At 60.6% G+C, this 55,738-nt stretch carries 55 protein-coding genes, 1 tRNA gene, 1 pseudogene and 2 riboswitches (1 of these 59 running past the window's edge); of the genes and pseudogenes, 25 read left to right on the forward strand and 32 right to left on the reverse strand.

Annotation, left to right across the window (positions count from 1 at the left end; all coding sequences use genetic code 11):
- The first annotated feature begins 389 nt into the window (after window positions 1–389).
- Both ACP7BS_RS26010 and ACP7BS_RS26015 read left to right on the forward strand, forming a co-directional pair.
- Window positions 390–1,256, forward strand: coding sequence for an RNA polymerase factor sigma-32 (locus tag ACP7BS_RS26010; RefSeq protein WP_426231194.1), 867 nt, complete (start codon window positions 390–392; stop codon window positions 1,254–1,256).
- A gap of 190 nt (window positions 1,257–1,446) precedes the next feature.
- Window positions 1,447–2,919 (forward strand): diguanylate cyclase domain-containing protein, encoded by a 1,473-nt coding sequence (locus tag ACP7BS_RS26015; RefSeq protein WP_426240390.1) that lies wholly within the window; start codon window positions 1,447–1,449, stop codon window positions 2,917–2,919.
- Between the two features lie 122 nt (window positions 2,920–3,041).
- Here the strand turns inward: ACP7BS_RS26015 and ACP7BS_RS26020 are convergent, their stop codons facing one another.
- The 7 genes from ACP7BS_RS26020 to ACP7BS_RS26050 form a co-directional block, all read right to left on the reverse strand.
- A complete protein-coding gene (locus ACP7BS_RS26020; RefSeq protein WP_426240391.1) occupies window positions 3,042–4,553 on the reverse strand; it encodes a M48 family metalloprotease in 1,512 nt (503 codons plus the stop codon).
- A 283-nt stretch (window positions 4,554–4,836) separates the two neighbouring features.
- Window positions 4,837–5,559: an ATP-binding cassette domain-containing protein gene (locus ACP7BS_RS26025; RefSeq protein WP_426240392.1), complete on the reverse strand. Its 723-nt coding sequence runs from the start codon at window positions 5,557–5,559 to the stop codon at window positions 4,837–4,839.
- Entirely contained in the window at window positions 5,546–7,189 is a 1,644-nt protein-coding gene (gene thiP, locus ACP7BS_RS26030; protein ID WP_426240393.1) for a thiamine/thiamine pyrophosphate ABC transporter permease ThiP, read from the reverse strand. Before thiP ends, ACP7BS_RS26025 begins: the two co-directional genes overlap by 14 nt.
- A gap of 211 nt (window positions 7,190–7,400) precedes the next feature.
- A complete protein-coding gene (gene thiB, locus ACP7BS_RS26035; protein ID WP_426240394.1) occupies window positions 7,401–8,411 on the reverse strand; it encodes a thiamine ABC transporter substrate binding subunit in 1,011 nt (336 codons plus the stop codon).
- 40 nt (window positions 8,412–8,451) lie between these two features.
- Window positions 8,452–8,572: riboswitch (TPP riboswitch) on the reverse strand.
- A 189-nt stretch (window positions 8,573–8,761) separates the two neighbouring features.
- Window positions 8,762–9,172: a DUF2442 domain-containing protein gene (locus ACP7BS_RS26040; protein WP_426240395.1), complete on the reverse strand. Its 411-nt coding sequence runs from the start codon at window positions 9,170–9,172 to the stop codon at window positions 8,762–8,764.
- Window positions 9,165–9,392 carry a DUF4160 domain-containing protein gene (locus ACP7BS_RS26045; protein ID WP_426240396.1) on the reverse strand — a complete coding sequence of 76 codons (228 nt, stop codon included), beginning with the start codon at window positions 9,390–9,392 and terminating at the stop codon, window positions 9,165–9,167. Before ACP7BS_RS26045 ends, ACP7BS_RS26040 begins: the two co-directional genes overlap by 8 nt.
- A gap of 274 nt (window positions 9,393–9,666) precedes the next feature.
- Entirely contained in the window at window positions 9,667–11,169 is a 1,503-nt protein-coding gene (locus tag ACP7BS_RS26050; RefSeq protein WP_426240397.1) for an MDR family MFS transporter, read from the reverse strand.
- 203 nt (window positions 11,170–11,372) lie between these two features.
- Here ACP7BS_RS26050 and ACP7BS_RS26055 point away from each other — a divergent pair, with 203 nt between their 5' ends.
- From ACP7BS_RS26055 to ACP7BS_RS26065, 3 genes are all read left to right on the forward strand, one after another.
- The gene (locus ACP7BS_RS26055; protein WP_426240447.1) at window positions 11,373–11,816 is read left to right on the forward strand and encodes a MarR family winged helix-turn-helix transcriptional regulator; all 444 of its coding nucleotides are present in this window, start codon (window positions 11,373–11,375) and stop codon (window positions 11,814–11,816) included.
- A 206-nt stretch (window positions 11,817–12,022) separates the two neighbouring features.
- Window positions 12,023–12,673, forward strand: coding sequence for a thiamine diphosphokinase (locus ACP7BS_RS26060; RefSeq protein ID WP_426240398.1), 651 nt, complete (start codon window positions 12,023–12,025; stop codon window positions 12,671–12,673).
- 2 nt (window positions 12,674–12,675) lie between these two features.
- Window positions 12,676–14,502, forward strand: a complete 1,827-nt coding sequence (locus ACP7BS_RS26065; RefSeq protein WP_426240399.1) for an ABC-F family ATP-binding cassette domain-containing protein — start codon at window positions 12,676–12,678, stop codon at window positions 14,500–14,502.
- A gap of 49 nt (window positions 14,503–14,551) precedes the next feature.
- Here the strand turns inward: ACP7BS_RS26065 and ACP7BS_RS26070 are convergent, their stop codons facing one another.
- Genes ACP7BS_RS26070 through speD form a run of 4 tightly spaced genes read right to left on the reverse strand, consistent with a single transcriptional unit; the run spans window position 14,552 to window position 17,344 of the window.
- Window positions 14,552–14,899: a hypothetical protein gene (locus ACP7BS_RS26070; protein WP_426240400.1), complete on the reverse strand. Its 348-nt coding sequence runs from the start codon at window positions 14,897–14,899 to the stop codon at window positions 14,552–14,554.
- Between the two features lie 9 nt (window positions 14,900–14,908).
- The gene (locus ACP7BS_RS26075) at window positions 14,909–15,751 is read right to left on the reverse strand and encodes a hypothetical protein (RefSeq protein WP_426240401.1); all 843 of its coding nucleotides are present in this window, start codon (window positions 15,749–15,751) and stop codon (window positions 14,909–14,911) included.
- Between the two features lie 3 nt (window positions 15,752–15,754).
- Entirely contained in the window at window positions 15,755–16,867 is a 1,113-nt protein-coding gene (locus ACP7BS_RS26080) for a fused MFS/spermidine synthase (RefSeq protein ID WP_426240402.1), read from the reverse strand.
- Window positions 16,868–17,344, reverse strand: coding sequence for an adenosylmethionine decarboxylase (gene speD, locus ACP7BS_RS26085; protein ID WP_426240403.1), 477 nt, complete (start codon window positions 17,342–17,344; stop codon window positions 16,868–16,870).
- Between the two features lie 694 nt (window positions 17,345–18,038).
- Here speD and ACP7BS_RS26090 point away from each other — a divergent pair.
- A complete protein-coding gene (locus tag ACP7BS_RS26090) occupies window positions 18,039–18,830 on the forward strand; it encodes an SDR family NAD(P)-dependent oxidoreductase (protein WP_426240404.1) in 792 nt (263 codons plus the stop codon).
- 174 nt (window positions 18,831–19,004) lie between these two features.
- On the opposite strand, the gene ACP7BS_RS26095 is transcribed toward ACP7BS_RS26090, so the two are convergent.
- Window positions 19,005–19,250, reverse strand: a complete 246-nt coding sequence (locus ACP7BS_RS26095) for a glycine zipper 2TM domain-containing protein (RefSeq protein ID WP_426240405.1) — start codon at window positions 19,248–19,250, stop codon at window positions 19,005–19,007.
- Between the two features lie 383 nt (window positions 19,251–19,633).
- Here ACP7BS_RS26095 and ACP7BS_RS26100 point away from each other — a divergent pair, with 383 nt between their 5' ends.
- Window positions 19,634–20,836: a diguanylate cyclase gene (locus tag ACP7BS_RS26100; protein WP_426240406.1), complete on the forward strand. Its 1,203-nt coding sequence runs from the start codon at window positions 19,634–19,636 to the stop codon at window positions 20,834–20,836.
- A 123-nt stretch (window positions 20,837–20,959) separates the two neighbouring features.
- Here ACP7BS_RS26100 and ACP7BS_RS26105 read toward each other — a convergent pair whose 3' ends face one another.
- A complete protein-coding gene (locus ACP7BS_RS26105; protein WP_426240407.1) occupies window positions 20,960–21,391 on the reverse strand; it encodes a DUF4345 domain-containing protein in 432 nt (143 codons plus the stop codon).
- A 216-nt stretch (window positions 21,392–21,607) separates the two neighbouring features.
- A riboswitch (SAM riboswitch) is annotated at window positions 21,608–21,685 on the forward strand.
- A 74-nt stretch (window positions 21,686–21,759) separates the two neighbouring features.
- Between ACP7BS_RS26105 and metA the strand changes: the two genes are divergently transcribed.
- The 4 genes from metA (at window position 21,760) to ACP7BS_RS26125 (ending at window position 25,286) form a co-directional block, all read left to right on the forward strand.
- Complete coding sequence (gene metA, locus ACP7BS_RS26110; protein ID WP_426240408.1) at window positions 21,760–22,686, forward strand: homoserine O-acetyltransferase MetA; 927 nt, start codon at window positions 21,760–21,762, stop codon at window positions 22,684–22,686.
- Entirely contained in the window at window positions 22,683–23,135 is a 453-nt protein-coding gene (locus ACP7BS_RS26115) for a GNAT family N-acetyltransferase (RefSeq protein WP_426240448.1), read from the forward strand. Before metA ends, ACP7BS_RS26115 begins: the two co-directional genes overlap by 4 nt.
- A gap of 139 nt (window positions 23,136–23,274) precedes the next feature.
- Entirely contained in the window at window positions 23,275–24,291 is a 1,017-nt protein-coding gene (locus ACP7BS_RS26120; protein WP_426240409.1) for an aldose epimerase family protein, read from the forward strand.
- 227 nt (window positions 24,292–24,518) lie between these two features.
- The gene (locus ACP7BS_RS26125; RefSeq protein ID WP_426240410.1) at window positions 24,519–25,286 is read left to right on the forward strand and encodes an SDR family oxidoreductase; all 768 of its coding nucleotides are present in this window, start codon (window positions 24,519–24,521) and stop codon (window positions 25,284–25,286) included.
- A gap of 378 nt (window positions 25,287–25,664) precedes the next feature.
- On the opposite strand, the gene ACP7BS_RS26130 is transcribed toward ACP7BS_RS26125, so the two are convergent.
- Both ACP7BS_RS26130 and ACP7BS_RS26135 read right to left on the reverse strand, forming a co-directional pair.
- Window positions 25,665–26,192, reverse strand: coding sequence for a Panacea domain-containing protein (locus ACP7BS_RS26130; protein ID WP_426240411.1), 528 nt, complete (start codon window positions 26,190–26,192; stop codon window positions 25,665–25,667).
- A 270-nt stretch (window positions 26,193–26,462) separates the two neighbouring features.
- Window positions 26,463–26,537: transfer RNA gene (locus ACP7BS_RS26135), tRNA-Gly, on the reverse strand.
- A 255-nt stretch (window positions 26,538–26,792) separates the two neighbouring features.
- Here ACP7BS_RS26135 and ACP7BS_RS26140 point away from each other — a divergent pair.
- The 4 genes from ACP7BS_RS26140 (at window position 26,793) to ACP7BS_RS26155 (ending at window position 29,368) form a co-directional block, all read left to right on the forward strand.
- Window positions 26,793–27,302, forward strand: coding sequence for a prolyl-tRNA synthetase associated domain-containing protein (locus ACP7BS_RS26140; RefSeq protein WP_426240412.1), 510 nt, complete (start codon window positions 26,793–26,795; stop codon window positions 27,300–27,302).
- A gap of 58 nt (window positions 27,303–27,360) precedes the next feature.
- On the forward strand, window positions 27,361–28,356 hold the full coding sequence (trxA, locus tag ACP7BS_RS26145; RefSeq protein WP_426240413.1) for a thioredoxin: 996 nt from the start codon (window positions 27,361–27,363) through the stop codon (window positions 28,354–28,356).
- Window positions 28,357–28,486: 130 nt separating this feature from the next.
- Entirely contained in the window at window positions 28,487–29,170 is a 684-nt protein-coding gene (locus ACP7BS_RS26150; protein WP_426231218.1) for an LON peptidase substrate-binding domain-containing protein, read from the forward strand.
- A gap of 9 nt (window positions 29,171–29,179) precedes the next feature.
- The gene (locus tag ACP7BS_RS26155; protein WP_113247138.1) at window positions 29,180–29,368 is read left to right on the forward strand and encodes a Trm112 family protein; all 189 of its coding nucleotides are present in this window, start codon (window positions 29,180–29,182) and stop codon (window positions 29,366–29,368) included.
- A gap of 216 nt (window positions 29,369–29,584) precedes the next feature.
- On the opposite strand, the gene ACP7BS_RS26160 is transcribed toward ACP7BS_RS26155, so the two are convergent.
- A complete protein-coding gene (locus ACP7BS_RS26160) occupies window positions 29,585–30,799 on the reverse strand; it encodes a ubiquinone biosynthesis hydroxylase (RefSeq protein ID WP_426240414.1) in 1,215 nt (404 codons plus the stop codon).
- 102 nt (window positions 30,800–30,901) lie between these two features.
- Here ACP7BS_RS26160 and tesB point away from each other — a divergent pair, with 102 nt between their 5' ends.
- From tesB to ACP7BS_RS26185, 5 genes are all read left to right on the forward strand, one after another.
- Window positions 30,902–31,786 carry an acyl-CoA thioesterase II gene (tesB, locus tag ACP7BS_RS26165; protein WP_426240415.1) on the forward strand — a complete coding sequence of 295 codons (885 nt, stop codon included), beginning with the start codon at window positions 30,902–30,904 and terminating at the stop codon, window positions 31,784–31,786.
- Between the two features lie 223 nt (window positions 31,787–32,009).
- Window positions 32,010–32,360 carry a P-II family nitrogen regulator gene (locus ACP7BS_RS26170; protein ID WP_426240416.1) on the forward strand — a complete coding sequence of 117 codons (351 nt, stop codon included), beginning with the start codon at window positions 32,010–32,012 and terminating at the stop codon, window positions 32,358–32,360.
- 29 nt (window positions 32,361–32,389) lie between these two features.
- Window positions 32,390–33,754, forward strand: a complete 1,365-nt coding sequence (locus tag ACP7BS_RS26175) for an ammonium transporter (RefSeq protein ID WP_426240417.1) — start codon at window positions 32,390–32,392, stop codon at window positions 33,752–33,754.
- A gap of 274 nt (window positions 33,755–34,028) precedes the next feature.
- Window positions 34,029–36,710: a DNA translocase FtsK gene (locus ACP7BS_RS26180; RefSeq protein WP_426240418.1), complete on the forward strand. Its 2,682-nt coding sequence runs from the start codon at window positions 34,029–34,031 to the stop codon at window positions 36,708–36,710.
- Window positions 36,711–36,860: 150 nt separating this feature from the next.
- Window positions 36,861–37,529: an outer membrane lipoprotein carrier protein LolA gene (locus ACP7BS_RS26185; protein ID WP_426231225.1), complete on the forward strand. Its 669-nt coding sequence runs from the start codon at window positions 36,861–36,863 to the stop codon at window positions 37,527–37,529.
- Window positions 37,530–37,562: 33 nt separating this feature from the next.
- Here the strand turns inward: ACP7BS_RS26185 and ACP7BS_RS26190 are convergent.
- A pseudogene (locus ACP7BS_RS26190) lies at window positions 37,563–38,065 on the reverse strand (GNAT family N-acetyltransferase).
- A gap of 177 nt (window positions 38,066–38,242) precedes the next feature.
- Between ACP7BS_RS26190 and ACP7BS_RS26195 the strand changes: the two are divergent.
- Window positions 38,243–39,049: an exodeoxyribonuclease III gene (locus ACP7BS_RS26195; RefSeq protein ID WP_426240420.1), complete on the forward strand. Its 807-nt coding sequence runs from the start codon at window positions 38,243–38,245 to the stop codon at window positions 39,047–39,049.
- A gap of 14 nt (window positions 39,050–39,063) precedes the next feature.
- Here ACP7BS_RS26195 and ACP7BS_RS26200 read toward each other — a convergent pair whose 3' ends face one another.
- From ACP7BS_RS26200 to ACP7BS_RS26220, 5 genes are all read right to left on the reverse strand, one after another.
- Entirely contained in the window at window positions 39,064–40,086 is a 1,023-nt protein-coding gene (locus tag ACP7BS_RS26200; protein ID WP_426240421.1) for an LLM class flavin-dependent oxidoreductase, read from the reverse strand.
- A gap of 166 nt (window positions 40,087–40,252) precedes the next feature.
- Entirely contained in the window at window positions 40,253–40,822 is a 570-nt protein-coding gene (locus tag ACP7BS_RS26205) for a histidine phosphatase family protein (RefSeq protein WP_426240422.1), read from the reverse strand.
- An 89-nt stretch (window positions 40,823–40,911) separates the two neighbouring features.
- Window positions 40,912–41,442: a GNAT family N-acetyltransferase gene (locus ACP7BS_RS26210; protein ID WP_426240423.1), complete on the reverse strand. Its 531-nt coding sequence runs from the start codon at window positions 41,440–41,442 to the stop codon at window positions 40,912–40,914.
- Between the two features lie 73 nt (window positions 41,443–41,515).
- Window positions 41,516–41,971: a cyclic nucleotide-binding domain-containing protein gene (locus tag ACP7BS_RS26215; protein ID WP_426240424.1), complete on the reverse strand. Its 456-nt coding sequence runs from the start codon at window positions 41,969–41,971 to the stop codon at window positions 41,516–41,518.
- Window positions 41,972–42,000: 29 nt separating this feature from the next.
- A complete protein-coding gene (locus ACP7BS_RS26220; protein WP_426231230.1) occupies window positions 42,001–42,684 on the reverse strand; it encodes a response regulator transcription factor in 684 nt (227 codons plus the stop codon).
- 142 nt (window positions 42,685–42,826) lie between these two features.
- On the opposite strand from ACP7BS_RS26220, the gene ACP7BS_RS26225 reads away from it, so the two are divergent.
- Entirely contained in the window at window positions 42,827–43,378 is a 552-nt protein-coding gene (locus ACP7BS_RS26225; protein WP_426240425.1) for a L,D-transpeptidase family protein, read from the forward strand.
- Window positions 43,379–43,417: 39 nt separating this feature from the next.
- Here ACP7BS_RS26225 and ACP7BS_RS26230 read toward each other — a convergent pair whose 3' ends face one another.
- The 4 genes from ACP7BS_RS26230 to ACP7BS_RS26245 all read right to left on the reverse strand — a co-directional run bounded on the left by ACP7BS_RS26230 (window position 43,418) and on the right by ACP7BS_RS26245 (window position 47,986).
- On the reverse strand, window positions 43,418–44,230 hold the full coding sequence (locus ACP7BS_RS26230) for a class I SAM-dependent methyltransferase (protein ID WP_426240426.1): 813 nt from the start codon (window positions 44,228–44,230) through the stop codon (window positions 43,418–43,420).
- A gap of 135 nt (window positions 44,231–44,365) precedes the next feature.
- Entirely contained in the window at window positions 44,366–45,775 is a 1,410-nt protein-coding gene (gene leuC, locus ACP7BS_RS26235) for a 3-isopropylmalate dehydratase large subunit (protein ID WP_426240427.1), read from the reverse strand.
- Window positions 45,776–46,365: 590 nt separating this feature from the next.
- Window positions 46,366–47,178 (reverse strand): amino acid ABC transporter permease, encoded by an 813-nt coding sequence (locus ACP7BS_RS26240; protein WP_426240428.1) that lies wholly within the window; start codon window positions 47,176–47,178, stop codon window positions 46,366–46,368.
- A 10-nt stretch (window positions 47,179–47,188) separates the two neighbouring features.
- Window positions 47,189–47,986 (reverse strand): transporter substrate-binding domain-containing protein, encoded by a 798-nt coding sequence (locus tag ACP7BS_RS26245; protein WP_426240429.1) that lies wholly within the window; start codon window positions 47,984–47,986, stop codon window positions 47,189–47,191.
- Window positions 47,987–48,200: 214 nt separating this feature from the next.
- Here ACP7BS_RS26245 and ACP7BS_RS26250 point away from each other — a divergent pair, with 214 nt between their 5' ends.
- Window positions 48,201–49,463 (forward strand): AAA family ATPase, encoded by a 1,263-nt coding sequence (locus ACP7BS_RS26250; RefSeq protein ID WP_426240430.1) that lies wholly within the window; start codon window positions 48,201–48,203, stop codon window positions 49,461–49,463.
- A gap of 302 nt (window positions 49,464–49,765) precedes the next feature.
- Here ACP7BS_RS26250 and ACP7BS_RS26255 read toward each other — a convergent pair whose 3' ends face one another.
- A complete protein-coding gene (locus tag ACP7BS_RS26255; protein WP_426240431.1) occupies window positions 49,766–50,590 on the reverse strand; it encodes a class I SAM-dependent methyltransferase in 825 nt (274 codons plus the stop codon).
- A 90-nt stretch (window positions 50,591–50,680) separates the two neighbouring features.
- Complete coding sequence (gene rplS / locus ACP7BS_RS26260) at window positions 50,681–51,241, reverse strand: 50S ribosomal protein L19 (RefSeq protein WP_426231237.1); 561 nt, start codon at window positions 51,239–51,241, stop codon at window positions 50,681–50,683.
- Between the two features lie 306 nt (window positions 51,242–51,547).
- Here rplS and ACP7BS_RS26265 point away from each other — a divergent pair, with 306 nt between their 5' ends.
- Entirely contained in the window at window positions 51,548–52,294 is a 747-nt protein-coding gene (locus ACP7BS_RS26265) for a sulfite exporter TauE/SafE family protein (RefSeq protein ID WP_426240432.1), read from the forward strand.
- Between the two features lie 17 nt (window positions 52,295–52,311).
- On the opposite strand, the gene ACP7BS_RS26270 is transcribed toward ACP7BS_RS26265, so the two are convergent.
- Entirely contained in the window at window positions 52,312–52,899 is a 588-nt protein-coding gene (locus ACP7BS_RS26270) for a TetR/AcrR family transcriptional regulator (protein WP_426231489.1), read from the reverse strand.
- A 151-nt stretch (window positions 52,900–53,050) separates the two neighbouring features.
- Here ACP7BS_RS26270 and ACP7BS_RS26275 point away from each other — a divergent pair, with 151 nt between their 5' ends.
- Window positions 53,051–54,274 carry an MFS transporter gene (locus tag ACP7BS_RS26275; protein WP_426240433.1) on the forward strand — a complete coding sequence of 408 codons (1,224 nt, stop codon included), beginning with the start codon at window positions 53,051–53,053 and terminating at the stop codon, window positions 54,272–54,274.
- 68 nt (window positions 54,275–54,342) lie between these two features.
- Here the strand turns inward: ACP7BS_RS26275 and trmD are convergent, their stop codons facing one another.
- The 3 genes from trmD to rpsP form a co-directional block, all read right to left on the reverse strand.
- Complete coding sequence (gene trmD / locus ACP7BS_RS26280; protein WP_426240434.1) at window positions 54,343–55,023, reverse strand: tRNA (guanosine(37)-N1)-methyltransferase TrmD; 681 nt, start codon at window positions 55,021–55,023, stop codon at window positions 54,343–54,345.
- A 4-nt stretch (window positions 55,024–55,027) separates the two neighbouring features.
- Window positions 55,028–55,591, reverse strand: coding sequence for a ribosome maturation factor RimM (rimM, locus tag ACP7BS_RS26285; RefSeq protein WP_426240435.1), 564 nt, complete (start codon window positions 55,589–55,591; stop codon window positions 55,028–55,030).
- Window positions 55,592–55,683: 92 nt separating this feature from the next.
- Window positions 55,684–55,738, reverse strand: partial view of a 30S ribosomal protein S16 gene (rpsP, locus tag ACP7BS_RS26290; protein WP_113247035.1) — the final stretch only. Its footprint extends 308 nt past the window's final position; only the last 55 of its 363 coding nucleotides appear in the window; the start codon falls outside the window, past its right edge — the gene reads right to left on this strand; the stop codon is at window positions 55,684–55,686.

Consider the following 55,738-nt stretch of genomic DNA (forward strand, 5'->3'; position numbering starts at 1 on the left):
TCATCGCGGCGCACAAGATTTGCCCCGGCGTCCCCTCTAACACCAGAGCAACTTTCACTTTTTGGCCATTGAGGTGATTCGACCCTGCCGGGCACGCTCCCCGGGCGGTCGTCCGAATCGCAAACAGACGCACAAACGCACAAAAACGCCCGCCGCCGCGAAATACGGCAGCGCAGCATGGAACCTTTTCTACAGATCGCGCGTTTGAAAGCGTCCGGATATGTGCGCTTGCGCAAATCAGGATTGCCGCGGCCTCTTCTTCCGGCCTCGGATCTCAATGGGAAGTAGGGCGGTTCGAATTCTGGTCAAGCGCCAGATAGCGGAAATCCCGAAAAACCGATCGACCTATCGTTCAGCGGCACGCTCTTGTGCCCGTCATGGAGTAGCCGATGAAAAATCTCTCAGCAGACCGGCGGATGATCAAGATCGCCATGGCGGCACCCTATCTCGCACGGGATGAGGAACATGCTCTGGCACTGGCATGGAAAGACCACCAGGATCAGGACGCCCGCAACAAGATCGCCATGGCCCATATGCGCCTGGTGATCTCCATGGCCTCCAAGTTCCGCAATTTCGGCCTGCCGATGAGCGATCTCGTCCAGGAAGGGCATATCGGCCTTTTGGAAGCGGCAGCCCGCTTCGAGCCGAGCCGCGACGTCCGCTTCTCGACCTATGCGAGCTGGTGGATCCGCGCCTCCATGCAGGATTATGTGCTGCGCAACTGGTCTATCGTGCGCGGCGGCACCTCGTCCGCTCAAAAGGCGCTGTTCTTCAACTTGCGCCGCCTGCGTGCCAAGCTTGCCCAGGGCGACCGCCAGCTGACGGCCCGCGCGGTGCATGAAGAAATCGCCGTGGCACTGGGCGTCAGCCTTGCCGATGTGCAGACGATGGATGCGCGCCTGTCCGGCAACGACGCCTCGCTGCAGGCGCCGATCTCCTCGTCCGGCGAATCCGACGGTGGCGAGCGCCTCGACCTGTTGGCCTGTGATGCCCCGCTGCCCGACGAGCAGGTCTCCGAAATGATCGACAGCGAGCGGCGGCGCACCTGGCTCAGCCACGCGCTCTGCCAGTTGAACGAGCGCGAGATGAAAATCATCAGCGCCCGCCGCCTCAGCGAAGACAGCGCCACGCTGGAAGAACTCGGCGCCGACCTCGGCATCTCCAAGGAACGCGTCCGCCAGATCGAAACCCGCGCCCTGGAAAAGCTGAAGATCGCGCTTGTCGCGGAAGCTCCGGTGCTGGCAATGCGGCACTGATGAAGATTTGCGCTGACTGTGAAACCGGATGAACGCTTCATCCGGTTTTTTTTCGTCAGGATGTGCGGCGCAAGCGGATCTGTAGTGCAACGGCAATCAATGCGTGGTTTACCTTTGGGGGTTAATACTGCGATACGCGACATCTGCGCCCCCGGCGCATCTTGGTCTCAGCTCGTTTTCAGGTGGCACAATGCAAGAGACATTCGATTCCGGCGTCTTCAACCTTGCGCCGATTGCCATGTGGATCGAGGATTTCAGCGACGTCAAAGCACTTTTCGACATGTGGCGCGCGCAAGGGATAACCGATATCCGCGCTTTCCTGCGGGGCGATGTCTCGCGCATCGCCGAATGCTCCCGGCTGATCCGGATCTTGGATGTCAACAGAAAGACGCTTGAGCTGTTTGAGGCCGATGACGTTGATCACCTTCGGGCGGGCGTGGCGCAGATCTTTCGAGACGACATGCTGGAAACGCATATCCATGAGCTGGCCGACCTTTTCGACGGAAAACTGGCGTTTTCCAGCACCACCGTCAACTACACGCTTACCGGCCGCCGCCTCGATATCCAGCTGCGCGGTGCGGTCATGCCGGGTCATGAGGGCTCTCTCGCCAAAGTGCTTCTGACGACGGAAGACATCACCGTGCGCGAAGATGCACGCAGGGCGGAAATCGCCCAAAGACTCTATGCCGAAGGCATTTTCGAGCATTCGCCCGTGTCGCTCTGGATCGAGGATTTCAGCCGCATCAAGCTGTTGATCGAGGATATTCGCGCCCGCGGCATCAGCGACTTTCGAACCTTCATGGATGTCCACCCGGAGTTCGTCACCCAGTGCATGAGCGAAATCCGCGTCATCGACGTCAACCAGGCGACGCTCGACCTCTTCTGCGCTCCCGATCGCATGACGCTGCTGCAGCGCTTGAGCGATATCTTCCGTGGCGATATGGAAAAACCGTTTCGCGAGCAACTGCTTGAACTGTGGAACGGCAACCTGTTTCACCATCGCGAAGTCATCAACTACGCGCTGGATGGTTCCGAACGCCACATCCTGCTGCATTTTTCGGTCTTTCCCGGCCGCGAAAACGACTGGTCCCGCGTTCAGGTCGCCCTCACCGATATTACGGCACGCAAGAAAGCCGAGGCCTATCTCGAATATCTCGGCAAGCACGACGTTCTGACGAAGCTCTACAATCGCGCCTTCTATGCGGATGAGATCAACCGGCTGGAGCGAAAGTCGCTCCGCCCCGTTTCGGCAATAATAATCGACCTGAACGGGTTGAAGGAGGCCAATGACCAGCTTGGCCACGACGCTGGCGATGCCTTGTTGCGGCGGTTCGGTGAAATCCTCAATGGTGCCGTCTCGCAGCCCAACCACGCCGCCCGGATCGGCGGCGACGAGTTCGCCGTTCTGATGCCAGGAGCAGACAACAAGGCGGCGGGCGCGATGATGGAGACGATCAACGAGCTTTTGAAGATCAACAACCAGTTCTACTCGAGCGCCCCCCTCACAATGTCTTTCGGCGTCGCGACCAGCGAACAGGGCGAATCGATGGAATCCCTCGTCCAGCGCGCCGACACGCTGATGTACGAGCACAAGCGCGCATTCTACGAAGCCAAGGGCACGATGGGCGTAACCGGCGGCCGCATCGCCCGCCGCACGTCGTGAAGCAGGACCGCATGTGCGGGATTGCAATGGGCGGGCGACGGCTCCAGCAATGAAACAGTCAGTGGAGTAATCGCACGCTAGGCAGAGGGGTCGCCCCAAATGCGAAAACGCCTCACTGCCCCCTATTCCGAAATGATCTTCACCTTGTCGCCGGGCTTCACCGTCGAGGTCACCTGCATGGCGTTGATCAGGCGGAACAGATCGAGCTTGCGATCGGTGCCCATCATCCGCGCCGAGAGCGTAGCCAGCGTATCCCCAGGCTTTGCGGTGACGACGCGGATGCGCAATGGCTTCAGGGCGGCGGCTTCCTGCGGCGTCATCCGGCGGAATGAGGAGCGCAGGACCTCGGCGGTCGGTTCTAGGCTCGGCGCGCCCTTCGGCACGGCGGTGAGGAAGCGGTAGATCTGCGTGTCGATGCGGATCACGGTCACGTCGAAATCCCAGCGTTCGGCCGATGCACGCGCCGTTGCGGCCTCGAGCCCGTTGATCGTCACGGCGTGGATCGTGTCCGGTTGCAGGCCGGTCACCCAGCCGCTGCCGATATAGTCGGTCAGGCTGCGCTTCTGGCTATCGGCCACGCCGTCGAAGCGGATCGCGGTCTCGTTCGGCCCGGTCGCCAGCACGGCCTCTGCCTTGTTGTCGATCTGGAAACCGTTGGGCACATCGAAACGGATGCCGAGCTTGCCGTGCAGGAAGGTCTGGCCGCGGACATAGCCCTCCTGCGGACTGTCGCCATAAAGCAGGCCGTCGATACCAGCGAGATAATAGTCGCGGCCACGATCGCCGACGGACCCTTCCGCGCCGAAGGCGCGGGCATGGCGGCGGGCGAGGTCGACGCGCTGCGGTGCGCTCGGATGGCTCGACAGGAAGTCCAGGCTCTGGTCGCTGTCGGGATCGACCGAGGAGAAACGGCTATAGGCCGCCATCGAATCGAGGAAGCGCGCCGCCGCATAGGGGTCATAGCCGGCTTCGCCGAGCATGCGCACGCCGATGACGTCGGCCTGCAATTCCTGATTGCGCGAGAAGGCTGCCAACCGCAGTTTCCCACGCGCCAATGCCTGCTTGCCGGCCAGATCGCTCGACAGCACTTCGGAGACGACGCGGCTGGCGATGACCTCGGCCTCTTCGCGCTGCTGCCGCTCAATGCCGTGATTGGCGGTGACATGGGCCATTTCGTGGGAGAGCACGGCTGCCACTTCCGACGCATCGTTGGCGAGCGCCAGAAGGCCGCGCGTTACATAGAGATAGCCGCCCGGCAGCGCAAAGGCGTTGATGGCGGGCGAGTTGAGGATTGTGATGCGATAGGACTGGTTCGGGTTTTCCGAAACCGCCGTCAGCGCGCCGGTGATGCGGGCGACAAGGCGCTCGGTCTTTTCATCCTGATATTCGCCGCCGTAGCTCGCGACGATGCGCGGATGCTCGCGGGCACCGACCTGGGCGCGCGGATCGTTCTTCTGGACTTCCTCGACGATCTGCGGATTGGACGACGGCGCGACCTTGGGCTCGTAGGTCTGCTCGATCACCGACTGGCAGCCGGACAAAAGCAGGCTACCGAGCAGCGCCGCGACGGCGCGCGCGGACACGCCGGAGCCTGTTCGCGAAACCTGCCTCTGCGTGCCTGTCGTTCTGCTCATCGCCTCAGCTCATTTCCAGTCTTCAGGCCAGCCGTGCGAACCATTCCGGTGTTAACACGCGTGCAAATTCAGTATTCTTTACAGCCCTATAAATAGGACGGGCGGCGGGTACGGCAATGACCTGCTGTAGCCTATTCGCGCCATGCGTGCCTAGCATACGCCGATAGAAATAGTTGCCCCGTGATATCCCGGCAACGCATAGGAGAACGCACGCCGCCGGACATCCAAAGCGCCGTCGCATAGGCTGTCGTTCAAATTGTGGCAAAAGCATCGCAGGCGATACTCACCGGCCGAGAAACCGGGCAACAGCTGGAATATCGGTATGATCGAGAAACCGCGCCGTTGGCTCATGCAGGAGAACACGGCCCATGTCGAGAAAAAGCACGCTGTCGGCCAGTGTCCGCACGTCGTCGGGATGATGGGTGATGATCAGGATCGTATTGCCCTCCTGCCGGTGCAGATCGAGGATGAGACTGCTCATGCCGGCGCGCAGGCCCGGATCGAGTGCGGCAAACGGCTCGTCGAGCAAAAGCACCGGCTTGCGGCGCACCAGCGCTCGGGCAAGCGCCACGCGTTGCCGCTCACCACCCGACAATGTCGGTGGCAGGCGCTTGCCAAAACCCTCCAGCCCGACGCGCAGCAGCGCACCTGCAATCTTCGCCTTCTCCTTGACGCCCAGCTTCAGCGCCGGATCGATACCGAGGCCGATATTGGTGGCGACGTCGAGATGCGCAAACAGGTTGTGTTCCTGAAAAATCACCGATACCGGCCGCTCGGCGGGATCGCGCCCGGCAACATCGTCCCCGAGAATCTCGACCGTGCCGGCATCCGGCGTCTCGAACCCGGCGATCACATTGAGCAGCGTCGATTTGCCGGAACCGGATGCGCCGGTGACAGCGACGATCTGACCCCTGCCGATGGCGCAATCGAAGTGCAGTTCGGTCTGGCCGAACTGCACGCGCACGCCGCTGAGGCGAACCGCAATATCCGTTTTAGGCGGTGACATCTTTACTCCTCGCATCATCGGCACCTGCCCGCAGCGTCCCGGCGATCGTCAGCACCAGGCAGACGAGGCCGAGAAACAGCGCCAGCCCCGCCGCATCGGTCGAACGATAGCCGGCCATGCGGCTGTAGAGTAGCCACGGCAGCGTCACCATATCCTGCGAGCCGAACAGCGCCACGGCGCCGAGATCGCCGAGCGACAGGGCACAGGCAAAAGACAGGGCCATCAGCAGCGGCCTGCGCAAGCCCGGCCAATCGATCAGGCGCCACCGATGCCAGCCGCCGAGACCGAGGCTGGCCGCAAGTTTTGCCGTGCGGGCCGTATGGGTGGCCATCGCGGGCTCCAGCACGCGGTAGACGAAGGGCAGCGCCATCAGCGTGTTGATCAGAATAACCAAAAGCGGTGCAAAACGGGCGGCATCGCCGAGCGGCCGCAACAGCAGAAACCAGCCTGCCCCCAGAACGACCGGCGGCACCAACAGCACCAGCGACGAACTCGCCGAAACCCCCGCCGCCAGCCCGCGCCCGGCCGCCGCTGGCCGTCTTGGCGAAAGCGCCGCCTGCCGCGCCCGGATCATCAGAGCGGCCGAGAGGACGCAGAGCAGACCCGAAACCAGTGCGATGACGACACTGGTAAGCAAGGCCCGCTGCACCATTGGATCGCTGGCCAGCCGGACGAGGTCGGCGCGAAGACCGGAGGAGACCACCGAGCCGAGCGGCAGCGCAAGAAACAGCACCGCAAGCGCTATCAGCAGCCCGTCGCCCACCCGGCCAAACCGGCGGCGGCCATCGAACCGGCGCACTTTGCGCCCGCCGCCATGGCCTTCGTCGGCCGTGGGCGTCAGCAGCCGGATGGCAACCAGCAGCGCTGCCGTCACCGAAATCTGCAGCAACGACAGGGCGATGGCGCGCGGCGGGTCGAAATCGAAGCGCAGCGCCTGATAGATCGCCACCTCGATCGTGCTGGCCGCCGGTCCGCCGCCGAGCGTCAGGACCAGGGTAAAGCTGGTGGCACAGAGCATGAAGATCAGCCCGGCGATCCCCGGCAAGAGCCCACGGATCACCGGCCATTCGATGAAGCGAAAAATCGACAGCGGCCGCATGCCGAGATTGGCCCCGGCCAGCCAGTATTCGCCGGGAATGCGCTCGAGCCCGCCCAGCATCAGCCGTGCCGCCAGCGGCATGTTGAAGAAAACATGGGCGACGAGAATACCCGACAGGCCATAGATACTGACCGGCTGATCGAGCCCAACAGCCACAAGCGCGGTATTCAGCACCCCCTGCCGCCCCCAGATGCCGATCAGCCCCAGAGCCGCCACCAGCGCCGGCAGCCCGAGCGGCAACGCCATCAGCCGGATGATCCAGACACGGCCCGGAAAGACAGCCTGCCGCGCCAGCGCCCGGGCAACGGGGATGGCGAAGACGATGGAAAGAACTGTCGAAAGCGACGCCTGCAACAGCGTGAACCGGGCCACACGCCAGACATAGGCATCGAATACCATGCCGTCATTGGCAGAACCCGGCTCATCAAATGCGAGAAGAGCGGCCGCCGCCAGGCAGACGAACAGCACAATGCCCCCGAGGCAAAGCGCCCCGGCGGTTAGCGTCCAACGTCGTTCCATGCGGTTGATCATGATGACTTTATCTCGTTTACGGGCGTCACCTCGTCCCCTCTTCTCCCCATCGGGGAGAAGGTGGCCCGCAGGGCCGGATGAGGGGGCCAAACACTCAGAATGTGCCGAACCGCCCCCTCATCGCCTCGCAGTCGCTCGGCACTTCTCCCCGCTGGGGAGAAGAGGAAAACCGTTCTCCACAGCCACGACGAAACAATCATCGCTGGCGGTGTCAGTTCTTGCTCATCGCCGCCAGCCACTCGTCGATCCAGGCCTTGCGGTTGGCGGCCACCTCGTCCGACGGCATCAAAAATGTCTTTTCCGGCGTCACCAGCTTGCCGAATGCCTCCGGCAGCGGTTCCTTGGTGGCGGCAACCGGCATCATCCAGTTGGTCGTCGGGATGATCGACTGGAACTCAGGGCCGGTGACGAAGGAGAGAAACTGCTTGGCGAGCGCCGGGTCCTTGGCAGCCTTGGTCATGGCAGCCACTTCGATCTGGATGTAATGGCCTTCGGAGAAGGAAGCCGCCTGATAGCGGTCAGTATTTTCGGCAACCATGTGATAGGCCGGCGAGGTCGTGTAGGACAGCACCATCGGCGCCTCGCCCTTGGTGAACAGGCCGTAGGCTTCCGACCAGCCGGGGGTAACGGTCAGCACGCGGTCTTTGAGTTTTGCCCAGGCGGCAGGCGCTTCATTGCCATAGACCGACTTCATCCAGAGCAGCAGGCCGAGACCCGGCGTCGAGGTGCGCGGATCCTCGATGACGATCTTCTGGTTCTGGTCACCCTCGACCAGTTCCTTCAGGCTTTTCGGCGGTTCCTTCATCACCTGTGTGTCATAGATCACCGCAAAATGGCCGTAGTCATAGGGAACGAACGTATCGTCGGCAAAGCCGCCGGGAACCTTGACGGCCGAGGTATCGACGCCGTGCGGCGCAAAGAAGCCGGTCGCCTTCGCCTCGGACACGAGATTGGTATCGAGGCCCAGCACGATATCGGCCTTGGAGGAGGCGCCCTCAAGCTTCAGCCGGGTGAGAAGCTCGACGCCGTCGGCAACGCTGACATAAGACAGCTTGCAGCCGCAGGTCTTTTCAAACGCTTCCGCCACCTTGGCGCCGGGGCCCCATTCGCTGGTAAAGCTCTCATAGGTATAGACCGTCAGCACCTGGTCTTCGGCCGAGGCGGAAAACGAGGCCGTAAGGGCAGCAAACGCCGCGAAAAATGGAATGATTGCCTTGCGCATCCGCGCCTCCTTATAAATCCAAAAAATGGGAATAGGGCGCTGGAATGTGCCGTCTAATCCCTCCGCCGGTACAAACCGGATCAGGTTCTTCGGGTTGGCTTTCAAAAAGCCTCTCAGCCGAACGTTCCAAAAAAGAACGACCGGCACCCCGTTAGAGCAGAAGGAGGTTTAGACCTGAGGGAAATGCTTGGCAAGGGGGCTTGGGAGTGCAGGCTGTCATGTCGCGCGCGGTTTCGCAGCTGCCACGGTCGAGCCCCTCCGCTTGTGGGGATTGGGCGGGGACTTCTTTTCAAAACGGAAAAGAACGCAATGAGGCATCAACTGCCCTTTCAGCTCTGATCCTGCAAGGCCTAGCTGGTCTTGCGTGGGCGTCCGCCCTTGGCACCGTTGGCGCGGCTTGCCTTGATCTTGGCCGCTGACCGGGATTGACCACCCCGGCGTTGCGCATCCATGAATTTTACAGTTCCGAATATGCCGTTCATCAAACCCGCGATGGTGAAATCCACGTCCAGGGTTTCCCAGTGCAGTCCGGTTTCGCCCATAAGCTCGACTTCAGCCAACTGCACGTCCGTTGCATTCTCCAGGCCCTGTATCGCTCGGGCGGGCACCATGAAAGCAGCTCCGTTGGTGAAATCCACGACGATGCGGCCGGATGCTTCATCGAAACGAACCGAAGCGGGGATCGGCGACTGGTTGCGCTCCGCATCCCCCTGCATGGTCGCTGCTTGGTAGTGGCGATCTTCAAGAATGATCTCACCCATGAATACTCTCCCATTTTTCGATGAACAGGCGCTGGTTTGCCTGAACGATGGCAAGGGCCACACTCAAATCCCGCTTCTTCATTCCCCTGTTCGATAACACGGTGAGATCAAGGATATCGATGCGGGCTTCCCCCTCCCCATAAACATGGGCGTGCGCCGGCTCGTGGTCATCGGGGTAGATGACAAATCGCATCCCGGCAGCGCGCAGAACGGTGACCATGTTTCACAATAACCTAACAACTTGGGTTTTTCAAGTGCATTGCCATTTTGACAGTTTCATGAGCGAAGCGCGGGACGATGTTCTGTACCGATACATTGCCACCAAATCGAATATGTCACCGGGAACCGGAATGGTCGCCCCCCAAAAATGCGTTCAAGTGCCGCGAATGGTCTATATTTGACCCCATCACGTTATGGCAGTTGCTCCCGAATTCCGGAAAAAGAACCCCTCCCCGCAGCTTCGCTCCGACCCTCCCCACAAGGGGAGCACCCCCTCACCCCGCCGGCTTCTGCGGCAACCGCACGGCCTTCAGGCTGATCGCCGCAATCAACGCGATCAGCGAAATACCGCCGGCCGTCAGAAACAGCGGCAGGAAGGCGGCCGTATAGCTCTGCGCCACCAGCTGGCGCGTTGCCTCCGGCAGCGTCGACAGCGCCAGCGGCGTCAGCTTTTCGATGTCGGCGATGCCTGGGATCGCCGTGGTGCCGCGTGCAAGACCTGCGGCGATGATGGCGCCATAGATCGAGATGGCGATCGAGGCGCCGCCCATGCGCGACAGGGTGACGGCACCGGTGGCGGCACCGACGTCACCGCGCGCGGCGATGTTCTGCACCGCGACGATCGGCACCTGCTGGCCAAAACCGATACCGATGCCATGCAGGGCCATGATTGCGCAGATGACGTAGAGTGGCGTGCCCGGCTGGATCTGCGTGAAGATGAACAGAGCCAGAACGGTCAGGCTGGCGCTGACGATCGCAAACGGTTTGTAGCGGCCCGAGCGTGAAATCAGCCGTCCCGCCGTCAGCGCACCGCAAACGATGCCGCCGGTCAGCATGATGAACAGCAGCCCGGCGAGCGACGGTGTCAGCCCCGTCGTCGTCTGCAGATACAGCGCGAAATAGTTGACCATGCCGATGCCGACGGCGCCGCTCGCCAGTGAAATCACCAGCATCAGACTAAACGTCGGATTGCGAAACAGCGTCAGCGGCACGATAGGCTCCGGCGCGCGGCGCTCGACAAAAACCCATGCCGTGGCGCAGATCGCGCCAAGCATCACGATCGCCAGACTGCCCAGCGAAAACAGTGAGCCGAACAGTTCGGCACCATCGCCCAGGAGCACGACGCAGGTAACGGCGGCGGCCAGAAGCAGCGCTCCGGCATAATCGATCGTCGGGCGGCGTGTCGGGCGGCGATAGGGCAGGAAGACGAACAGGCCGATGAGCACGGCGATACCGATCGGGATATTGATGAGAAAGATCGAGCGCCAGCCGAAATGATCGCTCATCGCGCCGCCGATCACCGGGCCGACGGCGCCGGAGGCCATCAGGACAAGACTGGAATAGCTCTGGTAGCGCGCCCGTTCGCGCGGCTCGAACAAGTCGGCAGTGATCGAAAAGATCGACACCATGATGCCGCCGCCGCCGAGGCCCTGCAGCACGCGCGCGGCAATCAGCGTGTTCATCGAGACTGCGAGCCCGCAGGCGATGGAGCCCAGCGTGAAGATCGTCACTGCGGTGATCATCACATATTTGCGGCCGAACAGGTCGCCGAGCTTGCCGTAAAGCGGCATGACGGCGCAGGTGGCGAGCAGATAGGCCGAACCGATCCAGCCGAACCGCTCCATCTGGCCGAACTCGCCGACGATCGTCGGCAGCGCCGTGGCGACGATCTGGTTGTCCAGCGTCGCCATGAACAAAGCCGTCATCAGGAAGAAGAAAAGCGTCAGGCGCAGTGCCGGGTTTGAGACCAGCGGCGCCGGGGTGACCTGCATGTCCATAGGGAGGGTATCCGGTTTCTTTCGGCGATTTATGTGCTGTTAGCACATAATTGTCAACAGCACATTTGTGCCCAAAGCATATTCATGCTTTATGGAACCCGCCCGTTTTGCTAGGATGCGCCATGGATCACGTACCCTCACCCTTGGAATGCATCGCCGAAAGCGGCGACGCGGAGAGCCACCGCACCTTGATCAGCAACTCGATGGGCCGCTGGCGGACGATGATCGGGCGGCGGGTGCTTGCCCGTCTGGCGATCAGCAGTGTCGCACCGAGCCTTGAAATCACCCATCTCGACGTGCTCGATGCCGTCCGCCGCGCCGAACCGGAGGGCGAAGTGACGGTCGGCACCATTGCCGAGATGATGCGCATCGATCCGTCGCGGGCCAGCCGCATCGTCGGCGAGATGGTGACACGCGGTGCCCTGCGCCGGGAAGCCTCGCAGGCCGATGCCCGCCGCATCATCGTCGTCATGACCGAGCTTGGCCAGCAGCTGATGATCAAGATCCAGGCAGTCAAGCGCGACGTCATCGAAAGCGTGCTGGCCGATTGGCCGGAAGCAGACGTCGCCACCTTCTCCCACCTCTTCGACCGGTTCGTCACCTCGTTCGAGCAGGTCTGCACCATCCGCGCCAAGGATGCGGATTAGCATCCCACTTCTCCCCCTCGGGGAGAAGTGCCGAGCGCATGCGAGGCGATGAGGGGGCGGTTCGGCACATTCGGAGTCACCGGCCCCCTCATCCGGCCCTTCGGGCCACCTTCTCCCCGCCGGGGAGAAGAGAACCAACCGCATCACCGCCAAATCCCCACCCGCCCCTTCCCCTCCTCCCCCTGTTTACGCTATGGCCTTGCGCCATGAGCAAACAGGCTTTTGTAATCTTGATGGGCGGGCCGCTGACGCCGACGGACAGGCTCTTGGCCCAGCTGTCCGGCGCCCGCGTCATTGCGGCCGATGGCGGCATGCGCCATGCCAGCGCGCTTGGCCTGACGCCGGAGCTTTGGGTCGGCGATTTCGATTCCACGCCCGACGCCCTGATCGCCGAATGGCCCGGCGTTCTCCGCGAGCCCTATCCCTCAGCCAAGAACGAAACCGACGGCGAGATCGCCGTTGCCACCGCCCTTGAGCGCGGCGCGCAAAAACTCGTGCTGGCTGGCGCCCTGGGCGGCGAACGCAGCGACCATGCCTTCATGCACCTGCTCTATGCCGCCAAACTTGCCGAAGACGGCATCGACATGCTGCTCACCTCCGGCGAGGAGGAAGCCTATCCGCTCCTGCCGGGCAGCTTCGAGATCGATCTGCCGAAGGGCAGCCTGTTTTCCATTCTCGGGCTCGATACGCTGACCGGCCTGTCCATTGCCGGCTCCCGGTATCCGCTCAAGGATTTTCATCTGCCGTTCGGCTCCTCGCGCACCGTTTCCAATGTCGCCGAAGGCACCGTCCGCTTCACCCTTTCCTCCGGCCGGGCGCTCATCCTTGCCCGTCCGCAAGACCTTTCGGGAGCCTGATCATGGCGCCACCCATTCTGAAACTCGACGATATCTTCCTCTCCTTCGGCGGCACGCCGCTGCTGGCAGGTGCCAACCTGCAGGTGGAGCCGGGCGACCGCATCTGCCTCGTCGGCCGCAACGGCTCGGGCAAATCGACCCTGATGAAGATGGCGGCCGGCCTTGCCGAGCCACAGTCCGGCGAGATCTTCCGGCATCCGTCCGTCACCATCCGCTACCTCAATCAGGCGCCGGATTTCGAAGGATTCGACACCGTGCAGGCCTATGCCGAAGCAGGCCTTGGCCCCAGCGACGATCCCTACCGGGTGGCCTATCTGCTCGAACATCTGGGCCTTTCCGGCCACGAGGACCCCAACCAGCTTTCGGGCGGTGAATCCCGCCGCGCAGCCCTTGCCCGCGTCATGGCGCCGGAACCGGACATCCTTCTGCTCGACGAGCCGACCAACCATCTCGACCTGCCGACCATCGAATGGCTGGAAGGCGAGCTGGTCAAGAGCCGCTCGGCCCTCGTGGTCATCTCCCACGACAGGCGCTTCCTCGAAAAGGTCTCCAATGCCACCGTCTGGCTCGATCGCGGCCAGTCTCGCCGCCTCAGCCAGGGCTTTGCCTTCTTCGAAGCCTGGCGCGACAAGGTGCTGGAGGAAGAAGAGCTCGAGCAGCACAAGCTCGGCAAGGAGATCGAACGCGAGGAGCACTGGCTGCGCTATGGCGTGACGGCAAGGCGCAAGCGCAACATGCGCCGCCTCGGCGCGCTGCAGGACCTGCGCGCAAAACATCGCGGCCACAATGGCCCGCAAGGCTCGGTTCAGGCGACGATTTCCGATGCCCGCGAATCCGGCAAGCTGGTGATCGAGGCCGACCAGATCACCAAGACCTATGGCGACCGCACCATCGTCGCCCCCTTCTCGATCCGCGTCCATCGCAGCGACTGCATCGGCCTCGTCGGCCCGAACGGTGCGGGCAAGACGACGCTTCTGAAGATGCTGACCGGCCAGATCAAGCCCGACAGCGGCTGGGTCAAGCTCGGCACGAACCTCGAGATCGCCACGCTCGACCAGCGCCGCGAGGACCTCAACCTTGAGGATACGCTGGCCCATTACCTCACCGACGGCCGCGGCGACAACCTGCTGGTCAACGGCGAGCAGCGCCATGTCACCGGCTATATGAAGGAATTCCTGTTCCAGCCCGAACAGGCGCGCACTCCGATCAAGAACCTGTCGGGTGGAGAGCGGGCCAGGCTGATGCTCGCCCGCATCCTGTCGCGCCCGACCAACCTGTTGATCCTTGATGAGCCGACCAACGACCTCGATATCGAGACGCTGGACCTGCTTCAGGAAATCGTCGCCGGCTTCCCCGGCACCGTCATCCTCGTTTCCCACGACCGTGACTTCCTCGACCGCACCGTCACCTCGACTATCGCGCCTGCCAACCCGGACGCGCCCGACGGCCGCTGGATCGAATATGCCGGCGGTTATTCCGACATGATGGCGCAGCGCAAGGGCGTCGCCGACGAACGGAAGCGTGCGGAAAAAGCCGAAAAAGCCAGATCCGCCACCGATAACGGCTCCTCCTCGGGGCCCAAAACCGGCAAGGGCAAACTCTCCTTCAAACAGAAATTCGCACTCGAAAACCTGCCGAAGGAGATGGAAAAAGCCGAAGCCGAAATCGCCGAACGCGAGACGGAAATGGCCGACCCGAGCCTGTTTTCCAAGAACCCGGCCCGGTTTTCCGCGCTCGCTGCCGAGCTCGAAAAACTGCGGGCTTCGATTGCGACGATGGAAGAGCAATGGCTGGAGCTGGAAATGCTGCGCGAGGAGATCGAGGGGTAGGCCAGCCGCAGCGATCCCTGCGCGGGCAGGCTCCGTCAAGCGCCGGCGGCTACTGGACCACCGCCGTCGATCTCGACCCATCCTCATCGACAAAGCTTATACTGCGACCCTTGAGTATGACGCGCGAGCAGTCGTCGTCATCGTCGCTGTCGTAGTAGAAGCAGATTTCGTTGCCGGAAATCTCCCACTCGCCGTCATAGTCCGGCTCCGCGCTCGATCGGCCTTTGATCGTACCATTGGCAAGCAATTTTTCGGAATAGCGCACCCCGCCCTCCGTTCCAGAAATCGTCTTACCGGTCAGTTTTGCCCTGATTTGCGGGCCACTGAGGAATGCATCCTGGGCTTGGCCCGATGATGCCAGCGCTGTGAGAATGATGGCAGCGAGCAGCTGTTTCATGTCGTCCTCCTAGAGTTCGTAGACCAGAAACAAGGCAATTTCAGTAAGAATCGCCACCAGAATGGCGGCCTCCAGCACCGATGAAACAAGGAACAGCCGGTACTCGAAAACCCGTTCCGCGACCTGATTGTAGAGTGTCTCCCTGCCCTCGATGATCTCGCCGATCAGTGTCACGCGCTTGGCGAGTTCGAGCTGGTGGCACAGCTCGAAAAACACCCGGCGCGCGTTGCGAGAGAGCCCGCCGTCGCCACGTTCGAGAACGCGCATGGCACGGAGGAACCATTGGCGATGGCGGCTTGCCTCGACAGCCCTTTCACTCAGCCGGCGTCCCTGCGACCAACTGAAGGACGTGCGGGCCAATGCCGCCGCGTCGTCATGCTGATCAGCCCACTCGGCTTCGAGTTTCTGTTCCAGCCTTTCGACATTGAGCCAGAGCCAGGCAAACGCGGCTATCGCCGTGGTCAGGTCGGTGAACTGGTCCGGGGGAGCCTGCACCACGGCGCGCGGGCCGCGCCACCGGATCTGGCCGTTGCGCAACGGCAGTTCGATCGCCAGGTCCTCGAAGCCGTTTCGACCCAGCGTCTCGTTCACCCAGTCGCTAGCAAGCTGCTGCAGGGCAAACGGCGTGTCGGAACCGGGCGCCAGTTTGATGATGTCGAGGCCATCTGCCGGGCTGGCGCCCAACTCGGCTGACGGTATCGTCTGCCCTTCGATCCGTACCGACCGCTCGGCCACCACAACGGCCTCCGGGTAGGAAAGGACGCAGATCCCGGTGGCGCTTTCGGCAGTCCTCGAATCCGGACGATGAAAGGCTAGCCTCGATATCAACATGGGATGCAGGGGCTGGTTCATGGATCAATCGACAGACAGAGAAGGAAGTTGCCTGACGCCGTCATCGACCGTGTGGATATCCGGCGGGGGAACAAACGCCACGCCGTCTTCCAGAATAGGACCTGATAATCCGAGATAGAATGACGTCTCCTTGTCGAAACAGAAGCTTTGCTTGATAAAGGCACCGGTGAGATGGTCGAGCCAGTCGGCCCCAAGCCGCGCCCCGATCGTCCGATCCATCCGCTCCGCACTTTCCTCACGCGGGTCCAGCCAGTCGGAAGCGATGAGAAATCCCCAGGACGCCAGGAAACAGGGGACGGCGACCTGGTAGCTGTGCACCTGCGAGAAGACCGCCGCCAGGGTCCGGCTGACGGCTGTGTGCCCCTTGTAGTCGCAGAACGAAAACTCCAGGGCCTGCACGATGACGATGCCGCCCGGACGAAGCCGCTCGCGGACCATCTGGTAGAATTCCCGCGTATACAGGTGTTGTGCCGGTCCATTGTCCAGCATGTCCACCACATCAATGATGACGACGTCGAACAGATCATCCGTCGTTTCGACGAAAGCGCGGCCATCACAATAATGCAGTTCCGCACGTGGATCCGTGAAGGCACCATAGCTCCAGGTTCCCAGATGCTCGCGGCAGATATCCACGACATCGCGGTCGATATCGACCATGACGGCACGGGTGATGCCGCCATAGGCCAGCACCTCCCTCAGTGTCGCGCCCTCACCACCACCGATGATCAGCACGTGACGCGGGTTCTCGTGCATCAGCAAAGCGGGATGCACCAGCATCTCGTGGTAAAGCGCCTCGTCTTCTTCCGAACTCTGGATCGCACCGTCCAGGAAGAGAGCCCTGCCGAAACTATAGGTATCGGCGATGGTTATCGTCTGGAACGCGGTGCGCACCGAGCAGATGACCGATTTTGCCCGGTAGTGGTACTCGTCGAAGATATCGGCATCCTCGAGCACGAAAACGCTGCCGCTGCGGGCGATGGCGGCGGTGTCGGCACCTTCGACGAAAAACTTGTTCGGCGGCAGCTCCGGAAGCGGGTAAGAGCGCTCGACCAGAACGGGACCCGGAAAGCCATCCGGCGGAAAAGGCAGCGGTGAAGGAGTGTCAGCGATCGCCATTCATTGCGCTTCCGCAAGCGTGTCGGTTGCCGTGTCGCGGATGATCTGGCGCAGTTCGATCAGCGCCGGCGTGAACGCCTCGATCAGCGCTGGAAGCGCGTTCAACGGATCGCAGACACCGCACATGAATATGTCGAGCGCGGCATAGGCATTCTCCGGCCATGTGTGGATAGAGATGTGGCTTTCGGCCAGCGACGCTGTCCCCGTGACGCCGCCCCCAGGGCTGAACACGTGAAAGCTCATACCGAGCAGAGTGGCTCCAGCAGCGGCGATGGCGCGGGTGAACGCAGCCTCGATGCGAGCGACATCGTCGAGATTTTCCGCACCACTGAAATCCGCGATAAGATGCCTGCCGGGCAGTTCACCGGCGGCGACAGTCGACAGGTCCGTTTTGCCGGCAGGGACTTCCGGAAGGTAACGGTTCGCAATCCTTCTGTGCGTCGATAACAGTTCTTTCAGGCCTCCCGCAGGACCCACGATATAAACCCCTTATTAAGATAGTAAAATATTCAATTAGACTAGACTAAATTAGAGGAAATCGCAATCGTGTGCAGCCGCAAATACGACCCGTTGCATTGGGGCGAAAAGCGGTGCCCGCCGGCATGCATCGTCAAAACTGCGTGGAGCCAGGCGACTGTTTTTGGCGCTGGAGCCGCCATTCGCCGTGCGATTTGATACGTTTTTAAAAAATTCTCCCCGCAAATCCCCACCCTCAAAACCCGTGCCATACTTCTTCTCGTCCCACCACGGACACATCGGAAAGCGTTGCCGCCGACGTGGGGCCGGTGACCGGAGGCGGAACGCGCGCAAACTCGCGGGGCTGCGTGAAAGGGGGTCTCCTCCGGTTCGTGAAAGTGGACCGGGGGTGCCGGGTAGCCACGCCGCCTGTGGACGGTCCAGGGCTGAACCCGCCTTACTGAAAGGCTTGCGGATAAGCGGCCGGGCTGCGGCATTGGAGGCTTTCTCCTGACACGGGAAAGCGCAAAATAACCTGAGAAGCGCGGCAATAGACACCGGAACGGGGCACATCGCGCGGCTTCCTCCAAGACCGGCATGCCGGCGCTTTTCGGACGTCATCAATGGAGAGCAGATCGGGGCGCGACGGCGCGCGCTGTTGCGAGACCGGCCGCAAGCTCATACCTTAGGTGTCCACCCTAACAAGGAGCAGCAGATGCAGATCGACCTCGCAGGCAAGACCGCTCTGATTACTGGATCCACCGAAGGCATCGGCTACGCGATCGCCCGCCAACTCGCGCGGGCTGGCGCGGATGTGGTGATCAATGGACGGTCCGACGAAAAGACCGCAAAGGCTGCCGAACGCTTGAGAGGCGAAGGTGCCGTGGGCACAGTCGCTGCCATCGCCGCCGATGTCGCGACCGCTGAAGGGTGTGACGCTCTTTTCGCCAAGGTTCCTCGTGTGGACATCCTCATCAACAACGCGGGCATTTTCCAGCCACTCGACTTTTTCGAGGCGAGCGACGAGGTATGGGATCGCCACTGGCAGGTCAACGTCATGTCGGCCGTACGGCTTTCGCGCGCCTACCTTCCCGGCATGCAGAAACTCGACTGGGGTCGCGTGATCTTCATCGCGTCGGAATCCGGCTTTAATATCCCGGTGGAAATGATCCACTACGGCGTCAGCAAGACCGCGGATATCGCGGTTGCCCGCGGGCTTGCCAAGCGCATGGCGGGCACGGGCGTGACCGTGAACTCGGTCCTGCCCGGTCCAACATTGTCGGAAGGGGTCGAGGCGATGCTTGCCGACGAGCAGGCGAAGACCGGCAAGCCGATCGAGGAGCTTGCCGCCGACTTCGTCAAGACGCATCGCGCCAGTTCGATTATTCAGCGCGCGGCAAGCGTCGAAGAGGTTGCCAACCTCGTCACCTATCTCGCCTCGCCTTTGGCATCCGCGACGACCGGGGCTTCCATGCGCGTGGACGGAGGACTGATCGACACGCTTTGAGGCGAGCGCAGCATCATTTGGGGAAATGGCCCTGCCAAGTGACGCAGAAAAGCCCTCGGTGCGGTAAGCCTTTACACGCCGAGGGCCTTCGAGGTCGTAATAGTAAATGAACAAATCAGATTGTTTGTCAGGCAAGTGACGCCTGTATTTCGCCACCTGCCTTGTCGTCAACAGTTAGCGGCAAGCTATTGCAGAACCGGCAGCGCCGCCCAAAGTTGCTCCGGCGCCAACGGCCCAGAGCTGGCCGGTACCGGACCCGATTGCGGACCCCGCCACACCGCCCACCACGGCGCCTCCCACCGTTCCGACCACACAGCCGGGCGTCGCCGGGCCAGCGCTGGAATTCATGCTCGCTGTTTGACATCCAGCCAATGCAACGCATGATGCTGCGACGACGATCATAGTGGAATAATAAGACATTTCTTCCTCCTATCGTTGGTTTCAAATTTTGCTTGGTCCTGGAATTTCGACCAACGCAGACATCGCCAAGGCCACCACCGCTGTGGTCGAATAGTCGTCAACTCAGGGAAATGGGTTTGGTTCCATTCGTGGTGACGATGGCAGGTCTACTTTTACCCCCTTTCAAGGGTGACGGCACCGGCGTGACAGAAGGATAACGTTCAGCAAAAGCCCGGCAGACATGCAGATGACGCAAACCACGGGCGAAAAAAGCCGCCGCGTGAAGGCACGGACTATGGTCCCGACCGGGCCTGCCGGCGAACGCCGCATGCCGGATATGGACCATCCAGACATGAAATCTTAGGAGACGGCCGTTAGAGTTCGCCGCAGAGAAAGGGGATGGGATGGCGAAAGGCAGGCATCAGGTTCGAGGCACGACAGATGTGCTCGCGCTACAAATGGACGCGCTGTTCAAGGCAGCGCCGGCATCTGTGCTGAGCATATTCGGCGGGCTGATCGCGCTGGCGGCCTACTGGGCGCCGCAGACGCAATCGGGCCTGTTGGTCTGGTTTACCATCGTCTGCGTGCCGGCGCTCGCGCACATCGCCAGCGCGGTGCTGCGCCACAAGGGTATTCCGCAAGGCTGGGGGCCGGTTGCCTGGTCGCATCTCGTCAAGGCCATCTATCTCACTGCCGGTACGGCCTGGGGTGTCGGCGGCGCCTGGATGCTGACCATCGGTGACGATCACCAGACGCTGGTCATCTGCTGCCTGGCAATGGGCGCTGTCACCTGCACCTTCCCGGCCATCGTCTACGGTGCGGCATACAATCTTTTCCAGGTACCGATCTTCACGCTGTTTGCCATCACGCTGGCATCAGGCGATATCGAATACGGCCAACTGCTCGCCCTCGCCTCGGTGCTGCTATGCATTGCCTTGGCCATCATCGCCAGAGGCATGGGATCGCAGCTCACTCTTGCGCTGCGCCTGTCGTTGGAAAACAAGCAGCTGGCCGAAGAGCTTGCGGACCATGGCGCAGCGCTGGAGCGGGCCAACCGGGAGCTGATCGTCGAGACGCTGACCGATCCGTTGACGGGGCTGGCCAACCGCCGGCAGTTGATGAATTTCATGCGCGCAAGCGCGGGCCGCAGCAGCCTTCTGATCGTGGATATCGACCACTTCAAGTCCTACAATGACAGCTTTGGCCATGTCGACGGCGATCTCTGCCTGGTGCTGGTGGCCGATGCGCTGCAGACCAGCATCCGGCCCGGCCGCGACCTGGCCGCCCGCTTTGGCGGCGAGGAATTCGCCATCATTCTCGGCGACCTTTCGCAGGAGCAGGCGGTCGAAGTGGCCGAGCTGGTGCGCGGCAATGTCCAGTCTCTCCTCACCCTTCATGCCCGCAAGATCCGCCGCATGGTCACCGTCAGCATCGGTTTTGCCCACCGCGATGACGACCGGCAGAAGCCGAATGCGACGTTGATGTCAGAGGCGGATGCAGCTCTTTACGAGGCCAAGAATTCCGGCCGCAACCGCGTCTGCATCGGCTCTGATCCAGTGACCGTTTTCGGGGAAGAATCCTCCAGAAACGCAACAGCCCGTGGCTGACCGCAAAAAAAGGGTGAGACGATCCTCCCAGCCACGCCAGGATCGCCCCACCCGCCGCTTGCGGCAATCGCCTCCGCCCGTTTTCTGACCGGAAGGAAGACGCCGATTGCCGCGCGACCTCGCTCAGCCCCGGCTTTGGCTCAGCGCTGCTACCCGCCCGTGCCAGACGACCAGGCAGGGCACGACGACAAGCTCCATGCCAAGGCCGAGCACATGCCCGGCCGAGGGCAGACCATCGGAAATCAGCGAATACAGCCGCGCCAACCCGCCGCTGACGGTCAGGATCGCCAGAATCCGGATGCGCTCGGCCTTGGTCTCGATCGCCGGAATGCAGCTGTACCAGCCGATGCCTAGGGCAAGGAAAAGCCCGGACAGGAACCGCACATGGCTGGCGAGATCGACGGGCGGGGTCTTTTCGCCGAGAAAGCCGGGTCCCATCACCACGCCCGCCAGCCCGGCAAACACCGGTAGCATTGCAAGGACGGCGATGGTCGCCTGCAGCATGCGCCGCTGCCGGAAATCGGCCGGGCTGATCTGATAGGCAAGACTGGGCATCGTATCCTCCTGACATCATCAGAGGTACGGACGCGGCAGCCGCCGGGTTTCAGGTTCGCGAACACATCGGCGTGAACACGGCATCTGGCGGTTCACGGGACTGCCGCCCGCATTCCCCCATCGCCGCTTCAAGAAAACCTGCCGCCGGCAATCGCCGCGGCGCCGGTTTCACGGACATGGGTGATGCATATTGATTCGCAGGCGAACAGGCGCTATTGAGGCACTCGTGGTGATTTGGCCGGCCGGCTTGCAGCCACGTTAAATAAGTCGCTAAAGGGCCGTGCATGCGCAAGCAAGCGGGGCCGGTTGCGATTTGTATCGTTGCCGGTTTTTTGTTCCGGCATGTTCGTAGAGCCGAGTGTTGCCCCATGCCCATCAAGATTCCCGATACGCTTCCCGCCTATGAAACCCTCGTCAAAGAGGGCGTGCGGGTGATGACCGAAACTGCGGCGATCCGCCAGGACATCCGGCCGCTGCAGATCGGCCTGCTCAATCTCATGCCGAACAAGATCAAGACCGAAGTGCAGATGGCGCGCCTCGTCGGCGCCTCGCCGCTGCAGGTCGAGTTCTCGCTCATCCGGTTGGGCGGCCACAAGGCCAAGAACACGCCGGAAGAGCATCTGCTGGCCTTTTACCAGACCTGGGAAGAGGTCAAGCACCGCAAGTTCGATGGCCTGATCATCACCGGCGCCCCTGTCGAAACGCTGGATTATGAAGACGTCACCTACTGGAACGAGATGCAGCAGATTCTCGACTGGACCCATACCAACGTCCATTCGACGCTGAACATCTGCTGGGGCGCCATGGCGGCGATCTACCATTTTCATGGCGTGCCGAAATACACGTTGAAGGAAAAGGCATTCGGCGTTTATCGCCATCACAATCTCAACCCGTCCTCGCCCTATCTCAGCGGCTTTTCCGATGATTTCCAGATCCCGGTATCACGCTGGACCGAGGTGCGCCGCGCCGATATCGAGCAGAAACCCGGTTTGGAAATCCTGATGGAATCCGACGAAATGGGCGTCTGCTTCGTGCACGAGAAGGCAGGCAACCGGCTCTATGTCTTCAACCATGTCGAATATGATTCGACCTCGCTGTCGGACGAATATTTCCGCGATGTCGATGCCGGCGTGCCGATCAAGATGCCGCACAACCACTTTCCCCACAATGATCCGACGCTGACGCCGCAGAACCGCTGGCGCAGCCACGCACACCTGTTGTTCGGCAATTGGATCAACGATATCTATCAGACGACATCCTATGATCTCGCCGATATCGGGAAGGACAGACGCTGACCGCACCCCTCATCATCCGCCAGGTCGAGCCCGGTGACGAACAGGACTGGCGCCGTCTGTGGAAGGCCTATCTCGCCTTCTACGAAACCACCCTGCCGGAAAAGATCTACGCCCTCACCTTTTCACGGCTCTTGAGCGGTGCAGCCCATGAATATGCCGGATTTCTGGCCGTTCTCGACGGCAAGCCGGTCGGCCTTGCGCACTTCCTGTTTCACAGATCCTGCTGGCACGAGAATTCGATCTGCTACCTGCAGGACCTGTTCGCCGATCCGGACGTGCGCGGACAGGGAATTGGCCGGGCGCTGATCGAGGCCGTCTATGCCCGCGCAAACGCTGAAAAGGCCGAGGAGGTCTACTGGATGACCCAGGACTTCAACGCCAATGCCCGCAAGCTCTATGACCGGATCGCCGGCAAGACGCCTTTCATCGTCTACCAGAAGACGTTTTAAGACCATCTGCTTCTCTTAGCTGAGAGAGACGCCGGAACGCTGCATTGGCCGGACGGCAGTAAATTGTATGACTTTTCGGTTGCCGCTTTCAGCGAAATGAGCCAGTTTGCCGCCGGGGATTAGTGGAGGAAGAATAGCCGTGCAGACAGAGACTGAAGTGTTCGGCCATATGCCGTCCGGCGAACCCGTACATCGCATTGTGATCAAGGGCGGCGGCCTGACCGCGCATATCCTCACCTGGGGATCGGTCATCCAGGACCTGCGCCTTGATGGCCATGCAGCGCCGCTGGTGCTTGGCTTCGAGAATTTTTCCGACTATCTCGCGCACTCCCCCTATTTCGGCGCTACGCCGGGCCGCAATGCCAATCGCATCGGCGGTGGCCGTTTTGCCATAGACGGCGTGTCCTATCAGCTGGAGTGCAATGAAAAGGGTGTGACCCACCTGCACGGTGGCAGCGACGGCATCGCCAAGCGCCTGTGGACCCTGATCGAGGCAGCGGAAAACCGCGTGCTGCTGCAGATCGCCGATCCCGATGGCCGCGCCGGTTATCCAGGCAATTGCACCATCACCTGCACCTACACGGTCGGCGATGGCGGCGTCCTCAATGTTCTCTATGAAAGCAGCACCGACCGGCCGACGATCTGCAACATCTGTCAGCACAGCTATTTCAATCTCGACGGCACCGCCGATGCGCTCAGTCACGATGCGATGATCGCCGCCAGCAGCTATCTGCCGACCAACGAATGGCAGGTCCCGACCGGCGAAATCCGCTCCGTCGAGGATACCGCCTTCGACCTGCGCGCCATGACCCCGCTACGCCGCCAGCTGGAAGGCGACAAGATCGGTTACGACCACAATTTCTGCCTGGCCGAGGCCCGCGGTCCGAAACAGTCCGTCGCTCTGGTGCGCAGCATCAATTCGGGCATCTCCCTGGAAGTCCGCACCACCGAGCCCGGCGTGCAGTTCTATACCGGCTTCAAGATGAACGTTCCCGTGCCGGGCCTTGAAGGCCGTCACTACGGCCCGTTCGCCGGTTTCTGCCTCGAAACCCAGATCTGGCCGGATGCGGTCAATCACGCCAATTTCCCGCAGGCCGTATTGCGGCCCGGCGAAATGCTGCGGCAGGAAACCGACTACGTCTTTACCCGGAGTTGATCCACGTCCGCCTTCTCGTTCAAGTAGGGGGTGGCATGTCCCGGCAGCACGGCTGCATTCGTGGATGAAGCCAGCCCAGAGTGGTGATCCGATGTTGCCCGTGCAAGCCAGTCCCTCGTTCCCGCCGGTCGGCTGATCCCATAAGGCCAAAAGCAAATCCGCTGGGCTTTTGCAGCGAAACGGGATTTGATGCACCGATCAAGGCTGCGGTACGGGAGGACTTGGGCATGGCTGAAGCAGGCGGATCGAAGATTGCATTGGTGACCGGCGGCGGCACCGGTATCGGCCGAGCGATTGCCGAGGCACTATTGAAAAACGGCTATACGGTCGTCCTTTCAGGCCGGCGCTTTGACGTGCTGCAGGTGGCGGCAAAGGAACTCGCTGCGGAGACCGGCGGCACGGCACGGGCCTTCGCCGCCGATGTCGGCGATCCGCAGGCGGTCGCCACCCTGTTTTCGGCCATCCGCCACGATTTCGGCCGTCTCGACCTGCTGATCAACAATGCCGGCATGGGTCTGCCCGCCGTTCCGATGGAGAATATCACCTTCGAGCAGTGGAATTCCATCGTCAGTGCCAACCTGACCGGCGCCTTCCTCTGTACCCAGCAGGCGATGAAGCTGATGAAGGCGCAGACGCCGCTTGGCGGGCGTATCATCAACAACGGCTCGATCTCCGCCTCGACGCCGCGCCCGATGTCGGCGCCCTATACGGCCACCAAACACGCCATTTCCGGCCTCACCAAATCGACCGCCCTCGATGGCCGCCTGTTCGACATCGCCTGCGGCCAGATCGATATCGGCAATGCCTCGACGGAAATGACATCGAAAATGAGCGGCGGCGTCCTGCAGGCCAATGGCGAAATCGCCTCCGAACCGACCATCCCGGCAAAGCTGGTGGCCGATGCCGTCGTCTATATGGCCGGCCTGCCACTTAGCGCCAATGTGCTGACGATGACGGTGATGGCAACTGAGATGCCGTATGTGGGGAGGGGATGAGGCGGTAGCTTACAATCTCAGTCATAGAGCACGAGTAGATTCGCTTTGATAACAACTGCATGCCGGGGTGAGAGGACAGTAAGGCCCGCATCTATGGCCGCGACAATAAGGTCTCGCAATTCGCGGCTGATACATGGAAACTCCCGCGCTTCCTCAAGCTCGAAAGTCGGGTGTACGACAATGCGGGAAAGGTCCAAGTAGCTGTCGTGCTTCACCAGCACGTAGCAACCCGCTTGCAGAGGAACTTGATCATGACCATGCGGTCTAGGATCAGTGTTTATCCACAAAAAGAAACCGTTGGCGACACAGACACACAACGAGAACTTGGCCTTCGGTGGTTTCGTTAAAACCGTTTCGACGATGTACACATGACCAAGCTTACAAGACGCCATATGCCGCAAACACTTTTGCATCCTCGATTATATCAGCGTCCGTACCCTCAAGAATGTCGTCCCATTTCATAGGGGCGTTAAGGTTCGCGTCCGACCAGGCTTTATGATCATGGGTTTCGTCAGAAATTGAACCGAATGATCGCCCCCGGCAATGAGTGATGGCCAAGTCCAAGCACTCTAAGTCGCTCTTGCTGAAATATTCCAGACGCGGACTGCGGCCCGCCTCATATGTGGGATGTCGAAAGCGATCGATCGAGATAACAGCGCCCTCTATCAGCTGACGGATGTCTGGCGATACTGTGCCCTTTAGAATGTCGTAGACGAAGGACGGAACAGGCCCGTTTTCCATGGCAATATATCTATCACCAAATATCGGCCGCCCGTATCTCTGGATATGAAATCGTTCCGAGAAATATAGGATTTTGGCAGCGTGAAAGCGCCCGACGCCGGAATTCTTGTCGGCGACATACACAAGCGCTTCGATTGCTTTTTCTTTATCAAGGGAAAAATCCATGGATAGCTAAATAGCTCCAAACTCGCCAAATTTCAATTTAAACCACCAGTGAGATGAAAATTGACGCATTGTGGCGTCCTAGACGCCGCTCGCCATGCCGTCCTATGAGACTTCGCGAAAACGCACCAACTGAATGGACGCACCATTGGATGGTGCGCACAGCTACATGTGCTTGACCACGAACGAAAGAGATCAGATAGGTTTCATATACACTCTGGGAGAAATCAACTTCCGGATCATCGCAAAAACAGCTTACATCGAAAGAGAAAATGGAGCGGGTGAAGCGATTCGAACGCTCGACCCCAACCTTGGCAAGGTTGTGCTCTACCCCTGAGCTACACCCGCTCATCATCCAAGGTCCGGGGGTAGTCGGTGGACCGTGGCGCCGCTGCGTTTGTTGTTTGCTGCGACGACGGCTATATGGCCCAGACGATTTTTAAATGCAACAGGGAAATGACGGCCGACCCGATATTTTTTTGAAGAAATGTCGCAAGACCCTGAAAACAAGGCGTTTTGTGGCCTGCATTCTGCGGAAGATTGCGGTTTTTTGCCCCTTCGCCGTAAGAAAGACCATCATTTTCAAGCAAGGGGGAAGCCGTCATGAGTGAAACGCAGCCGAAGACACAGGACGAATTGTTCGCGTTTCTCGACAGCCTCGGCATCGCCCACAAGACCGTGCGGCACGAGCCCGTTTTCACCGTCGCCGAATCGGTGGCGCTTAGGGACGCCATCGCCGGTGGGCACACCAAGAACCTGTTCGTGAAGGACAAGAAGGACAACTATTTCCTGCTCACGGTCGAGGAGAACGCGACCGTGGACCTGAAAACGGTACACACGCTTATCGGCGGCGCCAGCAAGGTCTCGTTTGGCCGGCCGGAAAAGCTGATGGAATATCTGGGGGTTATTCCCGGCGCCGTCACCGCTTTCGGGGTCATCAATGATACCCAGCAGAACGTGAAGATCATTATCGACGAAGACCTGATGAAGGACGAGATCATCAACTGCCATCCGCTGGCAAACGATGCGACGACATCGATTGCCTCCAAAGACCTGCTGCGCTTTATCGAGGCGACCGGACACGAAGCCCTTGTCTTGAAAGTGACGTCCTGACATACGATCTTTGACGGGAAGACAGTCAGACGGACGAGGATGTCCGCGAGGAGACACGATGAGCGGCAACGACAATCCCTATGCGGCATCCTACGGCAACCAGATGACCGCGACGGCCAGCTACGGCGGCGCCCCGGCACAGGCGCAGGTTCCGGCAGGAGCGGCCGCGCCAGCCGGTGAGCTGATCAAGGAAACCACGACCGCCAACTTCACCCGCGACGTGCTCGAAGCCTCCCGTCAGCAGCCGGTGCTGGTCGATTTCTGGGCGCCTTGGTGCGGCCCGTGCAAGCAGCTGACCCCGGTGATCGAAAAGGTCGTGACCGAAGCGCAGGGCCGCGTCAGGCTGGTCAAGATGAATATCGACGATCATCCTTCGATCGCCGGCCAGCTCGGCATCCAGTCCATCCCCGCCGTCATCGCCTTTGTCGGCGGCAGGCCGGTCGATGGTTTCATGGGCGCCGTCCCTGAAAGCCAGATCCGCGAGTTCATCGACAAGGTCGCCGGGCCGATGGTCGATGACCAGCAGGCCGGGATCGACGCGGCGCTCGCAGACGCAAAAGCCTTGGTTGAGCAGGGCGACGTCGAAAACGCCGCCGGCCTTTTCGGCGCCGTGCTGCAGGCGGACCCGGAGAATGCCGTTGCCTTGGCGGGACTCGCCAATTGCCTGATTACCGCCGGCGAGCTGGAGCAGGCCCGCGAAGTTCTGGCAGGGCTCACTGAAGATCTAGCCAAGGATGCCGGCATCGCCGCCGTTGTGAAAAAACTCGACCAGATCGAGGAGGCCCGTAAGCTCGGCGACCCGAATGCGCTCGAACAAATCCTTGCTGCCGATCCCGACGATCACGGCGCCCGCATCAAGCTCGCCAAGATCCGCAATGTGGAGGGCGACCGTGAGGCTGCCGCCGATCACCTGCTCAAGGTGATGAAGCGCGACCGGACGTTCGAGGATGACGGCGCGCGGCGCGAGCTGCTGCAGTTCTTCGATGTCTGGGGACCGATGGACCCCGCAACGCTGTCGGCGCGGCGCAAACTGTCATCGATCCTGTTTTCGTGATACCCTAAAGGGGCGGCTTTGTGACAATCTCCCTTGAGATTTACCGCTGGCGCCCCATTTCTTGTCGATAAGCGGCGCGGCGCCACAGCGGCTGCCAAGAACGCCTGACAGCGATGGGGTGAATTGAGACATGCAAGTTGGTAATGCACGTTATCTGAGGCCTCAGGACCTGCCGGAGACGCTTCCGGTATTCCCGCTGACGGGCGTGTTGCTGCTTCCGGGCTCACAGCTGCCGCTCAACATATTCGAGCCGCGCTATCTCTCGATGTTCGACGATGCGCTGGCCGGAAATCGCTTGATCGGCATGATCCAGCCTTCGTTCGGGGAAATTCGCGAAGAGCCGGGCCAGGCGCATGTGCAGGCGCTCTGCCAGGTCGGTTGCATCGGCCGGATCACCTCGTTTGCCGAAATGGAAGATGGCCGTTATATCGTCTCTTTGACCGGCATATGCCGGTTCCGGCTGTTCGATGAAGTGCATCTGACCAAAAAAGGCTATCGCTCCTTCAAGATCGCCCCCTTCGCCACCGACCTCACCGGGCCGGACGACGAAGCCCAGGTCGATCGCCAAGCTTTGCTTGCCGCCTTCAAAGCCTATCTCGACGCCAACAAGCTGGAAGCCGACTGGGAAAGCGTCGAGCGGGCCAGCAATGTGACGCTGGTCAATTCCATGGCGATGATGTCGCCCTATGGCCCGGCGGAAAAGCAGGCTCTGCTTGAGGCACCGGACCTCAAGACCCGCGCCGAAACGCTGATTGCGATTACCGAAATCGTGCTCGCCCGCAATTTCGGCGATATCGAAACCATGCTGCAATAGGCGGATGTGATGGAAGACAGAACCAGCCGGGTCGATCCCAAACTGCTTGAACTGCTGGTCTGCCCGCTGACCAAAGGCCGCCTCAGCTACCGCGCCGCCGACAACGAGTTGATCTCCGAGAAAGCCCGCCTCGCGTACCCGATCCGCGACGGCATTCCGATCATGCTGATTTCCGAGGCGCGCAAGATCGAGGATTAAGGCTGACGCCGGTTATCTCCACTGATGAATTTTGCGACGCTTGCCCGCTCTGTCGGCGACGCCGACATCTCCCCCACAAGGGGGAGATCACCGCTGGCTCTGGATCAATATGGGAAAAGAAAAATCTCCCTCCTTGTGGGGGAGATGTCACCAAAGGTGATAGAAGGGGAAGCTTCCGCGCATTCAGACATTTCCGAAACGAAATATGACCTCCGCTCAGATCGCCTGCCCGCCCAGCATTTTCGGCTCGCTTTGCCCACCTAACCCCGACGCCTGGCGAATGAAGAACGATTTCACCGAGGGCATGCGATCGACGAGGCCCAGCCCGAAATCGCGCAGTGCCCGGACCGGCGTGACATCGTTGGAAAACAGCCGGTTCAGCACATCGGTGGTCACGCCCATACGGAACGTGTCGAAGCGGCGCCAGCTCTGGTAGCGCTCGAGCACGGCGAGCGAGCCGATATCGAGACCGAGGCGATCGGCATCGACGATGGTTTCGGCGAGCGCCGCCACATCCTTGAAGCCGAGATTGAGGCCCTGGCCGGAAATCGGGTGGATGCCGTGGGCGGCATCGCCGGCCAGCGCGAAACGCGGCGCGATGAAATCGCGCGCCAGCGTCAGCCCCAGCGGAAAGGCGCGGCGCCCGCCGACAACCTTCAGCGTGCCGAGCTTGTGGCCGAAGCGGCGCTCCAATTCTTCCTCGAACACCAGATCGTCGCTGGCGATCAACCGGTCGGCATCCCGCGTCCGCTCCGTCCAGACCAGCGAGGAGCGGTTGTTCTTCAGCGGCAGCGTTGCAAACGGGCCGGCAGGCAGAAAATGTTCTTCCGCCGTGCCGTCATGCGGCCGCTCATGCTCGACGGTGGTAACGATCCCGGACTGACCATAATCGAAATCGACGGTCTTGATGCCGGCGGCATCGCGCAGTTTCGAGCGCACGCCATCGCAGGCGATCAGCAGCCGTGCCTCGATTGCCTGGCCATTGGCCAAAGCGACGGAAACAGAATGATCGCCGCTGTTGAAACCGGCGGCGGCCGTCGATTGCCGGATCTCGACGCCTAGCGCCTGCGCTGCCTTGCGCAGCGCGCCGACCAGCGCGACATTGGGCACCATATGCGCAAACGGCCGGCCCTCGACCTTTTCATCCTCGAAGGTCAAAAACACCGGGCGCACCGGATCGGCGGTCTTTGAATCGGTGATGACCATGCGCTTGATCGGCTCGGCTTCCGGCTCGATCTCGCTCCAGATGCCGAGCACGTCGAGCATCTGCGCGGCGGCGGCAATGATCGCCGAGGCCCGCTCGTCCTTTTTCCAGGCATCGTCCGGAGCGCCGTCGATCAGGCTCACGGCAAGGTGCGGCGCGGCCTTCTTGATGGACACCGCAAGCGACAGCCCGACATAACCACCGCCCGCAATCAGCACATCGATCATCTCTCATTCTCCCGTCGCTCTTGAGCATTGCTTATGGCCTATATAGATCATTGATGCGCTCGTTCCTACCGCGTGAGCGCTCGACCTTAGGAAATTGCCGAAATGCCGCGCCCCGCCGAAAACCCTTCCCCAATGGATGTCCTGCTGCAGACGCTGGATCTGGAGAAGCTTGAGGAGAACCTGTTTCGCGGCCGCTCACCGCAGGTCGGCTGGCAGCGCGTGTTCGGCGGACAGGTCATCGGCCAGGCACTGGTGGCAGCCCAGCGCACTGTCAGCGAAGGCCGGTATGTGCATTCGCTACACGCCTATTTCATGCGGCCGGGCGATCCCGCCGTGCCGATCATCTACGATGTCGACCGCATCCGCGACGGCGCAAGCTTTGCCACCCGCCGTGTCGTTGCCATCCAGCACGGCAAGGCGATCTTTTCGCTGTCGGCTTCCTTCCAGTTCGACGAGGAAGGGTTTGACCACCAGATCAGCATGCCGGATGTCGCAGCCCCCGAAACGCTGATGGGCGAGCAGGACATCAAGGATACGTTTCTGGTCAATGCGCCGGAAGCCATTCGCCGCTATTGGGAACGCCCCCGGCCGATCGAAATCCGACCGGTTTCGCTGAAACACTATTTTTCGCGCGACAAGCTGGAGCCGTCGCAGGACGTCTGGGTCAAGGCCGTCGGTGCCGTTCCGGACGAGCGACACATCCAGGCGGCGGTGCTCGCTTACATCTCCGACATGACCCTGCTCGACACGGCGCTCTATGCCCACGGCACCTCGGTTTTCGACCGCGACCTGCAGGTGGCGAGCCTCGATCATGCCATGTGGTTCCACCGCCCCTGCCGGATGGACGACTGGCTGCTCTACACGCAGGACAGCCCCAGCGCCTTCGGTGCACGCGGGATGACGCGTGGCAGCCTTTTTGATCGCTCCGGTACACTGATCGCCTCTGTGGCCCAGGAAGGCCTGATCCGGAAAAAGGCATCTGAATAAAAAAGCGCCGATTTTTATAAAGTGATTAATTTTTCATCGTTTAATTTGATGGATTTTTGACATTTCGCGGCTCCGCCTCCACGGAATATGTCATTTCCGTGTCTTTTCATAGACTTACCCATCCACTCCGAAACTGGCACGCCCCTTGAATAGCACTGGGCGGTCGTTGGGGATTTTTGCTCGGCGGCAAGGAGAGACGGCCCCGAGCCGAAGATGAACAAGGATGGAAAACCAGATGAAAATTGTGATGGCCATTATCAAGCCGTTCAAGCTCGATGAGGTTCGCGAAGCCCTCACTGCCGTTGGCATCCAAGGCCTGACCGTGACCGAAGTGAAGGGTTACGGACGTCAGAAGGGACATACGGAAATCTACCGCGGCACCGAATACGCCGTGAGCTTCCTGCCGAAACTGAAGATCGAAATCGCCGTTGCCACGGAGATCGTCGATAAAACCGTCGAAGCGATCGCTGCGGCAGCCAAGACCGGCCAGATCGGCGACGGCAAGATCTTCGTCTACTCGATTGACCATGCGGTGCGCATTCGTACCGGCGAAACCGACACAGAAGCGCTGTAAGTCACGGCCGTTCAGGGAGCTACATGTCAATGTCTTCATTTAAACTTTCTACCTCTCTCGGACGCGTGGGCGCTGCGGCAGCAGCCCTCCTCGCCCCGGCCATCGCGTTTGCGCAGGAAACAGCGCCGGCGGCCGTCGAAGCGGTCGCTGCAGCACCGGTGCCGGACAAGGGCGATACCGCCTTCATGTTCATCTCAAGCATCCTCGTGCTGTTCATGCTCGTCCCCGGTCTTGCCCTGTTTTACGGCGGCCTGGTGCGCGCCAAGAACATGCTCTCGGTCCTGATGCAGTGCACGGTCATCGGCGCCGTCGTCATGCTGATCTGGGTCGTCTACGGCTATTCCTTCGCCTTCGGCGGCTCCGACAGTCCTTACTGGGGCGGCACGGCCAAGCTCTTCCTCTTGGGCGTTACCAAGGATTCGACCGCGGCCACCTTCTCGGCCGGCGTCGTCATTCCGGAATATATCTTCATGATCTTCCAGATGACCTTCGCAGCCATCACGCCTGCCCTGATCGTCGGCGCCTTTGCCGAACGCGTCAAATTCTCGGCAGTCATACTGTTCTGCGCGCTTTGGGTTACCTTCGTCTACTTCCCGGTCGCTCACATGGTTTGGGATGCGAACGGCCTGCTCTTCAAGATGGGCGCGCTTGACTTTGCCGGCGGCACGGTCGTCCACATCAATGCCGGTGTCGCAGGTATCGTTGGCGCCCTGATGGTCGGCAAACGCACCGGCTTCGGCAAGGACATGATGGCTCCGCATTCCATGACGCTCACCATGGTCGGCGCTTCGATGCTCTGGGTCGGCTGGTTCGGCTTCAACGCCGGTTCCAACCTTGAAGCTTCGGGCGGCGCGATGCTCGCAACCGTCAACACCTTCATCGCAACCGCTGCTGCCATCGTTTCCTGGTCGCTGGTTGAAACCTTCACCCGCGGCAAGGCTTCCATGCTCGGCGGCGCATCCGGCATGGTTGCCGGCCTTGTTGCCGTCACGCCTGCAGCCGGCATAGTCGGCCCGATGGGTGCGATCGCTCTCGGCCTGATCGTTTCGCCGCTGTGCTATTTCTTCGTCTCCGTGGTGAAGAACAAGTTCGGCTACGACGACACGGCTGACGTGTTCGGCGTCCACTGCATCGGTGGTATCTTCGGCGCTCTGGCAACCGGCATCTTCGCCAGCGCCTCGCTCGGCGGTATCGGTTATGCCGAAGGCGTTACCATGGGCGGCCAGCTCGCCACCCAGGCAACTGCCGTCATCATCACCATCCTGTGGTGCGGCATCGGTTCCGCAATCCTCTACAAGATCGTCGATGTCATCGTCGGTCTGCGTGTGCCCGTCGAAGCCGAACGCGAAGGTCTCGACCTTTCCTCGCACGGCGAAGCCGCCTACCACTCATAAGGAACTTGCGGAGCCGGAAAACCGGCTCCGCATCCAGTCCCGTCGCGGTTTCGTCTCGTGCGGAACCGCTTTTGACCCGGATTCGTCCGGGTCTTTTTTTGCCCTCACGCATCGCTTTGACTGCCACAAAAGCGCTTTCAATGGGGAAAACTGCCCTTGCAGGTCCGTTTCGCGTAAACGAAGCGTCAAGGTTAATAGGGCTTTAACTCTCCTCTGTTTACCTTCGACGCATGCGCGCATGGCGTTTTTCGGGAATAACAGGCAGCAGGTCATCATGAGCAGAAGCAATCAGGCGGTATACGACAACCGTTCCAACCGGTTTGTGCTTTCCACATTCGTCTGGAAACAGATCGCCGCTCTTGCGGGGTTTGCGGTATTCGTCGCTCTCGGTTTCGCCATTGCCGCATTGTCGAGCTGGAACGTCGCCGATCCCAGCTTCTCCTACGCGACCGCCGATGCCCCGACCAACCTGCTGGGCTACACCGGTGCCGCCTTCGCCGATATCTTCATGCAGTTCTTCGGCATTGCCAGTGTCGTGGCGCTCCTTCCCGTCGTCGCCTGGGGCTTGGTGCTGATCATCGGCAAACCCTTCGATCATATCGTCAAGCGCGCCGGTGCCTGGTTCTTCGGGTCCGTGCTCGCCTCGGCTGCGCTGAGCTGCATCCCTGCTCCCGTCACCTGGCCGCTGCCGAACGGCCTTGGCGGCGTGTTCGGCGACATGATCCTGCGCTTTCCAGCCCTGTTCACCGGCACCTATCCGAGCGGCACATTCGGCACCGTGCTCGCCGTCCTATTCACGCTTCCCGCCGCCTATTTCCTGATCTACAGCGCCGGCCTCATCGGCGTATCCGACCCTGAGGACGAGAACGACGTGCCTGTACCGGCACCCAGCAAGGCCCGCACCGTCAGCGACGAATCCGAAGACGACGAATCCGAGGGTATCATCATGGTGATGGCTGGTGCACTCACCCATATGCGCTTCACCGCCCAGGCCCGTATCCGCCGTCTGTTTGGCCTCAGCGGCCGCCGTAAGCAGGCAGTGCGCGATTATGACGAACCCTATGATTTCAACGGGGATGAATTCGGCACGCTGAACGAACCCTCACGCCCGAAAGCCGTTACCCGCTCCGAGCGGGTCGAGCCGTCGCTGGACCGCAGCGAGCGCCGCACCGTCACCGCGCCATCAATGTCGATGGACGACGAGGACGACGATTTCCCCGCTATCGACAACCGCCGTGCATCCGCTGACATTCTGCCCGGTGGTGACGAGGACGACGATATCGACCCGGCCGCCGACTGGGCGCCGGTCCCAGCACCGCGCAAGCAGGCAACGCCGTCGGCCACGGCACGCGTTGTCCCCCCAGCACCCCGTCCGAAGACCGGCCAGCGCATCGAACGCGAAGCGCAGACGTCGCTGGTGTCCGACGATGACGATTTTACCCTGCCGCCGCTGCATTTCCTCGCCGAACCGAAAAACGTCGCCCGTGACGCGACGCTGTCTGCCGATGCACTCGAACAGAATGCCCGCATGCTGGAAGGCGTGCTGGAGGACTTTGGTGTCAAGGGCGAGATCATTCATGTCCGCCCGGGCCCGGTGGTCACCATGTACGAACTGGAGCCCGCGCCGGGCATCAAGTCGTCGCGCGTCATCGGCCTGGCCGACGATATCGCCCGCTCGATGTCGGCGATCGCCGCCCGCGTCGCCGTCGTGCCCGGCCGCAACGCCATCGGCATCGAACTGCCCAACCAGCGCCGCGAAACCGTCTATCTGCGCGAACTGATCGGATCGAGGGATTTCGAGACCAGCAAGACCCGTCTTGCCATGGCGCTGGGCAAGACGATCGGCGGCGAACCGGTCATCGTCGATATCGCCAAGATGCCGCATCTGCTGGTCGCCGGTACCACTGGTTCGGGTAAATCGGTCGCCATCAATACCATGATCCTGTCGATCCTCTACCGGCTGAAGCCGGAGCAGTGCCGGTTGATCATGATCGACCCGAAAATGCTCGAGCTCTCCGTCTATGACGGCATTCCGCACCTGCTCTCGCCCGTCGTCACCGATCCGAAGAAGGCCGTCGTCGCACTGAAATGGACCGTGCGCGAGATGGAAGAGCGCTACAAGAAGATGTCGAAGATCGGCGTGCGCAACATCGACGGCTTCAATTCGCGCGTCGAACAGGCGATGGCCAAGGGCGAGCAGATCAGCCGCACCGTCCAGACCGGATTCGACCGCCAGACCGGCGAGGCCGTCTATGAGACGGAAGAGTTCGACCTGCAGCCGATGCCCTATATCGTCGTCATCATCGACGAAATGGCCGACCTGATGATGGTGGCCGGCAAGGACATCGAAGGGGCCGTCCAGCGTCTGGCCCAGATGGCCCGTGCGGCCGGCATCCACGTGATCATGGCAACGCAGCGTCCGTCCGTCGACGTCATCACCGGCACCATCAAGGCCAACTTCCCGACCCGCATTTCCTTCCAGGTCACCTCGAAGATCGACAGCCGCACCATTTTGGGTGAACAGGGCGCCGAACAGCTGCTTGGCATGGGCGACATGCTCTACATGGCCGGCGGTGGCCGTATCCAGCGTGTGCACGGCCCGTTCGTCTCGGACACCGAGGTCGAGGATGTCGTCAAATATCTGAAAACCCAGGGCTCGCCGCAATATCTCGATGCCATCACCGAAGATGACGACGAGGACGACGAAGGCGGCAGCGGTCCGGCCGGCACATCCAACCTTGCCGAATCCGACGATCCCTACGACCAGGCGGTTGCCATCGTGCTGCGCGACGGCAAGGCATCGACATCCTATGTCCAGCGCCGCCTCGGCATCGGCTACAACCGCGCCGCCTCGCTGATCGAGCGCATGGAGCAGGAAGGCATCATCGGCGCTGCCAACCATGCCGGCAAACGCGAAATCCTGGTGCCGACCGAAAGCGACATTACCGGCAGGTAACCCTTTGAGAAAGCCGGTTAAGGCACGCTCGGGAATCCCGGGCGCACATAGCCCGGACGCCTTCACGGGGGAATTGAAGACGGGCGCAGGACAGGCCTTGAAGGCGCCGCACTTGCGCTCCACATGAGACTGGAAATGAAGGAGATAACGATGACAGACACCGAAACCGGCCATTTTGAACAGGACATGAAATTTCCGTCCCTGTCGCGCCGTGCCTTCGTCGGCGGTCTGGCTGTTTTCGCTGCCCTGACCTTCATCGGTCTGCCCGTTGAGCCTGCCCGGGCGCAGACCGCCATTGCCCAGAAAATCGCCGATCATTTCGCCTCCGTCAAAACCATGAGCGGGGAGTTTGTGCAGTTCGGCCCGCGCGGCGAACAGACCGGCGGCAAGTTCTTCATCAGCCGCCCCGGCAAGATCCGCTTCAACTATGAGGCGCCATCGCCGATGCGGGTGATCGCCGACGGCAAGTCCGTCGTCATCGGCAATCAGAAAATGAAGACCTGGGATATCTATCCGTTGTCGAAGACGCCGCTGAAGCTGCTCTTGTCCGACAATATCGACCTGACCGGCAAGATGGTGCGCGACGTCAAGGAAGAGGCCGATCTCACCACCATCGTGCTGGGCGACCGCACCGTGTTTGGCGATGCGACGATCACCCTGATGTTCGACCCGAAGACCTACGACCTGCGCCAGTGGACGATCACCGACGCCCAGAAGAAGGACACCTCGGTGATGATCTTCAACGTCAAGAACGGCGTGCCGATGGACGACAAGGTCTTCCAGATCCCTTACGATGATATCAACAATCGCGGCAAGTAAGGCTACCAGCGGCAGATTGAACGCCGCTGCGGGTCACTGAGCCACCGCGCCGCCATCGATGCGGCGCGTCATCAGGATCTCGTCGATCTCCCTCCCTTCATGGATCGTGCCGCCAGGAATACGGCCCGCCTGCGTAAACCCCTCGCGCTGGTAAAAGCGGATCGCCGCCGGGTTTTCAGCGCTGACGGCAAGCTCCAGCTGCCGGATACCGGCTTGCAGGGCATGAGCGACCAGCATATCGAGAATTGCCTTCGCATGCCCGCCGCCGCGCCTGTCCTTGCGTACATAGACCATGATGACGGTGCCGCGATGCGCCATCTTGCTGGCAAGTCTGCGGCATCAGGCCCATGATGGCGACCGGCTCGCCCTCATGAAAATCGACAAAGACGGCATTGACGGTCAGCCGCCGTGTCCATTCGGCATCCGGCAAAGCCTCCCAATCCGCTGCTGGCAAAATTCGCCGGCTCGTTGCGTAAGGCTTCGAGCCGGATTTGGCGAAACACCTGCATATCGTCGGGGCCAAGCTGGCGGATCATGGGACACCTTGTCTTGTCGGGGAATCGCGGCGGTTGAAAACCTCAGCGGCAATAGATATCACCATCAGCGGCTGTCAACATGGGCCCTGGTCCACGTGTAAAGCCGACCTGAAAGCCCCCTTGACGAACGCGGGCTGCGTCCGTTTCCACGTCGCATTCTCACGAAGGACCCCTTGCATGGCATTGTCGATCGCCACCTGGAACATCAACTCGGTGCGCCTGCGCATGCCGCTGGTCGAGCATCTCTTGAAGACCTGGGCGCCGGATATTCTCTGCCTGCAGGAAACCAAGGTTGCCAACGATCTCTTCCCGTTTTCGCCGCTGAAGGCGCTGGGTTACGAGCATATCGCCATCCATGGCCAAAAGGGTTATCACGGCGTCGCCACCATCTCCCGCCTGCCGCTGCATGAGTTGAGTGACCGGCGCGACTATTGTGGCGTCGGCGATGCCCGCCATCTCTCGGTCGTCTTTGAAAAATCCGGCAAGAAAATCCGCCTGCACAATTTCTATGTGCCCGCCGGCGGCGACGAGCCGGACCGAACGATCAACCAGAAGTTCGGCCATAAGCTCGATTTCATCGACGAGATGAAAATGCTCCATGCCGAAAGCGAGGCCGGCATTTCATCGGTGCTGGTCGGCGATCTCAACATCGCGCCGCTGGAACACGACGTCTGGTCGCACAAGCAGCTCCTGAGGATCGTCAGCCACACGCCGATAGAGACCGAAGGCCTGACGGCCGTGCTGAACGGTGGCGCCTGGGTCGACCTGATGCGCCAGCACAAACCGTCGCCGGAAAAGCTCTACACTTGGTGGAGCTACCGCGCCAAGGATTGGGAAGGTGCCAACAAGGGCCGCCGTCTCGACCATATATGGTCGTCCGCCGACCTCTCGCCGCACCTTACCCGGGTCGAAATCCTCAAAGAAGCGCGCGGTTGGGAACGCCCCTCAGACCACGTCCCCGTCATCGCCCATTTCGATCTTTAGGGCGATAATCGATCCTACCGCCAGCCGAGCGCCGGCGCCACATGCTTCAGGACCGCTTCGATAACGTGGGCGTTGTGGTCCACGCCCAGCTGGTTCGGGACGGTCAGAAGCAGGGTATCGGCCTCGGCAATCGCCTCGTCTTCGGCCAGTTGCCGGATGAGGACGTCAGGCTCAGCCGCATAGGAGCGGCCAAAGATCGCCCGTGTCTGGTCGTCGATATAGCCGATCGAGTCACTTTCCTTGCTGCCGCCGCCGAAATAGGCGTGGTCACGGTCATCGACGAGCGGAAAGATGCTGCGGCTGACGGACACACGTGGCGTGCGCGCATGGCCGGCTTCCTTCCAGGCCTCCCGGTAGAGCCGGATCTGCGCCGCCTGCTGGACGTGGAAGGGCTCACCGGTTTCGTCGTTCTTCAGCGTCGAGCTCTGCAGGTTCATGCCGAGCTTGGCTGCCCAGATGGCCGTTGCATTGGAGCTCGCACCCCACCATATGCGCTCGCGCAAGCCTTCCGAATGCGGCTCAAGCCGCAACAGGCCCGGCGGATTGGGAAACATCGGACGCGGGTTCGGCTGGGCAAAGCCCTGGCCTTTCAACGTTTCGAGCAAGACTTCGGTGTGCTTGCGCGCCATGTCCGCATCGCTCATGCCGTCCTGCGGCTCATAACCGAAATAGCGCCAGCCATCGATCACCTGTTCGGGCGAGCCGCGGCTGATGCCAAGCTGCAAGCGTCCATTCGAGATGAGATCGGCGCTACCGGCATCCTCGGCCATGTAGAGCGGGTTCTCGTAGCGCATGTCGATAACCGCCGTGCCGATCTCGATCTTCTTGGTACGGGCGCCGATGGCGGCCAGAAGCGGAAAGGGAGCGGCGAGTTGCCGGGCAAAGTGGTGGACGCGGAAATAGGCGCCGTCGGCGCCGAGCTCTTCGGCGGCAACGGCCAGATCGATCGATTGTAGCAGCGCGTCTCCGGCCGACCGGGTCCCCGATTGCGGCGAAGGTGTCCAGTGTCCGAAAGAAAGGAAGCCGATTTTCTTCATTGTTTTCTATCCCGATGATGGCGATGTGTTGCAGCATAGATGGGGAAGAAGCACGCCACAGCAAAGACCGAAGGCCAGCCGCAGACCCCCTGTCGTCGAAACACACTGTCTCCGAAAGGAAACGTCGATAGGTTTCGGCGCAAGCGCTGGCTTTTCTTCGGGTAACCTATTCGATCAGCGTCACCTGTCCATGCACGAGGCGGTAAAATCCATCCTGCGGCACCGGCAATTCCAGCATTTCCCGGCGGGACAGGCCGAGATAGATGCCCCTGATCAACCGTCCCGTCAGCCCGTGCGAAACGGCGATCACTGGCGTGGATATCCCGGAGAGCCACCTCTCGACGCGAGCGCAGGCGCTGTCGAATGTCTCGCCATCCGGAGAGCGGAAGTACCAGTCGAACGCGTCTGACCCTTCAAGCGCGCCAGGATATTCGACATCTATCTCGTAGAGCGTCATGCCATCCCAGCAACCGGTGGTCACTTCCTTCAGTCGCACGTCCTCCCGAGCGGTAAACGGAACAGCAAGCGTGACGCGCGCGGCTGTCTCCAGCGCCCGGCCGAGCGGACTGACGTCAATGTCGAAGGAAGTGCCGCTGCCGCCGATTTCCTGCGCCAGCCGCGCGGCCATCTGATCCACCTGAAGAATGCCGCGTTGCGTCAGCGGCGAATCCTTCTGTCCCTGGAAACGCCCGAGCGTGTTCCATACGGTTTCCCCATGCCGGAGAAGGTAGATCATGCGGGATATCTTTCGCGAGCGATGATTAGGGCCGGGAGGTTACCCGAATTTCGGCGCAAGCTTCTGCTTTCGAACCCGAGGCGCGCTATTCAATCGGGTCCGCTTTTCAGGCTGAAAGGATCGACAAACTCATGACACAGAATTCCCATCATCAGGTCATCGTGCCAGATATCGTTGACGAATGCCGTCTCACGTTCGCGCCCCTCCACCCGAAAACCGCATTTCTCGTAGGCCCGGATGGCACGGCTGTTGTAGGCGAGCACCCGTAGGCTGACACGATGCAAGTTGAGGGTCCGAAAGGCATGGGCGAGAACCATTGCGATCGCCACTGGACCGATGCCCTGCCCAAGCCTCGAGGGATCGAAAATACCAAGAGCCAGCAAGGTGCGGCGATCGGCCTTGTTCAAGTTGTCGAGCCGTATCTCGCCGATCGGCGATCCATTTTTTTCGATGATCCAGGCATGAGGGTGTGACATCAGCCAGTCAACCCAATCCTGGACACCCTCGCGGGTCAATTGGGGGATATCGGACCTGTTCTTCCCGTACATTTCAGCGATATCAGCATCGTTGCCGAACGCAAGGCGGGCGTCGATGTCGGCCTCTGTTGCGGGCCGCAGCACGATATCTCCAGCCTTTAGAACAGACGTTGAAGACATGAACGGTCCTTTTGGAGAAAGAAAAGAATGGCAGCAGCTACCCGAATTTCGGCGCCAGTCTCTGCATCGCGCTGATCATCGCCTGCAGGTTGGCCTTGATCCGGCCTTCGACGACGACGGCGACTTCCGGATATTCCTCCAGCATGCGGCGAAACAGCGGCCGGTTGATGCGGATGACTTCACTGTCTTCCTCGGCCGTCGCGGTAAACTTGCGCTCGACGAAGGAAATCATCGCCAATTCGGACAGAAGCGTTCCGCGCCCGACGGTGTCAACCCGTTCGACGCTGCCATCGACGAGGTGGCGCGTCAGCGTGACGGAGCCGCTGGCAATGGCAAAGGCGCAATCGGCTGGCGCGCCCTCGCGAAACAGCTGCTGGCCCCTGTTCAACCGGCGCCGCTCGGCCCCGAAGGCGATCAGCCGCAATTTGTCGTCATCTATATCCGCAAACAGCGGCACGAGGGACAGAAGGGCGATATCGTCATTCAGCGACAAAGGGATACCTCTAAGCGGGCATGATGCGGTTAGGGAACGATCTTGTAGCCGCCATTCTCTGTCACCAAAATCTCCGCATTGGAAGGGTCGCGTTCGATTTTCTGGCGCAGCCGGTAGACATGAGTCTCCAGCGTATGGGTGGTGACGCCGGAATTATAGCCCCAGACCTCCTCAAGCAGCACGTCGCGGGTCACGACCTTCTGGTCGGCGCGGTAGAGGTAGCGGATGATTGCTGCTTCCTTTTCGGTCAGCCGGATCTTTTGGCCGTTTTCCAGCGTCAAGAGCTTCTGGCCCGGCTTGAACGTGTAGGGGCCGACGGTGAAGGTGGCGTCCTCGCTCTGTTCGTGCTGGCGCAGCTGCGCCCGGATGCGGGCAAGCAATACCGCAAAACGAAAGGGCTTGGTGACATAGTCGTTGGCGCCGGCCTCGAGCCCGAGGATCGTATCCGAATCCGTGTCATGCCCGGTCAGCATGATGATCGGCGGCTTGAAGCCGCCCTTGCGCAGGAGCTTGACCGCCTCGCGGCCATCCATGTCCGGCAGGCCGACATCCATAACCAGCAAGGCTATCTGGTTGTTGCGGGCGGTGTTGATGCCCTTGGCGGCCGTCGCCTCCTGCAGAATGGTGAACTCCTCATAGAGAGCAAGCTGCTCCACCAGTGTTTCACGCAGGTCGTTGTCGTCATCGACGAGAAGAATGGTGCGGGCCGACATGGTATTCTCTCCTTGCTTGCGGTCTTAAACTAACGCAATTGCTGCCTTAGACAAGCTCCGCAGCACTCACCCGGTTGTTACATATCGTGCAATGCTATGGTTATGTTTCAAATCACGGACAACGCAAAAAACTGTGAGCAAAATGCGATTGAAATCCCGCAAGGTTGCCGTTCCCGCCCGCACCATCACCGTCAGGGCAAAGCCCGGCAACCGCAGCCGCGCACTGGTGAGTTTTGCCGGACGTACCGAGGAAGCCGCCATCGGCCGCAGCGGCATCACCGCGCGCAAGCGCGAAGGCGATGGCGCCACCCCCATCGCCGCCATGCGCCTCATTGGCGGCTATGTCCGCCACGACCGCATTATCCGACCGCCAACCGCCTTGCCGCTACGCTTCACGCCGGAAAAGCTGCTCTGGTGCGACGAGCCCCGCCATGCACTCTATAACCGCCCCGTGGGCGCGCCGTTCACGCCCAGCCACGAAAAGATGCGGCGTGAAGACGGGCTTTACGACGTCTGCCTGGTGATGGACTGGAACCTGCGCAGCCGGAAGCGCTACGGCGGCTCGGCGATCTTCTTCCACCTTGCCAAGCCTGGATATCTGCCGACAGAGGGTTGCGTCGCAGTCAGCCTGCCGTCGATGAAGCGGCTGCTGCGCTTCATGCGGCGGGGGACGGTGGTCAGGGTGGTGCGTTAAGGTCTGGGCGAATTTCCACATCACGAAGAAGCAGACTGGTTACGGCAGTGCTGTAATGATATGCGCGCGGATGGGGCCTTCAATGGCTCCGTCACCGAACTGCCGCCGCAGCGCACCGGCGACGGTTTCGGTCACATCCTGCAGTTTTCCGGGTGCACGCGTCTCGATCTCGACGGCAAGCGGATTGCCTTGACAATAGGCCGTCGCCGCATCGAGCGCGGATCTGGCGCGGCTGACACAGTCGACCGTCTCGGTCTTCACCGACGAGAATCCGGCGGCCCGCACATCCGCCGTGATCGCCGGAAGGTCGTGGTATCCGTGCGGCGTCCGCTCCATGAAACGCGGCGGATCGTCCGGAAACATATCCGTCAGCGTTCGCGCGGCAGTCATGACGAACGCGTTGTTCTGGATGGAATCCCAGACATTGAAGAGATAGAGCCCGGTAGGCTTCAAAACACGCCGGGCTTCGCGGTAGCCGGCGATCTTGTCGGGGAAGAACATCACGCCGAACTGGCAAGCGACGATGTCGAAGGACTGGTCCTCGAATGGCAATGCCAGACCGTCCGCCTGCTTCCAGATGATGCGGTCGTCCACGCCCTGATTGGCTATCGCCAGGTCGAGCATCGGCTGGTTGAGATCCGTGGCGACGATCCGTGTTTCGGCGCCGAGCCCGGACGCCATGGCGCGGGTCAACACCCCCGTGCCAGCAGCGACCTCGAGCACGTCGCGCGGGGCCAACGCCGCAATCCGCTGCGCCATCTCCCGCGCATACGGCTCGAAGATCATCGGCACGAAAAGTTTCTCGTAGATCGCCGGCATGCCGCCAGCAAAGACTTTGTCCGCACCGGTCATGATGAAACTCCCAAACCGCGACGCCCCCCACCGAGTATACGCGCCCAAACGAAAAGGCGGAAGCACTGCTTCCGCCTTAGCTGGATCTGAGATCGGGTCGCAAGGACGCCGGGGCCACGAGGTCCCCGCCGAAGCCTACTTCCAATCGCGGATATCGACGAAATGTCCGGAGACTGCTGCCGCAGCGGCCATCGCCGGCGAAACGAGATGCGTGCGGCCTTTAAAACCCTGGCGGCCCTCGAAGTTGCGGTTGGAGGTCGAGGCGCAGCGTTCGCCTGGCTTCAGGCGGTCGTCGTTCATGGCAAGGCACATCGAACAGCCCGGCTCGCGCCAGTCGAAACCGGCCGCCTTGAAGATCACGTCGAGGCCTTCGGCTTCCGCCTGTTCCTTGACGAGGCCGGAACCCGGAACGATCATCGCCGAAACCGTCGAAGCCACGGTGCGGCCTTCCACGACCTTGGCGACTTCGCGCAGGTCCTCGATGCGGCCATTGGTGCAGGAACCGATGAAGACGCGGTCGATATTGATATCGGTGATCTTCGTGCCCGGCTTCAGGCCCATATAGTCGAGCGCGCGCCATTTGGAGGTGCGTTTGTTCTCGTCGGCAATTTCGTCCGGGTTCGGCACGATACCTTGAACCGAGATGACGTCTTCCGGCGAGGAGCCCCAGGAGACGATCGGCGGCAGGTCGGCGGCATTGAGGACGACGACGCGGTCATAATGCGCGCCTTCATCGGTCTGCAGCGTCTTCCAGTAGGCGATCGCCTTTTCCAGGTCTTCGCCCTTCGGCGCGCGCGGCTTGCCCTTGATATACTCGAAGGTCTTTTCGTCCGGCGCGATCAGGCCGGCGCGGGCGCCGCCTTCGATGGTCATGTTGCAGACGGTCATGCGGCCTTCCATCGACAGCGCGCGGATGGCTTCGCCGGCAAATTCGATGACACTACCGGTACCGCCGGCGGTGCCGATCTCGCCGATGATGGCCAGGATGATGTCCTTGGCGGTGACATGCTCCGGCAGGACACCATCGACACGCACCAGCATGTTCTTGGCCTTCTTCTGGATCAGCGTCTGGGTGGCGAGCACGTGCTCGACCTCGGACGTGCCGATGCCATGCGCCAAAGCCCCGAAAGCACCATGGGTCGAGGTGTGGCTGTCGCCACAGACGATGGTCATGCCCGGCAGGGTGAAGCCCTGTTCCGGTCCGACGATATGGACGATGCCCTGGCGGATATCGCTGGCGGAATAATATTCGACGCCGAAATCGGCAGCGTTCTGGGCGAGCGCCTCGACCTGGATGCGGCTTTCCTCGTTCTTGATGCCGAGATGGCGATCCGGAGAGGTCGGCACATTGTGATCGACGACGGCAAGGGTCTTCTGCGGAGCCCGGACCTGACGGTTCGTCAAGCGAAGGCCTTCGAACGCCTGCGGGCTCGTCACTTCGTGAACGAGATGGCGATCGATATAGAGAAGACAGGTTCCGTCATCCTGTTGATCGACCAGATGGTCGTCCCAGATCTTGTCGTAGAGGGTACGCGGTGCGCTCATGGCTGTGCATCCATTTGAAGTTCGGGCATTGTGAAGAAAAGTTCAGGAAAAAGTCCGGCAAAAAAGCGCCGGCGGCCCGGTCGGGGTCAAGCCCCGACGGTCAGATAAGCCGGCTGCTAAGGGCGCCGGAAACGCACGCAAAAAACCGTGCCGGCAGACGCTTGTGGTCCTGCAGCACGACGATTTTCTGCTCGAAACATCCGAATTTGGATTCCATGAGCGGGGATATAGCAATTTTTTGAAGGTTCTTCAATTGCCATCGTGTCAGCATTGCTTCGATGAATTTAGCGCGCGACGTTTATGCCTCTGTGGGCGTGCGCCTTTGCCAGTATGTACGACTGAAAAGCGTCCACGCCAAATTGATCGAAAACATTAAGATTAAAACAGACAGAATCCAGGCAGTCACACCGCTCAGCGCAAACGCATTGGCCAGAAAGTAAACCGGAAGGAAGAGCGCCGCGGAAAGAATCTTAACGGAAAGCACTAAAAGTAGGAGCCATTTTGCGGCAAACTTTAAAGCAATCATATTGATCCCTCAACTGACGTCACCTTCAACCTATAGACGAGTTTGGAGCGCATATCAATGATTGCTATCGGGATGTTCGCCGCATCCTCTGCTCCAATCGCCGCAGACCCAGCGACAGCCCGACCGTCAAGATCAGGTAGATATAGGCGACGATCGAATAGGTCTCGAAGAACCGGAACGAACCCGACGCATAGATCTTGCCCGCCTGGGTGATATCGGCAACGCCGAGCACCGAGACCAGGGAACTATCCTTCACCATCGCCACGAAATCATTGCCGAGCGGCGGCAGGATGACGCGGATCGCCTGCGGGAAGACAACCAACCGGAAGCGTTGATAGCGCGACAGGCCGAGCGCCTTGGCCGCCTCGATCTGCCCCTTGTCGACCGACAGGATGCCGGCGCGAAAGACCTCGGCGATGAAGGCGGAATAGCCGATGGAGAGGGCAATGATCGCCCGCCACATCAACGACAGGTCGCGCACCACCATCGGCTCCATGGCGCCGGCCGAAATCAGCGGCGACAGAATGAAATTGATCGCGACCACCAGCGCCGGAGCACCGGCAAAGGCGATGTAGAACAACAGAACCAGGATCGGAATGCCACGGATCACCTCGGTATAGAACCGGGCGATCTGGCGCATCGCTGCCCGGTCCGACAGCGCCATCAGCGCAATGCCGAGCCCCAAGGCCGTGGCGAAGAAGAAGCCGACCAGTGTGACGAAAATGGTGATGCCGATGCCGGCCGAAACGATGCTGAAGACCTGGCGGTAGACACCATTGGAGATGATCACTGCGGCCAGCGCCACGGCGGTCACGGCAAGGGCGACCAGCCACCAAGGATAGTCGCCCTTCTGGGAATTATCGTGCGCAGGCGTCATCGGGCGGCGATCATTCGCCCATCTTGTAATCGACGAACCATTTCTGGTTCAGCTTGTCGAGCGTGCCGTCCGCCTTCAGCGCCGCGATGGCGGCATTGACCGGCGCGACCAAGTCCGAGCCCTTCTTGAAGATGAAGCCGAAATCCTCGGTGCCGAGCGGCCCGCCGACGACCTTCAGGCCACCGGCCGACGAATCCACATAGCCCTTTGCGGCAACGCTGTCGGTCAGGACGACATCGACATCGCCCGCCTTCAGCGCCTGCACCGTCGCGCCGAATGTTTCGAACAGTTTGACCCGCGGGTTCTGCTCATTGCCGTCGAGCATTTCGTAGACCGCTGTGTAGAACGGCGAGGTTCCCGGCTGCGCACCGACCAGACCGTCAGCAAAGGCGCCAAACGTCTTGGCGTCGGCAAAGCGGGTCTCGTCGCCGCGCACCAGCATGAACTGCTGCGAGCGCATATAGGGATCGGAGAAATCCACCTTCGCCTTGCGCTCATCCTTGATGGTGATGCCGGTCATGCCGATATCGTACTGGCCGTCGGACACCGACTGGATCATCGCATCCCAAGAGGTGTTCTGGATTTCCAGCTTGAAATTCAGCCGCTTGGCGATCTCTTCCATCGCGTCATATTCCCAGCCGATCGCCTTGCCGCTCTTCGGATCGACGAACTGGAGCGGCGGATAGGCATTCTCGGTGACCACAATGACGTTGCGCCCGCCGAGATCCGGCAGATCGGCGGCGGCGGCGCTCAAGGGGGCAAGAACAAGGGCGGTCAAGCCGGCGAGAAGGGTGCGGCGGGAAAACATGGGCGGCTCCTGAATTGTGGCGACCGGAAAGTGTCACAGAAGCCAACGGGCTGGCAAGGGCAACAGTTAATCGGAAAATGAAAGGAAACGCTCAACAAAGTGCCATTGCCATTTTTTTCTCCTCTAATAGATTTCTTCCCATTTGAATTCGAAGCTGTATTCTTCCCCCACAGCTCGCATACGGCAATGCGAACAATTAAATGAGCAACAATAAATGGCGATGCTAAAATACAATCCTTTCCGCCCTAATAATATTATAACTCCCGGAATGTTTGTCGGGAGATTGGAAGAAATAAACGCCATAGAACGCTGTCTTTTTCAGGCAAAAAACGGCAATCCTCAACATTTTCTTGTCCAAGGTGAAAGAGGTATAGGTAAGTCTTCATTGCTATATTACATAAAGCTAATCGCCGATGGAAGAATTGATGTTCCAAACATTGGAAGATTTAGATTTATTACTGCGTCCATTGATTTGGGAGGTTGCCAAACGCAGATGGATATTGTTCGCAAGCTTGGCCGAGGACTAAAATCCGCCCTTTCAGAGCGCGATGTCGTAAAAAATGCCGCTGCCGGATTTTGGGACTGGCTAACTAATTGGGAAGTCTTAGGAGTAAGATACCACAAGGAAGATGGCGAACCAGATTCGGAAGAAGTTTGTGAGGAGCTTGTTGGCCGCCTCTCTGCGCTTTGCAGGGGCGTGGCGGGTGAGATAGACGGACTTTTGATTTTAATTGATGAGGCTGACCGACCTAGCGCTCAAGCTGGACTCGGAGAACTTCTTAAAATGCTTACCGAGCGACTGAATCGAGCTGAGTGTTTTAACGTAGTTGTTGGATTAGCCGGCCTACCTACTTTGCTTGGTCGACTCAGGGATAGCCACGAATCTTCTCCCCGCCTTTTCCATACCTTGTTGCTCGAACCGCTTGAACTAGATGAGCGGAAGCGCGTCGTTAACATTGGCATAAAGTTGGCTAATGAAAAGAATCAGGTTCAGACGACAATTACGCAGGATGCGATCGATTTTTTAGCCGAACTTTCTGAAGGTTATCCACACTTCGTTCAGCAATTTTCATATAGCGCTTTTGAGCACGATAAGAATAATGAAATTGATGAAGAAGATGTTGGCGAAAGCGCTTTTAAAGAAGGCGGAGCTCTTAGTCAGCTCGGAGATAAGTTTTTCAATGAAATGTATCATGCACGAATTTCCTCCGAAGATTATAGACGCGTACTTGATGCCATGGCAGAACACGGAGATCAGTGGGTTACTCGGAAAAAAATCATTGCAGAATCCGGCGTTGCAGAGGCAAATGTCAACAACGCGCTTCAAGCCCTAAAGCTAAAACAGATTATTATTCAAGACGAAGCCAGAAGGGGTTTCTATAGGCTCCCTACGAATTCGTTTGCTGCTTGGATCAATGCAATTCGAGCAGCACGAGCGAAGAGTGACGCCCTACTAGGGGCTGGCTTTAATGGCTAGCTGTCGCTCTCTTATCCAGTCAGTCATCCATCGGCGTCCCTTCGACTCGCGCCTCACTCATCTCACCACACTCATCCCCCCTTATCCCGTGAGTCACCCACTAGCTTCCATTACGCTCCATTAGACTCGCGCCTCACTCATCTCACCACACTCATCCCCTTCTCCCGTGAGTCACCCACTAGCTTCCATTACGCTCCATTAGACTCGCGCCTCACTCATCCACACACTCCTCCCCCTTCTCCCGTGAGTCACCCACTAGCTTCCATTACGCTTCATTAGACTCGCGCCTCACTCATCAACAATCATTTCACCTTCGTCGCCCCGATCGAGAACGACAGCGGAATGCGCGGCAGTCCCGGTGCCTGTTCGAACTGGTCTTCGCCGGTCTCGATCATGCCGGGATAATGCCGCCAGACGAGGATCTCGTGCTCGTTGAGGAAATCGAGCGTCATTCCGGCCTTCAACAGCGCGTTGACGGTATCGCTGAGCGGGTGCAGCCATTCGTACATGCGCTGGTGGGTCAGCGGCCGTTCGTCGCCGGTATAGGTGTGGGTTTCCTCAAACAGAAGCGGTGCGTCGACCGGCGTGCGCCAGCCATGGGTGAGCGCCAGGCGGCCGTTCCCGGTACCTTCGTATTGGTACATCTGCGGATGTCCGTCGAGCAGGTAGAGCCGGCCACCCGGGCGCAGCAGGCTGGCAACGACTTTGGCCCATTCAAAAATATCCGGCAGCCAATGGATGGCACCCCAGGTGACGAAAACGATATCGTAGGTCCGGTGTTGCAGCGCCGCTGCCGCATCATAGACAGAGGCCTCGACGAAGGTTGCCTCCGTCCCAGCTCGTTCGGCAAAATCCCGCGCAGCAGTGATGGCAACCGGGGAAAAATCGAGCCCGGTGACCGAGCGCGCGCCCAGATGCTTGAGGCTCAGCGTATCCAGCCCGATATGGCATTGCAGATGGATGACGTCCTTGCCCGCAATATCGCCGATCTCGCCGGCTTCCAGCGCATGCAGCGACGAGCCGCCGGCAATCACCCGGTCGATCCGGTAGCTGCCCGTCGTGTCGGTCGCATGCAATCCCGCCCGGTCGTCCCAGTTCAGGCGGTTGGTTTCGATATAATCGTTCAACGTGTTCTTCCCCCAAAGAATTCCCCTGCCCAAAACAGAAAAAGGCGGCCCGAAGGCCGCCTTTTCAAAACAATCCCTGGGGATTGAAACTTATTCTGCTGCCGGCTCGGCGGCTGCGGCTGCAGCGGCGGCTTCTTCAGCGGCCTTGGCTGCGGCAGCTTCTGCTGCGGCGGCTTCAGCTGCTGCCTTTTCGGCGGCCAGCGCCTGTGCTGCTGCGATCTTTTCAGCTTCCAGACGTGCCTTTTCTTCGGCAACGGCGGCGCGTTCGGCATCGTTCAGCTTGCGGGCGCGAACGCCGGTGTCTTCAACGATACGAGCCGACTTGCCGCGACGATCGCGCAGGTAGTACAGCTTGGCGCGACGGACCTTACCGCGGCGAACGATCTCGACGCCTTCGACCATCGGCGAGTAAACCGGGAATACGCGCTCGACGCCTTCGCCGTAGGAAATCTTGCGGACCGTGAAGCTTTCGTTGATGCCACCGCCGGAACGGGCAATGCAAACGCCTTCATAGGCCTGGATACGGGTACGGGTACCTTCCGTCACGCGAACGTTGACGCGGAGGGTGTCGCCTGCCGAAAATTCCGGAAGCGTACGCTTGGCGGCAATCTTGGCGGCCTGTTCGGCTTCCAGCTGCTGGATGATGTTCATGGGTCTAACCTTCTCAAGTTCTTCTGCAACAGCCAGAGCGCTCGATCGAACCTGTTGGACCGGACCTCGCATGAGGCGCCTCAAGGTTTTGTTTCTCGTAAAGAGAAACAGGAGCGAATTCACCATTCTTTGTTTTCGGCTGACGGGATTTTTCCCGAACCGGTCGGGCGAATACACCAAAGAGCAGCGTTTGTCATCCCCGGACGACAAAAATTCTCCCTGCCGCAAGCCGTGGGACGATGATTTCCACGTCTTGCCGCCGGTGAACCTGCAGGCTATGTCCGATTCTTCCGCTGGAGGAGCGTCATGTCCATATCCACTGCCATCATGCTGTTTGTCGCAGGGTTCCTGTCGAGCGCCGTCAATGCGGTGGCCGGCGGCGGCACCTTTCTGACCTTCGGTGCCATGACGCTGGCGGGCCTGCCGCCGATCGTTGCCAATGCCACCTCCTCCATCGTCCAGTTTCCCGGCTACGTGACCTCGGCGCTCGCCTATCGCAAGGAGATCTGGGCGGATCGCCGTGAGGCGGCCATCCTCGGCGCACTCTCGCTGATCGGGGGCCTCGCGGGTGCATTGATCCTGCTGTCGCTGTCCAATCCGTCCTTCCGGGCCATGGTCCCCTGGTTGCTGATTGCGGCGACTGCTATTTTCGCCGCCGGCCCGCTATTGCGGCCGAAATCGGCTAGCGACGACGCGCCGATGGGGCCGCTTGGTCTCATCGGCCAGTTTGCCACCGCCATCTATGGTGGCTTCTTCGGCGCCGGCATGGGCATCATGATGCTGGCCGTACTCGGTATCGCCAAGGGCGGCGATTACCACCGGCTGAACGCGCTGAAGAACTTTCTTGCCATGGTCATCGCCGCCGTAGCCATCGTCGTGTTTGCCGGCGGCAATGTCGTCGGCTGGCTGCAGGCCGCCGTCATGATCCCCGGCGGCGCGCTCGGCGGTTATGCCGGCGTCTGGCTCGCCCGCCGCGTGCCGCAGGCGCTGATTCGCGGCCTGGTCGTCGCCGTCGGCCTGTTGCTGGCGGTCTATTACTTCGTCACGGGCTGAGGCGCGCGCCGCCGCGCCTACTTTACCCGCAACCCGTCCAGCAAGGTGCGAAACCCCTGAACCGCCCTTCTGGAGGTCTGCTGCGGGTCGTCGGAATTGGCGATCCACAGGGCGGCATTGCTGCTGGCGCCATTGATCAGGCGCGCGGTCACTTCCTCATCGACATCGATGATCACGCCGTCCTGCTTGAGTTCGCTGAGACTTTGCTTGAGCGCCGCGATACAGCCGTTCGTGGTTGGCCATTGCGAGATATCGCCCAGTACGGCCGGGCCGTCGCGAAACATGATCCTTTGGATTTCCGGCTCCAGCGCCATCTCGATATATGTCGAACACTCATCGACAAAACCCTGCCAGCGCGTCGGGGCACCGGCCGAAACCACGTGCAGACGCTCCGTCATCTCCGCGTCGATTTCCCGGATGACCGCCTGCAGCAATCCCTTCTTGTCACCGAAATGATGATACAGCGCACCCCGCGTCAGCCCCGCCGCCGCAGTGAAATCATCCATCGATGATTCCGCGTATCCAACCGTGCCAAAGGCATGGCGGGCAGCGGCCAGCAGTTTGGCGCGCGTCTCGGCGATCATTTCCGGGCGAGGCCTGATTATCCTCATAGAGATAAGCTCCTGATTCACATACGCAGCGTATTTATTTTTACATACGCCTCGTATTTTATTTGACATACGACGCGTACGCAACCATGTTATTTCATACGCCACGTATGTAAGTGGTCTGTCAGGATGATTGTAGGAGCATTCCATGTCCAACCCTTACAAGGAAATATTCAGCGTGCCGGGGGCCAAAGGCTTCTCCGCCGCCGGTTTCTTCGCCCGCCTGCCAATTGCCATGGCGCCGATCGGCATTGTCGCCATGCTGTCGCAGACACGCGGCGAGTACTGGATCGCCGGCGCAGTTTCGGCAACCTTCGCGCTCACCAACGCGCTCGTCGCACCGCAGGTCTCGCGCCTGGTGGACCGGTTCGGGCAAACAGCTGTCATTGTGCCGAGCACGGTTGTCTCGGTAATCGCCTTTGCCCTCCTCATCCTGTCGGCCAACCAGGGCTGGCCGGAATGGACCCTGTTCGCTGCAGCCCTTCTTGCCGCCGCCATGCCCAGCATGCCGGCCATGCTGCGGGCGCGCTGGACCGAAATCTTTCGCGGCCGCCCCGAGCTGAACACCGCCTTCGCCTTTGAATCGGCAGCCGATGAGCTGGTTTACATCGCCGGCGCCTCGCTGTCGGTCGGGCTGGCTGTCTCGCTGTTTCCCGAGGCCGGCATGCTGATCTCAACGGTTTTCCTGGCTATTGGAACTGCCGCCTTTGCCTTGCAACGCTCGACCGAACCGGCCGTGCGTCCGGGTGTAGCCGGAACGGTGCGGACATCCGCCATTCGCCTGCGGTCCGTGCAGATCATCACACTGGCGCTGATCTTCGTCGGCTCGATGTTTGCAACCGCCGAGGTCACCACCGTTGCCATGACCAAGGAGCTAGGCCAACCGGGCGCCGCCAGCTTGGTCATCGGCGTCTACGCGATCGGATCCTTCGTCGTTGGCCTTGTGCTGGGCGCGTTGAACCTGCGCACGCCGCTGCAAAAGCAGCTGCTGATCGCCGTCAGTGTCCTAGCCATCACTGCCTTGCCTCTGCTGATCGCCGGGACAGTTCCGTTTCTGGCTCTCGCCGTCTTTGTCAGCGGCATCGCCATCTCGCCCACCTTCATCACGGCCTTTGGTCTGATCGAACGCCGGGTGCCGGAATCGATGCTGACGGAAGGCATCACCTGGGTGACCACCGGCATCGGCATCGGCATGGCCCTGGGCGCGTTTCTGGCCGGCTGGGTCGTGGATAGTTTCGGCGCCCAGAATGGCTTCTGGCTGTCCGTGGCGGCCGGCGTAGCCGTGGTCGTTACCATCGGACTGGGCCAGAAGACACTCGCCGGCGGCAGACCGGACACCACCGGCAACGCGCTGCCACAGGCAGCGGAGTAAAGACGGAAACAGCATGGCACGCTGAACCAGCGTGCCATGCTGTTTGTGATGAAGCCTCAGGACAGGGCCTATTTCTTCAGGAGATCCGGCCTGCGTTCAACTGTCAGCCGCCTCGCCTCAGCCTCGCGCCATCTGGCGATATCGCCATGATGGCCAGAGGTCAGCACGGCCGGGATTTCCCGTCCCTCGAATATGGGTGGCCGCGTGTAATGCGGATGCTCCAGCAATCCGCCTTCGAAACTTTCATGAACGCCGGAAAGATCATTGCCCATCACGCCGGGCAGGATGCGCACGATGGCGTCGAGCAGGATCAGCGCCGCAGGCTCCCCGCCGGAGAGAATATAATCGCCGATCGAAACCTCTTCGAGCTTCCGCCCGTCGATCACCCGCTGGTCGACACCTTCGAACCGTCCGCAGACGATGATTGCGCCCGGACCATCAGCCAGTTCGCGCACCCGCTCCTGCGTCAACGGCTTGCCGCGCGGGCTCATCAATAGGCGTGGACGGTCGTCGCCATCAGACGCATGATCGATGGCTTTCGCCAGAATATCGGCCCGCAGCACCATGCCGGCGCCGCCGCCGGCCGGCGTATCGTCGACGGTGCGGTGCCTGTCCTCGGCAAAGTCGCGGATCTGCAGCGTATCGATCGCCCACTGGCCACGCTCCAGCGCCTTGCCGGCCAGCGAATGGCCAAGATGCCCCGGAAACATGTCCGGATAGAGCGTCAGGATGGTAGCGCGAAAGGGCAACGGTTTACTTCGCCTTCGGCTTGAACTGGCTGGTCGGGTCCTCGTCCTTGTCGTCGGTCAAACCGGCGGCGAGCGGATCGACCAGCATCGTGCCGCCTTCCAGATCGATTTCCAGCACCGACCATTCGGTAAAGGGGATCAGCACCGGCCGCTTGCCGGGGCCTTTCAGCTCGAGCAGATCGCCCGCGCCAAAATCAAAAACGCCGGTGACGGTGCCATAGCTTTTGCCGTCCGCATCGAGCGCTTCAAGGCCTTCGAGATCGGCATAGAAGAATTCATCTTCGTCGAGATCGTCGTCCGGCAGGTTGTCGCGTTCGACATAAAGTTCCAGCCCGTTCAGCGCTTCGGCCGCGTTGCGATCGTTGACGCCGCGAAACCGCACGACGACGACATTCTTCATCTCCCGCACTTCCAGGACCTCGAACGTGCGTCCGTCCTCGGCATGCAGATGGCCGTAATCGCCGATCGCAGTCGGTTCCTCGGCAAACGACTTGACGCGCACTTCGCCGCGCAACCCTTGCGCGCCGCCGATCGTTCCCATCAGCACAGGGTTTTTGAGTTTGCTCATTGCCGGGTCACTCTCCAGATCATGCCATTCGCATAAACGAAAACGGGCGGCATGAAAACGCCGCCCGCTTCAGAAATAGGCTATTGCCTGGCTTATTCGGCAGCAGCAGCGGCTGCGTCTTCAGCCTTCTGCTTGGCTTCGGCGATA

Source organism: Pararhizobium sp. DWP1-1-3 (assembly GCF_049896125.1).
In the GTDB taxonomy this organism is placed as follows: Bacteria; Pseudomonadota; Alphaproteobacteria; order Rhizobiales; family Rhizobiaceae; genus Pararhizobium.

What these genes read in the sequence shown, in the direction of transcription:
- ACP7BS_RS26010 (WP_426231194.1), top strand. Translation starts at nt 390, where the DNA reads ATGAAAAATCTCTCAGCAGACCGGCGGATGATCAAGATCGCCATGGCG.
- ACP7BS_RS26015 (WP_426240390.1), top strand. Translation starts at nt 1,447, where the DNA reads ATGCAAGAGACATTCGATTCCGGCGTCTTCAACCTTGCGCCGATTGCC.
- ACP7BS_RS26020 (WP_426240391.1), bottom strand. Translation starts at nt 4,553, where the DNA reads ATGAGCAGAACGACAGGCACGCAGAGGCAGGTTTCGCGAACAGGCTCC.
- ACP7BS_RS26025 (WP_426240392.1), bottom strand. Translation starts at nt 5,559, where the DNA reads ATGTCACCGCCTAAAACGGATATTGCGGTTCGCCTCAGCGGCGTGCGC.
- thiP (WP_426240393.1), bottom strand. Translation starts at nt 7,189, where the DNA reads ATGATCAACCGCATGGAACGACGTTGGACGCTAACCGCCGGGGCGCTT.
- thiB (WP_426240394.1), bottom strand. Translation starts at nt 8,411, where the DNA reads ATGCGCAAGGCAATCATTCCATTTTTCGCGGCGTTTGCTGCCCTTACG.
- ACP7BS_RS26040 (WP_426240395.1), bottom strand. Translation starts at nt 9,172, where the DNA reads ATGGGTGAGATCATTCTTGAAGATCGCCACTACCAAGCAGCGACCATG.
- ACP7BS_RS26045 (WP_426240396.1), bottom strand. Translation starts at nt 9,392, where the DNA reads ATGGTCACCGTTCTGCGCGCTGCCGGGATGCGATTTGTCATCTACCCC.
- ACP7BS_RS26050 (WP_426240397.1), bottom strand. Translation starts at nt 11,169, where the DNA reads ATGGACATGCAGGTCACCCCGGCGCCGCTGGTCTCAAACCCGGCACTG.
- ACP7BS_RS26055 (WP_426240447.1), top strand. Translation starts at nt 11,373, where the DNA reads ATGGGCCGCTGGCGGACGATGATCGGGCGGCGGGTGCTTGCCCGTCTG.
- ACP7BS_RS26060 (WP_426240398.1), top strand. Translation starts at nt 12,023, where the DNA reads ATGAGCAAACAGGCTTTTGTAATCTTGATGGGCGGGCCGCTGACGCCG.
- ACP7BS_RS26065 (WP_426240399.1), top strand. Translation starts at nt 12,676, where the DNA reads ATGGCGCCACCCATTCTGAAACTCGACGATATCTTCCTCTCCTTCGGC.
- ACP7BS_RS26070 (WP_426240400.1), bottom strand. Translation starts at nt 14,899, where the DNA reads ATGAAACAGCTGCTCGCTGCCATCATTCTCACAGCGCTGGCATCATCG.
- ACP7BS_RS26075 (WP_426240401.1), bottom strand. Translation starts at nt 15,751, where the DNA reads ATGAACCAGCCCCTGCATCCCATGTTGATATCGAGGCTAGCCTTTCAT.
- ACP7BS_RS26080 (WP_426240402.1), bottom strand. Translation starts at nt 16,867, where the DNA reads ATGGCGATCGCTGACACTCCTTCACCGCTGCCTTTTCCGCCGGATGGC.
- ACP7BS_RS26090 (WP_426240404.1), top strand. Translation starts at nt 18,039, where the DNA reads ATGCAGATCGACCTCGCAGGCAAGACCGCTCTGATTACTGGATCCACC.
- ACP7BS_RS26095 (WP_426240405.1), bottom strand. Translation starts at nt 19,250, where the DNA reads ATGTCTTATTATTCCACTATGATCGTCGTCGCAGCATCATGCGTTGCA.
- ACP7BS_RS26100 (WP_426240406.1), top strand. Translation starts at nt 19,634, where the DNA reads ATGGCGAAAGGCAGGCATCAGGTTCGAGGCACGACAGATGTGCTCGCG.
- ACP7BS_RS26105 (WP_426240407.1), bottom strand. Translation starts at nt 21,391, where the DNA reads ATGCCCAGTCTTGCCTATCAGATCAGCCCGGCCGATTTCCGGCAGCGG.
- metA (WP_426240408.1), top strand. Translation starts at nt 21,760, where the DNA reads ATGCCCATCAAGATTCCCGATACGCTTCCCGCCTATGAAACCCTCGTC.
- ACP7BS_RS26125 (WP_426240410.1), top strand. Translation starts at nt 24,519, where the DNA reads ATGGCTGAAGCAGGCGGATCGAAGATTGCATTGGTGACCGGCGGCGGC.
- ACP7BS_RS26130 (WP_426240411.1), bottom strand. Translation starts at nt 26,192, where the DNA reads ATGGATTTTTCCCTTGATAAAGAAAAAGCAATCGAAGCGCTTGTGTAT.
- ACP7BS_RS26140 (WP_426240412.1), top strand. Translation starts at nt 26,793, where the DNA reads ATGAGTGAAACGCAGCCGAAGACACAGGACGAATTGTTCGCGTTTCTC.
- trxA (WP_426240413.1), top strand. Translation starts at nt 27,361, where the DNA reads ATGAGCGGCAACGACAATCCCTATGCGGCATCCTACGGCAACCAGATG.
- ACP7BS_RS26150 (WP_426231218.1), top strand. Translation starts at nt 28,487, where the DNA reads ATGCAAGTTGGTAATGCACGTTATCTGAGGCCTCAGGACCTGCCGGAG.
- ACP7BS_RS26155 (WP_113247138.1), top strand. Translation starts at nt 29,180, where the DNA reads ATGGAAGACAGAACCAGCCGGGTCGATCCCAAACTGCTTGAACTGCTG.
- ACP7BS_RS26160 (WP_426240414.1), bottom strand. Translation starts at nt 30,799, where the DNA reads ATGATCGATGTGCTGATTGCGGGCGGTGGTTATGTCGGGCTGTCGCTT.
- tesB (WP_426240415.1), top strand. Translation starts at nt 30,902, where the DNA reads ATGCCGCGCCCCGCCGAAAACCCTTCCCCAATGGATGTCCTGCTGCAG.
- ACP7BS_RS26170 (WP_426240416.1), top strand. Translation starts at nt 32,010, where the DNA reads ATGGAAAACCAGATGAAAATTGTGATGGCCATTATCAAGCCGTTCAAG.
- ACP7BS_RS26175 (WP_426240417.1), top strand. Translation starts at nt 32,390, where the DNA reads ATGTCTTCATTTAAACTTTCTACCTCTCTCGGACGCGTGGGCGCTGCG.
- ACP7BS_RS26180 (WP_426240418.1), top strand. Translation starts at nt 34,029, where the DNA reads ATGAGCAGAAGCAATCAGGCGGTATACGACAACCGTTCCAACCGGTTT.
- ACP7BS_RS26185 (WP_426231225.1), top strand. Translation starts at nt 36,861, where the DNA reads ATGACAGACACCGAAACCGGCCATTTTGAACAGGACATGAAATTTCCG.
- ACP7BS_RS26195 (WP_426240420.1), top strand. Translation starts at nt 38,243, where the DNA reads ATGGCATTGTCGATCGCCACCTGGAACATCAACTCGGTGCGCCTGCGC.
- ACP7BS_RS26200 (WP_426240421.1), bottom strand. Translation starts at nt 40,086, where the DNA reads ATGAAGAAAATCGGCTTCCTTTCTTTCGGACACTGGACACCTTCGCCG.
- ACP7BS_RS26205 (WP_426240422.1), bottom strand. Translation starts at nt 40,822, where the DNA reads ATGATCTACCTTCTCCGGCATGGGGAAACCGTATGGAACACGCTCGGG.
- ACP7BS_RS26220 (WP_426231230.1), bottom strand. Translation starts at nt 42,684, where the DNA reads ATGTCGGCCCGCACCATTCTTCTCGTCGATGACGACAACGACCTGCGT.
- ACP7BS_RS26225 (WP_426240425.1), top strand. Translation starts at nt 42,827, where the DNA reads ATGCGATTGAAATCCCGCAAGGTTGCCGTTCCCGCCCGCACCATCACC.
- ACP7BS_RS26230 (WP_426240426.1), bottom strand. Translation starts at nt 44,230, where the DNA reads ATGACCGGTGCGGACAAAGTCTTTGCTGGCGGCATGCCGGCGATCTAC.
- leuC (WP_426240427.1), bottom strand. Translation starts at nt 45,775, where the DNA reads ATGAGCGCACCGCGTACCCTCTACGACAAGATCTGGGACGACCATCTG.
- ACP7BS_RS26240 (WP_426240428.1), bottom strand. Translation starts at nt 47,178, where the DNA reads ATGACGCCTGCGCACGATAATTCCCAGAAGGGCGACTATCCTTGGTGG.
- ACP7BS_RS26245 (WP_426240429.1), bottom strand. Translation starts at nt 47,986, where the DNA reads ATGTTTTCCCGCCGCACCCTTCTCGCCGGCTTGACCGCCCTTGTTCTT.
- ACP7BS_RS26250 (WP_426240430.1), top strand. Translation starts at nt 48,201, where the DNA reads ATGGCGATGCTAAAATACAATCCTTTCCGCCCTAATAATATTATAACT.
- rplS (WP_426231237.1), bottom strand. Translation starts at nt 51,241, where the DNA reads ATGAACATCATCCAGCAGCTGGAAGCCGAACAGGCCGCCAAGATTGCC.
- ACP7BS_RS26265 (WP_426240432.1), top strand. Translation starts at nt 51,548, where the DNA reads ATGTCCATATCCACTGCCATCATGCTGTTTGTCGCAGGGTTCCTGTCG.
- ACP7BS_RS26275 (WP_426240433.1), top strand. Translation starts at nt 53,051, where the DNA reads ATGTCCAACCCTTACAAGGAAATATTCAGCGTGCCGGGGGCCAAAGGC.
- rimM (WP_426240435.1), bottom strand. Translation starts at nt 55,591, where the DNA reads ATGAGCAAACTCAAAAACCCTGTGCTGATGGGAACGATCGGCGGCGCG.